Source organism: Actinoplanes sp. NPDC049316 (assembly GCF_040677315.1).
GTDB lineage: Bacteria > Actinomycetota > Actinomycetes > Mycobacteriales > Micromonosporaceae > Actinoplanes.
Map to the genome: position 1 here is coordinate 1 of NZ_JBFAQM010000033.1, position 56,198 is coordinate 56,198.

Sequence of the window (56,198 nt, forward strand, 5' to 3'; positions counted from 1 at the left end):
CGGCGATCCTGTTCAGCGGGAACTGGATGTTGCACGAGATGGTGACGTACACGCAGCAGTTGTTCGAGAAGATCCCGACCTTGCTCGGCTGAGCTTCCCGTCAGAGCTTGCAGGCCGCCCCTCGCTGTCGCGAGGGGCGGCCTTGATCGACACCGCCGTCGCCGCCGGGCTCGCGACCGCTGGATGGAGGGCGCCCGGACAGCCGGCCGCCCTTGATAGGGGGACGGCCGCCGGCGGGACGGCCGCCTGGGGGACGGCCGCGGGCCGGGACCGTTAAGCGGCGGCGCCGGTCGCCTTCACCAGGGCGACGGTCTGCTCGATCGTCGCCGCGCGGTCGGCCGAGAACGCGTCGTCGATGAGGACGAGCGGGTCCGCCGGGTACACCAGGGCGGAGATGTGCAGGTGCCCGCCGGGAACGTCGGTGGCGCCGAGCTCGAGGCGCAGGCGGTTGGAGCGGTACATGCTCTCGTTCGACAGGTAGTTGCCGCCGCCACCCGCCTGGGCCTGCCCACCCGCGGACGGGCCCTCGTCGTGGCACCGTACCGGCCCGGACGGCCGGGTGCCGGCCGGCCACTCGCAGATCCGCGGGTTGAGCGCCGTCGGCCAAGGGCCGGTGCCGGCGTCGATCATCGCCCGGTACGGCAGCGTCGTCTCGATGAACTCCGGCGTCGGCGCGGGATGCGGCCGGCGCGGCGCCGGCGGGATGAGCTCCGCCTCGCCCTCGTTGTTGTTGTCGGGCGAGCCGCCGCGCCACGCGCCGGCCCATTGCTCGATGTTCATGACGCCGCGCAGACCCTGGCTGATCGTCATGATCAGGTCGGCGCGCTCGCGCGAGCGCGCGGTCAGGTGCGGGCCGAACGCGTCCTCGACGATGCCGGCGTCGAAGCCGCTCCACGTGACGGGCAGCACGACCGACTGCACCCGGATGCGGGCACGCCCCTCGCGGTAGGTCAGCCCGTCCAGCTGCAGCGCGGACGCGCCCGACGGGTTGGACCGGCGGATCTCGCCGTTGAGCTGGTACGGGTCGAACCCGCTCACCAGCACCCGCTTCACCCCGCGCCCGGACGTGGTGGAGGTGATCCCGCGGGACGCGTACTCGTAGGTTCTGAGCAGCGCGGACCGCTCGGCGCCGGAGAGCGCGAACCCGGGGGACCACTGGCGGATGTCGCGGGTGCCCATCAGCCGTGACCAGTAGAGCGGGCGGTCGTCGTAGCGCTCGATGGTGCCCATCCGGATCCGGCCCTGGGCGCGCGCTACCGCGGTCTCCCACAGCCACGCGCCTTCGCGCTGCAGCAGCCGGCGGGCGGCGGGGACGGACGGCGCACGGCAGAGGTCGTGCCTCAGCCTCTCCACGGACGGCGTGAAGCCTCCCGACTCGACCAGCTCGTACGGCACCCGCACCCCACCGGGCAGCGCGGGTGTCTCGATGCGGCTCTCCTCGTACGTGACCGGCGCATCGCGGTCGTAGCAGGAGCGGGTGGCGGCGGCGGCCACCTGCGGGACGCTGAGGACAGTGGCGCAGACGGCGATGACGGTGAACAGGTGCACGGGCGGTACCTGCCTTCGTCGGCAAGGGATCGACGCGCTTCACTCTATATCCGTCATGCCGGGTTCACGGCGGCCGTGACCGGAGCGGTCACGCCGGGATCGTCGCCGGCTCTCTCCCGGTCAGCATGCGGGCCGGGCCGGCGCAGGCCGAGCGCCAGCCCCGCCGCCACCGTGGCGATGCCCGCCCATACCAGCAGCTGCGGCGCCGGGCCGCCCAGCGCGACCCCGGTGCCGGCCGCCGCCACCGGTGCGATGCCCGTGAGCAGGCCCGCCGTGCCCGCCCCGAGCCGGGCCACGCTGCCGTACCAGAGCACGAAGGCGACCGCGGTCACCATGACGGCCAGGTAGCCGCCCGCCAGCAGCTCGCGCGTGGTGAGCCGGGTGACGGCCGCCGGTCCCTCATGGACGGCCCCGAGCACGGCGAGCATCGCGGCGGCCAGCCAGACGGCGTGCACGGACACCCCGACCGGGCCGTGGCGGCCCAGCACCGGCACGGCGAGCAGCGTGAACGCCGCCTCGCAGGCGAAGGCCGCCGCGGCCCAGGCGAGACCCGCGGCGTCCGTGCGCCCCAGGCCCTGCACCAGCGCGGCGCCGGCGGTCACGACGATCGCGGCGGCGAGCACCGTACGGCTCGGCCCGCGCCCCTCCAGCAGCGGCCCCACGACCGCCAGCAGGGGCGGTACACAGGCCACCGCCACGCCCAGCACCGCGGGCTCGGCGTGCTGGGCACCCTGTACGAGCGCCACGTTGAAGACCACCAGGCCGGTGGCGGCGATCCCGGCCAGCCAGCCCCACTCCCGGCCGCGGGGGCGCCGCACGCGGACGCCGCGGGTCCGGGCGAAGGCGAGCAGCAGCAGGCAGGCGACCGCGTACCGCAGGGACTGGGTGGTGAACAGCGGAGCGTCGGCGAGCACGCCGGAGACCGCGACGCTGCCGCCCACGCAGCACATGGCGGCGGCGCCGGACATCAGAGAGACGAGACGGGACATGAGATCCATGCTGCGGGGCGTATGGTCCTGTCCCAAGGACCATTTCGTGGCTCTCGGGGAGGACCAAATCGATCTGCTGGGCGTACCCCCGGAGCGCGGCCGCACGGCGTGGCTGGCCGACGGGCTGCGCGCCGCCATCGGCGACGGACGGCTCGCCCCCGGCACCCGGCTGCCCGCGACCCGGGTGCTCGCCGACGACCTCGGGGTGTCGCGCGGCGTGGTGGTCGAGGCGTACCAGCGGCTCACCGACGAGGGGCTGCTCGCCGGCCGGACCGGGGCGGGCACGACCGTCACCGCCCGGGCGCCACGGCCGCGCGCGGATCCCGTACGCCGGGAGACCTCGGGCCTGCGCCTGCCGCAACCCCCGTCCCCGGGCATCGACCTGGACCTCTCGCCGGGGGTTCCCGACCTGTCGGCCTTCCCGCGCGCCGCCTGGCTGCGCGCCGAACGCGCCGTGCTCGCCGAGGCGACGACCGCCGACTTCGGGTACGGCGACCCCCGCGGCAACCCGCGGCTGCGCGCCGAGCTCGCGACCTGGCTCGTGCGCAACCGTGGCGTGCGGGCGACCGCCGACGACCTGATCGTCGTCAGTGGAGTGGCGCAGGCCCTCGCGCTGCTCAGCCACAACCTGCGCGTCCGTGGGATCGACGCGTGCGGCATGGAGGACCCCGGTTCCCGCGGCGCCCGCGACGAGCTGCGGCACTGGGGTGTACGGCCGGTGCCGGTGCCGGTCGACGCGCACGGCGTCCGCGTGCCCGACCTGACCGCCACCGGCGTGGAGGCGGTCCTGCTCACCCCCGCCCACCAGTTCCCGACCGGCGTGGTGCTCAGCCCGCGCCGCCGGCTGGCCCTGCTGGAGTGGCCCGGCCTGATCATCGAGGACGACTACGACGCCGAGCACCGCTACGACCGGGCCCCGGTGGCGGCGCTGCAGGCCTCGGCGCCGGAACGGATCGCGTACTGCGGCAGCGTGTCCAAGTCGCTGGCCCCGGGCATGCGCCTCGGCTGGCTCATCGCGCCGCGGCACCTGCACGCCGACCTCGTGACCGCGAAGCACGCCAGCGACCTGGGCAACCCGGCGCTGCCGCAGCTCATCCTGGCGCGCCTGCTGGCCACCGGCGAGCATGACCGGCACTTGAGGACGGTCCGCCGCCGCCAGCGCCGCCACCGCGACGCGCTCGTCGCGGCGTTGCGCGAGCACGTGCCGGCCGCCCGGGTCGAGGGCATCGCGGCCGGGCTGCACGTCCTGGTCACGCTGCCCGCCGGCGCGGACGACGTGGCGCTCGCGGAACGGATCGCCGGGGCGGGCGTACGGGTGCAGCCGCTGTCCTGGCACCGGCAGCTGCCGGGCCCACCCGGCCTGGTGATCGGCTACGCGGCGCAGCCGCCGGACCGGCTGGCCGAGGCCGTACGCCGCATCGGCGCGGTCATCCGCTGACCCGGGGGCCGTAGCGGGTCCGGGATCCGTACGTGCGGTCCACCAGCTCCACATAGGCCAGCTGGGGGACCTCGGGCTGCAGCGCGTGGAAGAGGTGGCGGGCGACCAGCTCGAACGTGGGGCGGAACGGGAAGCGCACGGTCCACGGGCCGTCGCCGAGGATGTGCGTCCACCGCTCGAGCCGCCCGGTCAGCTCGTCGGTGTCGCAGTACCACCCGCGCTCGGTCAGCTGCTCGTCGTCGAAGGAGACCCCGGCGCGAAGCACCACCTCGATGTCCTCCCCGGCGCCGAGCCGCGGCCCGCCGCGTGCCGCCAGCACCGGTGACGGGAGTCCCTGGCGAGCGCGGAAGACCCGTTCCACCTCGACCAGGTACGCCATCAGCGGCCCGGCCGCGGGGTGACGAGGATGCCGTTGAGGACCACCAGGAACGCCCAGCGCAGCCGTTCCCCGCCGGACAGCAGCTCCTCGCCGAGCGCCGCGATGTGCGGATAGACCGAGGCCGGCGCGGTGCGGACCGCCTCGACCATCGCGTTCCACGTGTCCTCGTCCGCCGGTGGGCTCGCCGCGTGCTCGGCGGCCGACGCGGTCGCGTACTGCAGCAGGATGTCGATCGCCCAGGCGGCCCGGTCGGCGGGCACCTCGCCCTCGGCGAGCAGGCCCAGCATGGTCTCGATCAGCGCGAGGGAGTGCGGGCCGGACGGCCGGGAGATCAGCGCCGACTGCGCCAGGCCCCGATTGGCGAACAGGATCCGGGTGTACGACTCCAGCACGCTCACCAGGCGTTCCTGCCACGGGCCGCAGCCGCCGGCGGGGGTCAGGTCCACCTCGCCGAGCAGCTCGTCGAGGACGGCCGCGTGCAGCTCGGCGGTGTTGCGCACGTACACGTAAAGCGAGGCCGGGCCGGTGTCGAGTTCGGTGGCCAGGCGTCGCATGGTGACCCGGGACAGACCCTCGGCGCGCATCACCGCGACCGCGGTGGCGATGATGCCGTCCCGGGTGAGGGCGGGTTTCGCTGGGCGCTCGCGGCGGCTCTGCGGGGGTGCCATGTGCCTACCGTAGGAGATCGCCGGCCCGGGGCCGTGGCGGCCCACGGCATGCCGGCCCGGCGATGGCGGCGGCCGTGGCGTCGCCGGCCGGGATCGGGCGGTCCGCGGGGCGAATCGGCCGTATTATGCCCGCGTCGCCCACGACCGGGGGCGAAACCGCTCACATTTGCTCCGGCGATGCCGATCGCCGGTCCACAACTCGTGACGGGATGGACTACGGTCAGTTGATCGAGACCGGGCCGAGGGAGGTGGGATGGCAGGCGCCGACACCCATTTGCAGGCGCTCCGGGCGCTGCACGCGGTGACGAAACGGGTGCATGCCAGCCTCGACCTCACCCAGACCCTGGACGCCGTCGCCTGGGGGGTCGTGGAGGTGGCCGGGTTCGGCCTCGCCGCGGTCAACCTCGCCGAGGAGAACGGCGACTACACCACGGTGGCGGTGGCCGGCAGCGACGAGTTGCGTGACGAGCTGCTCGGCAGCCGGGGGTCGGCGGAGAACTGGCGCGAGCTGTTCCGCCGCGCCGAGCGCTGGGGCACGCTGTACTTCGTCGACCACCGCACGGGGGTGCCCGACAGCCTGTACACCTGGGTGCCCGACATCGCGGAGACCGACGACCCGGACATGTGGCACCCCATGGACTGCCTGTTCGCGCCGCTGATGGCGCCCGGCGGCGAGTGGGTCGGGGTGCTGAGCGTGGACCTGCCCGACGGGCTGCGCAAACCCGGACCCGAGCAGCTCGAGATCCTGGCCCTGTTCGCCGAGCACGCCGCCATCGCCATCCAGCACGCGCGGCTGCACTCGGCGCTGGAGCGCAGCCAGTCCGAGGCCGAGTACGCCGCCACCCACGACTGCCTGACCGGGCTGGCCAACCGCACCCTGCTGCGGACCCGGGCCGAGGCGATCCGGCACCGCCCCGGCGTGCAGATCGCCGCGCTGGTGGTCGACCTCGACGGCTTCAAGAAGGTCAACGACCAGGCCGGGCACGAGGCGGGGGACGAGGTGCTGTGCGTGATCGCCGAACGGCTGCGCCACCACCTGCGCGACGGTGACGTCATCGCGCGTACCGGCGGGGACGAGTTCGTGGCCGTGGTCACCGGGACGGGCCTGCACGACACGATCGCGGCGACCGCCGAGCGGTTGCGCGCCGCGCTGGCCGAGCCGATCAGCGGCGCCACCGGGCTGCACCGCGTCGGCGCGAGCGTCGGCTGGGCGCTCGGCGAGACCGGCGACGACGTGGAGCGCCTCGTCGTCGAGGCGGACCACGCGATGTACCGGCAGAAGCGGCGGACTAGCGCCGGGGTGCTGTGACCCGCAGGTCGGCGTCGATCGCGGCGGTGGCGGCCAGCAGCGGGGGCAGCAGGGAGTCCCGCAGGAAGCCGACCGACGTCCGGCTGGCGTGCACGGAGACGTTCACGGCGGCGACCACGGCGCCCGTACGGTCGTGCACCGGCGCCGCCATCGACCGCAGCCCCTCCTCCAGCTCCTGGTCGACGATGGCGTAGCCCTGCTCGCGGACCCGCTTGAGCTCGGCGCGCAGCGACTCGGCGGAGGCGACCGTCCGGTCCGTCAGCGGCTCCAGCGACACCCGTTCGAGGAACGCCTCGATCTGCTCGCCGGGCAGGTGCGCCAGCAGGACGCGGCCCATGCTGGTCGCGTACGCCGGGAAGCGGGTGCCCACGTTGATCGCCACCGTCATGATCCGCCGGGTCGGCACCCGGGCCACGTAGACGACGTCGTCGCCGTCGAGCACCGACATCGACGACGACTCGTGCACCTCGGCGACCAGGCGTTCCAGGTGCGGCTCGGCCACGTCGGGCAGCGACAGGCTGGACAGGAACGAGTAGCCGAGCTCCAGCACGCGCGGGGTGAGGGAGAACAGCCGGCCGTCGGTGCGCACGTACCCGAGGTCGGTGAGGGTGAGCAGGAACCGGCGGGCGGCGGCGCGGGTCAGGTCGCAGATGCGGGCGACCTCGCTGAGGGTGAGCTCGGGGTGCCGCGCGTCGAACGCGCGGATGACGGCCAGCCCGCGTTCCAGGGACTGCACGTAGTGGGGCTCACGGGCCTGGTCACTCATTGCACGCACCCTAACCGGCCGCCGGGCCCTCCTCGCGGAGGACCTCCTGTGCCAGGCGGAACGCGGTGTTGGCGGCGGGGACGCCGGCGTACACGGCGGTGTGCAGCAGCACCTCGGCGATCTCCTGCGGGCTCAGGCCGTTGCGCCGGGCCGCGCGGACGTGCATCGGGAGCTCGTCGTGGCACCGCAGGGCCGTCAGCACGGCCAGCGTCACGCAGCTGCGGGTACGCCGGTCCAGCCCGTCCCGGGTCCACACGCCGCCCCACGCGTACCGGGTGATGAACTCCTGGAACGGCTCGGTGAACTCGGTGGTCGCGGCCACGGCCCGGTCCACGTGGGCGTCGCCGAGCACCTCGCGGCGTACGGCCATCCCGTCGTCGTACGCGTCAGCCATCGAGTGCCTCCAGGATGAGCCGGTTGGCCGCGGCCGCCTGCTCGTACGTGGCCAGATGCGCGGCCCGTTCCAGCACGACCAGGCGTGCGCCGGGAATCGCCGCGGCGATGGCCGCGCCGTGCGCCGGCGGGGTCGCGGGGTCGTCCGCGCCCGCGACGACCAGCGCCGGGACGGTGATGCGGGGCAGGTCGGCGCGCAGGTCCATGTCCTCGATGGCGGCGCAGGCGCCCGCGTACCCGGCCGCCGGGGTGGCCGCGATCATGTCGCGCAGTCGGCCGGTCTCCTCCGGGCGCAGCGCCGCGAACTCCGGCGTCACCCAGCGGGCGACCACCGTGTCGGCGACGGCCCCGGTGCCGCGGGCGAGCACGGTGGCGGCGCGCTGTGCCCACGACGACGCCGGTCCGAGCAGCGCCGAGGTGCAGCAGAGCACGAGCCGGCCGACGCGCCCGGGGGCGTACGCGGCCAGCCACATCGCGGTCATGCCGCCCAGCGACAGCCCGCAGACATGGGCCCGCGCGACGCCGAGGTGGTCCAGCAGGTCGAGCGCGTCGCCGCCGAGATCGGCCAGGGAATACCGCCCCGGGGGTACGGGTGAGCGCCCGTGTCCCCGAGCGTCGTAGCGGATCACCCGGAACCGCCGCGACAGGACCGGGGCCTGCGGTTCCCACATGGACAGGTCGGCGCCGAGCGAGTTGATCAGCAGCAGCGGCGGGGCGTCCGGCGGGCCGTCCACCCGGTGGTGCGGGATCATCGCCGGGCTTCCCGCAGCGCGCGGTCGATGAGCGCGCCGGCGCTGCCGAGGTACCCGGCCGGGTCGAGCAGCCGGGTCACCTCCGCGGCCGGCAGGTGCGCGGTGATCGCCGGGTCCGACGCGAGGTCGCCGCGCTCGACGGCCTCGCGGACCAGATCGTGTCCCTTCGGGCCCAGCGCCGCCGCGATCCGCTCGGCCAGCAGGGCACCGCGGGTGATGTCGAGGTTGCGGCGCATGCGGCCCCGGTCCACCCGCAACCCGCCGAGCGAGGCTCGCAGGTGGTACGCCGCGGACCCGGCCCCCTCGAGCAGCGCCCGCAGCGGCCGCCACTCCGCGTGCCAGTTCCCCGCCGCCCGCTGGTGTTCCTGGGGCATCGCCGCGAGCAGCGTCGCCACCAGCCCCGGTGTGGTGGCGGCTGCCGCGGAGGCGCTGATCGCATGGATCGGGTTGTGCTTGTGCGCCAGCGTCGACGACCCGCCCCCGCCGCCGCCCTCGGCCACCTCACCGGTCTCGGTCTGGGCGTGCAGCACGATGTCCCGCGCGACCTTCCCGCAGGCGCCGGCAGCGATGCCCAGCGCGCCCGCGAGGTCGCCGATCCGGGACCGCTCGGTGTGCCACGGCAGCTCCGGTTCGGCCAGCCTCAGTTCCCCGCTGTACGCGGTGACCAGCCGCAGCCCGTCGGTCCCGTACGCCGCGAGGGTGCCGACGGCCCCGCCGAGCTGGGCGGCGAGCCGGTGCGCGCGGACGTCGGCCAGGCGCCGCCGGGCGGCGGTGAGGCCGGTGAGCCAGCCCGCCGCGACCAGCCCGAACGTGGTGGGCAGCGCCTGCTGCAGCAGCGTGCGCCCGGCGACGAGGGTGTCGCGGTGCTGCTGCGCCAGCTCCGCCGCGTGGTCCGCGGCCCCGGCCAGGTCGTCCAGCAGCGGCCCGAGGGCGCGGTGAGCGACCAGCATCGCGGCGGTGTCCACGATGTCTTGACTGGTGGCGCCGCGGTGGACCAGCGCGGCGGCGTCGCCCGCAACGGCCGCCCGCAGTCGCCGGACCAGCGGCACCACCGGATTGCCCGTCTCCGCGGCGTCCGCGCTCAGCGCCGCCACGTCGATCTCCAACGCGGAGCAGGCGGCGGCGACCGCCTCGGCATCGGCCGCCTCGGCGAGCCCGGTCCGGGCGGCGGCGCGGGCCAGCGCGGCCTCGGCGTCGAGCAGCGCGCGGACCCAGGCGCCGTCGCTCACCGCGGCGCGTACGCCCCCCGCGGCGAGGACCCCGTCGAAGAGCCCGCCGTCAGAGCTCGAAGAAGACGGTCTCATCGTCACCCTGCAGCCTGATGTCGAAGCGGTAGCCCTGATCGTCGTGCTCGGCGAGCAGCGTGTGCCGCCGCTGCTGCGGCACGGTGGCCAGCACCTTGTCCGCGTCGTTCGCCTGCGGCTCGTCGGCGAAGTACACGCGGGTCACGACCCGGTGCAGCAGGCCGCGGGCGAAGACGGAGACCGCGAGATGCGGCGCCTGACCCTCGACCGGGCCCGGTTTGACCGTACGGATCGCCCACCGCCCGTCGTCGTCCGTGGCGCACCGGCCGAACCCACGGAACCCCGGCGTGTGAAAGCGTCCTTCAGGATCCGCCTGCCATGTCTCCACCAGCGCGTCGGGGACCGGCTCGCCGGCGCCGTCGCGGATCTCGCCGCGCAGCCACACCGCCCCCGGTGCGTCCGCGGCGACCACGTACGGCCCCTCGGCCCAGGTCAGCCCGATCGACAGGTACGGCCCGACGGTCTGCGAAGGAGTCGGCCCCGCGCTGCTGTGCCCGATGGGCATGCCCTCCTGGCCCTCACCGTCGCGGTGGTCGGCAGCCTGCGCTGGGCGTGGCTCGGTGCAGTCGGTCATGCCGGGGTCTCCATCGGGGTGGCCGAGTCGCCGCTCAGCACGATGTCGAACCGGAAGCCCAGCGCCCACGACTCCACCGTCGCGGACAAGTCGAATGCGGAGACCAGCCGGTCGCGGGCGAACTCCGGCACCGAGTTGTAGATCGGGTCGTACGCGAACAGCGGATCGTCGGGGAAGTACATCTGGGTGACGAGGCGCTGCGTGAAAGCCCGCCCGAACAGCGAGAAGTGGATGTGCGCCGGCCGCCACGCGTTCGGATGGTTGCCCCACGGGTAGGCGCCCGGCCTGACCGTCACGAACCGGTAGCGCCCCTGCGCGTCGGTCATCGTGCGGCCCACCCCGGCGAAGTGCGGGTCCAGCGGCGCGTCGTGCCGGTCCCACTTGTGCAGGTAGCGGCCGGCGGCGTTGGCCTGCCACACCTCCACGAGCTGGTCGGCGACCGGCCGGCCGGCGGCGTCGCGGACCTGGCCGTGCACGATGATGCGCTGGCCCTGCGCCTCTGCGGTGCCGTCCACCGACAGGTCGGCGTCGCCGGCCACGACCGGGCCCTCACCGAGCACCGGGCCGGTCAGCTCGCCGAGCGAATGCGGCAGCAGGATCGGCTGCTGCCGCGGGGCGCGCAGGACCGTCGACTTGTACCCGGGCGACAGCAGCGGGGGATGGGGTGACGTCGTCATGTCCTCTCCTCGTCGTCGGGCCGCGCCGAGCCGGTCAGCGCCCGCAGCGCGGCCAGCTCGGCGCGGCGGGGCGCCTCGGTGGTGCTCACCGTCGGCGCTAGTCGCAGCGGCCAGCCGGTCGCCGCGACCGCGCGGTCCGGGGTGACCCCGGGGTGCAGGTGGGTCAGGACCAGCTCACGGTCGCACGGGTCGGGCTCGAGCACGCCCAGATCGGTGATGACCAGCGCCGGGCCGCCGCCGCGCAGGCCGAGCCGGGCGCGGTCGCCCGGGCCGGCGCCGTGCCCGACGGAGGTGACGAAGTCGACGCGGTCGACGAAGGTGCGCCGGCTCTGCCGGACGACCACGATCACCTCCCGGCAGGACGCGGCGATCTCGGGCGCGCCGCCGGCGCCGGGCAGGCGTACGCGTGGATCGGTGTAGTCGTCGCCGATCACCGTGGTGTTGATGTTGCCGAACCGGTCGAGCTGCGCGGCGCCGAGGAACCCCACGTCGATGCGGCCCGGCTGGAGCCAGTAGTTGAACATCTCCGGCACGCTGACCACCGCGTCGGCGGTCTCGGCCAGCACCCCGTCGCCGATGGACAGCGGCAGCCGGTCCGGTTTGGCGCCGATCGTGCCCGACTCGTAGACCAGCACGAGGTCCGGCGCGTGCGTACGCCGGGCCAGGTTCGCCGCCGTGCTGGGCAGCCCGATGCCGACGAAGCAGCGGGTGCCGCCGCGCAGTGCCCGTGCCGCCGCGACGGTCATCATCTCGTCCGCCGTCCACGTCACGACGTGAGCTCCTTCAGCCACTGCGCGAACGCGGCGCGGTCCCGGCTGATCGCGTCCCAGCGCCGGTAGTAGTCGTTGTCGCGGTCGCTGAAGCCCATCGCGTACGAGGGATGCGAGCCGCCGGGCACGTGCGCGACCCGCGTGACGGCCCAGGCCGGCAGCACGACCGCGCCGGGCACCGGGGTCAGCTCGTCCACCACCTCCTCGACGGTGACCAGCGAGCGCGCCGAGGCCAGCACGACCTCCTTGTGCACCCCGGTGATGCCCCAGTACTGCACGTTGCCGTGCCGGTCCGCGCGCTGGGCGTGCACGATGCCGACGTCCGGGTTGAGGGCCGGTACCGCGGTCAGCGTCTCGCCGGTGAACGGGCAGGTGATCGGCGCGATGGTCGCGGTGTGCCGGGCCAGGTCGGTGCCGGTGTACCCGCGCAGCACGGCGAACGGCAGCCCGGAGGCGCCGGCGACGTACCGGTTGGCCATCCCGGCGTGGCTGTGCTCCTCGATCTCCAGCGGGCCCGGCCAGGCCTGCTGGACGGCGTCGCGGAAGCGGTGCAGCGAGCCGACGCCGGGGTTGCCGGCCCAGGAGAACACCAGCTTGCGCGCGCATCCGGCGCCGATGAGCTGGTCGTACACGATGTCGGGGGTCATCCGGACCAGGGTGAGGCCGCGGCGGCCCTGCCGGATGATCTCGTGGCCGGCGGCGACCGGGATGAGGTGGGTGAAGCCTTCGAGGGCCACGGTGTCGCCGTCGTGGACCAGCTCGGCGACGGCCTCGGCGAGGGGGACGATCACCGCGGCAACCCCACGTAGTTCTCGGCGAGCGTGGTCGCGGCCGCCGTGGAGCCCGCCACGTACGCGAGCTCGGCCAGCTGCAGCCGATCGCCGAACGGGTCGTCGCCGGGATGCCGGTGCAGCATCGAGGTCATCCAGTTGGAGAACCGCTGCACCTGCCACACCCGTCTCAGGCAGGTGTCCGAGTACGACGCCATCAGCTCCTCGTTCCCGTGGCGGTAGTACGCCGTCAGCGCCTCGGCGAGCACCCGGACGTCCGCCACGGCCAGGTTGAGTCCCTTGGCGCCGGTCGGCGGGACGATGTGCGCCGCGTCCCCGGCCAGGAAGACCCGGTCGTGGCGCATCGGCTCGACGACCACGCTGCGCATCGGCGTGACGCCGCGTTCGAGCACCGGGCCCGCGACGAGCGGCAGCCCGAGGCGCCGGCGCAGCTCGTCCCAGATCCGCTCGTCCGGCCACTCCGCGAGGTCGGTGCCGGGCGGCACCTGCAGGTAGAGCCGCACGATCTCGGGGGTACGCATGCTGTGCAGGGCGAACCCGCGCTCGTGGTAGGCGTACACCAGCTCCTCGTTGGCCGCCGGCGCCCGCGCCAGGATGCCCAGCCAGGCGTACGGGTGCACCCGCTCGTGCCGCCGCACGGCGCCCGCGGGGAGGGCGTCGTACGCGACCCCGTGCGAGCCGTCGCAGCCGGCCACGACGTCGCACTCGAGGCTCTGCTCCACGCCGTCGTGCTTGTACGTGATCGTGGTGCCGTCGATGCCGGTCACCTCCGCCTCGAAGCGCAGCGGCAGGCCGTCGCCGAGCCGGGCGGCGATGAGGTCCTTGACCACCTCCTGCTGGCCATACACGGTGATGGTCCGGCCGGTGAGGCCCGCCAGGTCGATGCGGTGCCCCTCGCCGCCGAAGCGCAGCTCGATGCCGCGGTGCACCATGCCCTCCCGCCGCATCCGCGCGCCCACGCCGAGCTCGTCCAGCAGGTCGGCGGTGCCGTGCTCGAGCACGCCGGCGCGCACCCGGCCCTCCACGTACGCGCGGGACCGGCGCTCGAGGATCACCGACTCGATCCCCTCCCGCTGCAGCAGACGGGCCAGGACCAGGCCCGCCGGTCCGGCGCCGATGATGCCGACCTGGGTCCGCACGTCGCCCCCTCTCATCGGCACCTGTCGTTGACGCGAGCCGTTCTCCATGAGAACTTACGTGCGGAGAGCGCACACAGACAAGAGGAGGCCGGGACATGCGCCGGATCATCGCGGGGCTGGCAGCGCTGACCCTCGTCGTCGCCGGGGCAGGCTGCGGCTCCGGCGACTCGGGCGGGGACACCGGCGGCGGGGGAGTGGACAAGGTCAAGGTCGGCATCATCCCGATCGTCGACGTGGCGCCGCTCTACCTCGGGCAGCAGAAGGGCTTCTTCACCTCCCGCAAGATCGAGCTGACCATGGAGAGCGGGCAGGGCGGCGCCGCCATCGTGCCCGGGGTGGTCAGCGGCCAGTTCCAGTTCGGCTTCAGCAACATGACCTCGCTGCTGATCGCGCAGACCAAGAACGTGCCCGTCAAGGTGGTGGCCAACGGCGTCGCCTCCACCGGGCAGGCCGGCAAGGACTTCGGTGGCGTCGCCGTCCGCAAGGACAGCCCCATCACCAAGGCCGCCGACCTGGCCGGCAAGAAGATCGCCGTCAACACGCTCAAGAACATCGGCGACACCACCGTGCGCGAGTCGGTCCGCAAGGCCGGCGGCGACCCGGGCGGCATCACGTTCGTGGAGATGCCCTTCGCGAACATGCCCGCGGCGCTGCAGGCGGGCCAGGTCGACGCCGCGTGGGTCGTCGAGCCGTCCCTGTCGGCCGTCACCGCCGCCGGCGGCCGCGTCGTGGCCTGGAACTACGTCGACGCGGCGCCCGACCTCACGGTGGCCGCGTACTTCGCCTCGACCAAGCTCATCGCCGACGACGCCGACCTCGTCAAGCGCTTCACCGACGCGATGAACGAGTCGCTGACCTACGCCGGCGCCCACCCCGACGAGGTGCGCGCGGTGCTGGGCACGTACACGAAGATCGATCCGGCGGTCCGTGCCTCGCTGACCCTGCCGAAGTGGCCCACCACGATCAACCGGGCGTCGGTCGAGACGCTCGCGAAGCTCGGCGCCCAGGACGGGATCTTCGCCGGCGCGACCCCCGACCTGAGCAAGATCCTGCCGTGATCCTGCGCCTGTCCGGCCTGGCCGCGCTGCTCCTGCTCGTCGAGGTGCTGCCCCGGCTGGGCCTGGTCACCGACCTGCCGCCGACCAGCCGCATCCTCGCCGCGCTCGCCGACGAGGCCGGCACCGCCGCCTTCTGGACCGCCGTCGGTGACACCCTCACCGCGTGGGCGCTCGGGCTCCTGATCGCCGTCGCCGCCGGGGTCGGCGTGGGCGTGCTCCTCGGCGCGGTGCCGGCGCTGCGCGCCTGGACCGCGTCCACGGTGGAGTTCCTGCGGCCCATCCCGTCGGTCGCGCTCATCCCGCTCGCCGTCCTGCTGTACGGCACCAGCCTCGGCTCCACGCTCCTGCTGGTCGTGTACGCCGCCTTCTGGCAGGTCCTCGTCCAGGTGCTGTACGGGGTGGCCGACGTCGACCCGGTCGCCGACGAGACCGCCCGCAGCTTCCGGTTCAGCCCCTGGGCCCGGCTGCGCCACGTGCTCTGGCCCACCGCGCTGCCGTACGTCTTCACCGGCATCCGCCTGGCCGCCGCCGTCGCGCTGGTCCTCGCCGTCACCGCCGAGCTGGTGATCGGCGCGCCCGGCCTCGGCTCCGTGATCGCCGTCGCGCAGAGCTCCGGCGCCCTGCCCACCATGTACGCCCTCATCGTGGTCACCGGCCTGCTCGGCGTCGCCATCAACGTCGGCGCCCGCTACGCCGAACGCCGGTTCCTGTCCTGGCACCAGTCCGTGCGGGCGGAGATGGCGCTGTGAGGCGGGCCCTGCGGTTGCTGACGCTCCCGGCCGTACTCTTCGCGCTCTGGTACGCAGCCAGCCTCGGCAGCGAGAACTTCTACGCCCCGCCGCTGCGGACGATCCTGTCCGCGTTCGCCGACACGTGGACCCCGGACCGGCTCCGCGCCGACGTCCTGCCCAGCATCGCCCGGCTCGCCGCCGGCTATGCGCTCGCCGCGCTGCTCGGGGTCGCCGCGGGCGTCGCGATCGGGGCGAACCGCCGGCTGCGTGCGGCCGCCGAGCCCCTCCTCGAGTTCTTCCGGGCCGTCCCGCCGCCGGTGCTCGTACCCGTCATCATGCTCTTCGCCGGCATCGGCGACGGCATGAAGATCATCGTGATCGTCTCCGGCTGCGTCTGGCCGGTCCTGCTCAACACCGTCGAAGGGGTACGTGCCGTCGACGGCGTGCTCAGCGACACCGCCCGCGCGTACGGCGTCACCGGCCCGGCCCGGTTGCGCCACCTCCTCCTGCCGGCCGCGTCCCCGCAGATCGTCGCGGGCCTGCGGCAGGCGCTGTCCATCGCGATCATCCTCATGGTGATCAGCGAGATGTTCGCCGCGAGCAACGGTCTCGGCTTCACCATCGTGCAGTTCCAGCGCAGCTTCGCGATCCCCGAGATGTGGAGCGGCATCATCCTGCTCGGACTGCTCGGCTTCGCGCTGTCCGAGCTGTTCCGGCTCGCCGAACGCCGCCTGCTCGCCTGGTACCACGGCCTGCGCGACGCCAGCCGCTCATGAGGGGGACGACAACCATGCTGGAGGTCCAGGGCCTGCGCAAGGTCTACCGGTCGCAGCGACGTGAGGTGGAGGCGCTGCGCGACCTGACGTTCACGGTCGAGGCCGGTGAGCTGGTGTGCCTCGTCGGCCCGTCCGGCTGCGGCAAGACCACGCTGCTGCGCTGCATCGCCGGCCTGCTCGACCCCACCGGCGGCACGGTCCGCGTCGACGGGCGCGAGGTCGCCGGGCCGCCGCCGGGCATGGCCGTCGTCTTCCAGGAGTACGGCCGCAGCCTGTTCCCGTGGATGACCGTGCGCGACAACGTCGAGCTGCCGCTGCGGCAGAAGAGGATCGCGAAACCCCGGCGGGCCGTGCTGGTCGCCGACGCCCTGGCCGCGGTCGGTCTCGACGGTACGCAGAGCGCGTACCCGTGGCAGCTGTCCGGGGGTATGCAGCAGCGCGTGGCGATCGCTCGGGCGGTGGCGTACGAGCCGTCGATCCTGCTCATGGACGAGCCGTTCGCGGCCGTGGACGCCCAGACCCGGGCCGACCTCGAGGACCTCGTCAGCGAGCTGTGGCAACGGCTCGGCGTGACCATCCTGTTCGTCACCCACGACATCGACGAGGCGGTGTACCTGGGCCGGCGCGTCATCATGCTCTCGGCCTCGCCGACCGTCGTGCAGGACCAGCTGGCCGTCGACCTGCCGGCCGCCCGCGACCAGCTGCACACCCGCGCCGACCCGCGGTTCGCGGCCCTGCGTACCCGCGTCTACGAACAGATTCAGGCCGCGAAGGGCCGCGCCGCCGCGCAACCTCCGGCGTCCCTGGGCAGTTGATCAACATGTGCGTACGCTGACCGCCTTCGTGGCCCTGATCTGCACCATCGCCCTCGGCACCCCGGCGCGGGCCGCCGTCGCGGCCACCCCGGCGTTCAACTCGACCGTGTGGGCGCTGGCGTTCCGCGGCGACACCGTCTACGTCGGAGGGTCCTTCACCCAGCTGACGTTCCGGGGGCACACCTACACCCGCAAGCGGCTCGCGGCGTTCAACGCGCGTACCGGTGCCGTCCTGCCCTGGAACCCGACCGCCAACGGCACCGTACGCTCGCTCGCGGTCACGGTGACCGGCCGCCCGGCCGTGTACGCGGCCGGCGACTTCGACACCGTCGCCGGCGCCCGCCGGGACTCGCTGGCCCGCATCGACGCGGTCACCGGCCGGCTCGACCGCTTCTCCCACACGGTCTCGGGCACGGTCTCGACCCTCACCATCGGCAACGGCCGCGTCTACGTGGGCGGCGCCTTCTCCCGCGTCGACGGTGCGACCCGGCGCAACATCGCCGCGTTCTCCCACGCGTCGGGCGCGCTGGACCGCTCGTTCCACCCCGTCGCCGACGGGCGGGTGCGCGCGCTCGCGGTCACCCGTACCCGGCTCTACACCGGAGGCGAATTCACCCACCTCAACGGCGCGTCCCGCGCCCGCCTCGCCGCGGTCACCCCGGCGACCGGCAGGCTCGTCACCGCTTTCCGCCCGCAGGCGCCCCACCTCGTCATGGACATCGCCATCTCACCCACCGGCATCTCCACCGGCACCGGAGGCCCGGGCGGCCGGGCGGTCGGCTACACCCCGTCCGGGGCCGTCCGCTGGACCCACCTCTTCGACGGCGACGTCCACAACCTGGCCGTGCTGGGCGGCACCACGTACGTCGGCGGCCACTTCGACCGGGCCTGCCGCTCCGCCAGCACCATCAAGCAGCTGGGCTGCCCGGCCGGCTACGCCTCGCGGGTCAAGCTCGCCTCCCTCGACAGCGCCGGCCGGCTCACCCGCTGGAACCCCCGGGCCAACGGCACGTACGGAGTCCAGGTCGTGACCGCGGACCCGGGACACCGGCGGGTCGGCGCGGGCGGGCAGTTCACGTCGATCGGCGGGGCGGGGCGCTACCGGTTCGCGCTGTTCGGCTGATCGGTACTCAGGCGCTTCCGCTCGACAATGCTCGTCGCCGTCACCACGGTGAACGGCGGCACATCCTTCGCGACCACGGCGCCCGCCCCGACGACCGAGCCGCGTCCGATGGTCACGCCGGGGGCCACGGTGGCCGCGGCGCCGATCCACACGTCGTCCTCGATGACGATCGGCGCGTGCGTGATGAAGTCGTACCGTTCGGCGAGCTCGACCGGGTGCCCGGCCGTGCTCAGCGTCACCCGCGGACCGATCATGACCCGATCCCCGACCGTGATGCCGCCGTAGTCGAGGAAGAAGCACCCCTGATTGATGAACACCCGTTCCCCGAACGATGCGCCGAGCCCGTAGTCGCAGTGGAACGGCGGCAGGATCGACAGCGAATCCGGCACCGGCCCACCGAAGATCTCGGTGAGCACCGTCCGGCGGGCCTCGAGGTCGTCGAACGGCAGCGCATTGAGGCGCGAGGTCAAACCCATCACCACCTGTACGCGCTCGGCGAAGGCTCGTGATTCGGGTGTCCGTGTCCGGAGGCGTTGCTCGTTGCGCACGAGCCATGGTGGCACGGCGAGATGCCGCCCAGGTTTCCGCCGAAGCCCGGGATGACTATCGCCGGCCGCCGAAAGTCCAGCGATGAACCTCGACCGCGGCGTACCGGTCTGCGCTCAGCACCGCGCGTGCCTGTTCCGGTCCCGGCGCCCGGACCAGCATCGCCGTTCCCAGCCATGCCGCGCCGTCGTCGGACAGCAGCGGCCCGTAGGCGATCAGGTCGTCCCCGGCGGACGGCGCAGCGAGGTCAGCCGTCTCCCCGGCGCCGAATCCGAGCACCAGGTAGCGATCTCCCGGCGTGCCGCCTCCCGGGAACTCCCACATCGTGCGCCCCAGCACGTTGCGCCACCGGCGCAGCAGGACGTCCCGGTAGACGCCGGCCTGATAGTTGGGCTCCTCGAAGGCGAACGCGCGGGCGGCGGCGGGATCGGGCAGGTCGACGATGTGCAGGCTGCCGGTGGGGGTCTCACCGTCGGCGGCGAAAGTGGGGCCGCGGGCGATCATCGTCGTCGCGTACCGGTCCATGTAGGCCCAGTGGTGCTCGGCCAGCTCGTGACGCAGAGCCACGGAACCGGGCCGGTCGCGGTGGTAGCACAGAAACTCCATGCCGGGAATCCTGCACCACCGACGGGTCCGGTCACCCGTCCGAGTCATGGCGCAAGGGATCGGCAGTCGTTACGGTCGGTCGCTGTTGCGACGTAGGCGGCCGCCGCTCGCTCAAGGGATTGCACCATCGACACAGGAGCGCGCGTGGGTTCAAGGATTCCGTTCCATCGCAGGGCCGCCGGCGTGGTCACCGGCTTGCTCATCGGACTGGCCGGCGCCGTCGTGGCGACCGCGCCGGCGAGTGCGCACACCGGAGAGCTCACCGCGGCGGCGCAGTGCACCGGCAACGGCTGGACGGCCACCTGGACGCTCGCGACGACCGCCACCGGCGGCCACGAGGGCGTGCTCAGCAACGTCAAGGTCGACGTCGGCTACACGGACCCTCCGAGCCACGTCGGTGGCTCACCGAAGCTCACCACGTTCTCCGACGGCGCCACGGTCACGGGTGACACCACCGTCAGCGACACCCTGTCCCTGTCCCCGGAGGGCACGGGCGCCGCGCTCACCCTCACGGTGACCTGGAAGGTCGGCGAGGAGACCCACGCCAAGACGCTGCACGCCGAGGCCGACGCGCCGACGACCTGCTCCTGGCCGCCCAAGCCGGAGCCGTCGACCTATTCCGCGTCCTTCGACTGCACCACGCTGAGGTTCAAGCTGGTCAACCCGGCGTCCTCCAACCAGGTGGTGGACCTGCGCCTGACCCCGAGCGAGGGCGAGCAGCGGATCGTGTCCGCCGAGCCGGGCGAGACCAAGACCGAGAGCTTCCCGGCCACCGCCGGCTTCACCCTCGCTGTGAGCTCCGCCGGCGGCCCGCAGCCTCCCGGCGGCGAGAAGCCGCGCATCATCGCGTACGAACGGCCGGCGGACTGCACCACCGGGAACGGCGGCGACGCCGCGGGTGACGGAGCGGCCGGCGGTGGCGCCGCCGCCGGCAACGGCGACGAGGGCGGCCTGCCGGTGACCGGCGCCGCTGCCGGAGCGATCGCCGGCACGGCGGCCGTCCTGCTCACGCTGGGCGTGGGGTTGTTCGTCGTGGCACGGCGCCGCCGGGTGAAGTTCACCGCCTGACGTGCCACCGGGAGAAGCCCGCCGGCCGCGAGCGGCCGGCGGGCCGGACCTCTAGGGTGAGCCGATGGCGTCGGTCAAGCAGTTCCAGGTCACCTTCGACTGCAATAACCCTGAGCGCGTCGCCCGCTTCTGGTGCGAGGTGCTCGGCTACGTCGTGCCGCAGCCGCCGCCCGGCTTCGCGAGCTGGGACGAGTTCGATCGCTCGCTGCCGCCCGAGCGTCAGGGATCGGCGTTCGCCTGCGTCGATCCCTCCGGGGTGGGGCCGCGGCTGTTCTTCCAGCGGGTGCCCGAGGGCAAGGTGGTCAAGAATCGCCTGCATCTTGACGTACGCGTGGGCACCGGGCTGGTGGGCGACGAGCGCCTGGCCGCGCTCGAAGCCGAAGCCGAGCGCCTGACCGCGCTCGGCGCGCGCCGGGTACGGCTGTTGCGCGCCGACGGTTTCAACGAGTCGTGCCTCGTGATGCAGGACGTCGAGGACAACGAATTCTGTCTCGACTGAGCATGCGCGAGGCTCGGGTCAGCCGATGGTCCGGGCCTCGTGGCCGAGGTCGCTCTGTCTGATCAGCGCGGCCGCGGCTTCGTGGCCGAGGGCTCGGTGGGCCTCGAATTCGCCGGCGTCGTACAGCTGCCGGCCGGTGCTGTCGTTCGGGAATCGGGGGTGACCCGCGGCGTAGGCGCGTACGTCCCAGGAGCCCTCTTTCCACCAGCCGAGCTTGCACACCCACAATCTCCGGACGCCTACCCACTCCAACCCCTTTCCTGGAGGCGCTACCAGTGCCGAACGTCCCGCGAGGAGGCCGGCGGCGGGGAGCGTCCCCGTAGACACCGGCAGCGGGCGGGGCCTAGCATCTGCCCACACCGCATAGACATCCATCGACGCCTCTGCGCCACCGTCGAAGCGCTTCGATGAGCCGGTGCGGTGTCCCTACGACGATGGGAAGCACATGCGAAAGGCAAGGATTGCGCTCTCCGTGGCTGCCGCTGCGGCCGTCACCGCGGGCGTGGGCATCGGCGGCGCCCTCCCCGCGTCCGCCGCCGCCGGCTGCAGCGTCGCCTACACGATCAGCAGCTCGTGGCAGGGCGGCTTCGGCGCCAACGTCACGATCACCAACCTGGGGGATCCGCTCACCTCGTGGTCGCTGGTCTGGTCCTATGCGGCCGGTCAGACGGTCACCCAGGCGTGGAACACCACGCTCACCCAGAGCGGATCGACAGTGACGGCCAGGAACGCCGGCTACAACGGTTCGATCGGCACGAACGGAACCGTGTCGTTCGGCTTCAACGGCTCCTGGACCGGAAGCAACCCGGCGCCGACCGTGTTCACCCTCAACGGCACCGCCTGCACCGGCGGCGTCACCCCGCCGACCGGCCCGACGACGCCTCCGCCGACGACGCCTCCGCCGACGACGCCTCCGCCGACCGGCGGCGTGCCATCGGATGCCGTCTGGGTCGGCTCCGGCCAGTGGGACAACTGGACCAGCAACGGCTACACGATCTACAACAACATCTGGGGCTCGGGCGCCGGCACCCAGACGACGTGGGCGAAGTCGCCGAGCAACTGGGGCGTGGTCGCCAACCACCCGCGCACGAGCGGCATCAAGTCGTACCCGAACGTCAGCTACCCGCTCAACCGCACACTCGGGTCGCTCAGCTCGCTCACCAGCTCGTACAACGTGACGGTCCCCGCGAGCGGCGACTACGAGACCACGTACGACATCTGGGCCGACAACAACGCGTACGAAATCATGATCTGGACCAACAAGCAGGGCGCGGTGGGCCCGATCGCGGAGAAGTACGACGCGAACGGCGCGGTCCCGACCGCCACCAACGTCAGCGTCGGCGGCGCCACCTGGAACATCTACCGCGGCTCCAACGGCGCGAACGCGGTCTTCTCGTTCGTCCGCACCTCCAACAGCACCTCCGGCACCCTCAACGTGCTGGCGATGCTGAACTGGCTGCGCACCAACAACTGGTGGGGGAACGTGACGCTCGGCCAGTTCCAGTTCGGCTACGAGATCTCGGGGACCGCCGGCCAGTCGTCGTTCACCACCAACAGCTACAGCCTCAGCTTCGGCTGACTGGAAATCGGTGGAGCCGGGCGGGGCGTTCGCCTAGCCTCACGGCATGAACCTCAGGTCTGTGACGACGACGCCGGGATGTCCCGGCGTGCCTTCGCGCTGATCTGATCACCAGCGACGACGTGGCCCCGGGCGAACCCGCCCGGGGCCACGTCCGTGTCCGCCGGTGGGTCGCGCGGGGCCGGACGAGGAGACAGCGATGCCCGCCGACCACCGCAAGCTCGGCCGAGAGCTCGACATCTTCGACTCCGACCCGCTCATCGGCGCCGGCCTGCCGTTCTGGCTGCCGGCCGGCGCCGCCGCCCGCCGCGAGGTCGAGTCCTACCTGTACGAGCTGGAACGCCGCGCCGGCTACCAGCACGTGTATTCACCGGTCCTGGGCAAACGCCGGATGTACGAGCTGTCCGGGCACTGGGAGAACTTCGCCGACGACATGTTCCCGCCCATGCGGCTCGGCGACGACGACCTGGTGATGCGGCCCAGCCTCTGCCCGCACCACGCGCTCGTGTTCCGGTCCCGGCAGCGGTCGTACCGGGATCTGCCGGTGCGCATCGCCGAGATCGGGGGGATGTACCGGGCCGAACGCTCGGGGGTGCTCGGCGGGCTGACCCGCGTACGGTCGATCTCGCTGAACGACGCGCACATCTTCTGCGGCATGCGCGATGCGGCGGCGGAAGTCGCCGGAGTGCTCGCGCTGATGCGGCAGGCCCATGCCGCGCTCGGGGTTGCCGTGTCGTCGTATCAGTTGTCGTTGCGCGGCGACGGCGGCAAGTACGCCGGCGACGGCGCGGGCTGGGCCCAGGGCGAACGCCTGCTGCGCGAGGCGCTCGACGCGGCCGGGGTGGCGTACGAGGCGGTCGCGGGGGAGGCGGCCTTCTACGGACCGAAGATCGACGTGCAGATCGCCGACCCGGCCGGCCGCGAGTCCACCCTCGCCACCATCCAGATCGACCTGCATCAGCCGGCGCAGTTCGGACTGTCGTACCGGGTGGCGTCCGGCGGCCTCGAGCGGCCGGTGATGGTGCACCGCAGCCTGGTCGGCTCGCTCGAACGGCTCTTCGCCGCCCTGCTGGAGACCCACGCCGGCGCCTTCCCCGTCTGGTACGCGCCGGTGCAGGTCGTCGCCCTGCCGGTGGGCGCCGCCGAACGGGACGCGGCCGCCGCGTTCCGCCGCGCCGCGATCGACGCGGGGCTGCGGGCCGAGGCGGACGACGACGGCTCGCTCGGCGCCCGGATCCGGGCCGCCGCGGGCCGCAAGATCCCGTACGTCGCCGTCGTCGGCCCGCGCGAGGCGTCCGGCGGCGAGGTCTCGCTGCGGCTGCGCGACGGCCGCCGGCTGCCCGCCATGCCGGCCGCGGAGGCCGTCGCGCTGATCCGGGGCGTCGCTGCCGCCCGTACCCTCGAGCTTCTGCCGGGCTGAGCTCAGCCCGCCCGGGCCGCGACCCAGCACGCCTCGCCGCCGTGGCAGGTGGTCAGGCCCTTCAGGGCCCGGTGCAGGGCCGCGATCCGGGCGGGCGGCAGGCTACCGGCGACATTGCGCAATTGGTACGGGTCTGACGCCCGGTTGTAGAACTCGCGGCTCCCGTCGGCGTACTCGACGTACGTGTACGTCGCGGTCCGCAGCGCGGCGTAGTCCGGCGGGTTGCCGCTCAGCCGCGACGGGTTGTCCGGGTCCCGCGGATCCGGCGAGGGATGGTGGTGCTCCACGAGCGACGCCTTGCGCCACGGCACCGGTCCCGCGCTGTCGCTGTCGGCGCCCAGCAGCGGCCGGAAGCTGCGGCCGTCCACGTCGGCCGGCACGACCGCGCCGGCCAGGTCGCCGAACGTGGGCCGCAGGTCGATGTTCGACACCGGCTCGCGGACGACCCGCCCGGCGGGCACGCCCGGGCCCGCCACGATCAGCGGCACCCGCACATCGGTGTCGAACGCCGTCTGCTTGCCCGGGCCCAGCCGGTATTCGCCCAGGTGATACCCGTTGTCCGAGGTGAACATCAGGATCGTGGACCCGGCCACCCCGGCCGCCGTCAGGGTCTGCTGCAGCGAGGCCACCATCCGGTCGACCGCCTGCACCGCCCGGACCCGCTCGCGGAAGACGTCGTCCATCAGGCCGCGCTGCTGCGCGGTCAGCGGCGCGCGCCCGGCCAGCCACCGCGGCGCGCCGGCGGGCAGGGCGTCGAAGGCCGGGCTGCGCGGCGCGGTCACCCCGGGAAAGGCGCGGGCATCGCGCGGGGCAGGCGTGTACGGCGAATGCGGCGCGTACGTCGCCACCTCCACCAGAAACGGCGTACGGCCGCCGGCGGCGTCCCGGATGAACGCGGACGCCTTGGCGCTCACGACATCGGTCAGATAGTCACCCGGCGCCGAGCCGTAACGGCGCACCTGCCGATTCTCGTTGAGGTCGTAGTCGAAATTGCGGTACGCGTTCCCCCCGGCATGCCAGTCCGTCCAGCCCGGCGGCACATACCTGCCCTTCGGCTGATACTCGTTGAGATACTTGCCGAAGAACGACGTCCGATATCCCGCGGCCTGCAGATCCGTGGCGAAGGTCGACTTCTCCAGTCCCTTGCGGTGGAACAACCGGAACCCGCCGTCCACCCCGTGATTCGTGAAGATGCCGGTGTTGTGCGGGAACTTCCCGGTCAGCAACGAGGCCCGCGACGGACAGCACAGCGAATCGGTCACGGTGTAGTTGGCGAAACTCGCGCCGCGCTTCTGCAACGCCAGCACGTGCGGCATGTACCGCACGAGATTCATCGACAGATCATCGGTCAGCACCAGCACGATGTTCGGCCGCGCCTCAGCCGCCGTCGCCGGCGGCGGCGGGGAAGCCGAACCCGACGCCGTGACGGGGTGCGGCCCGGACCGCGAGGTGCACCCGCCGGCCAGACCGAGCACAGCCACGACGGCCAGCACACCCACCCGAACACGTAGAGCCATACAACGGACATTACGGCCTGAAGATCTCATCGTCGATCAGAACGACCGGCCCCCTCCCCGAGGCGCGGCGGCCCGCACGACGGCCAGGGCCACGTCGTACGGATGGAACCGCACATCCCCCCGCCGAGCCTGCCCGCCGAGGGTGAGCGCGATCCCCCGTACGCCGGGCAGCGCGGCCAGGATCTCCGCGACATTGCCCGGCGTGAAGTCCAATCCCACGAGCAGCGGTCGCTCCCGCGCCAGGCCGTCGAGATCCCCGACCTGGAACTCCTCCTCGAACTCGGGCGCCTTGTCCCGCAGGAACACCCACGAATCGCGATACTCGGGAAGCACGTCGGCGCGGAACAGTGCGGCGTGCAGGCCGGGCGTGTCGGCGTACCGGCTGAAGACCCATCCGGGATCGTCGTCATGCGAGATCTCGATGCCGCCGTACACGACGCCGACGCCGGCCTCGTCCAGCGCCGACCGTACGCCGGCCGGCGGAATCGTCCCGACGATCGGCTGCACCATCCCGGCGCCGACCGCGGCGACCGTCCGAAGGATCCGGCCGAGATCCCCGGACAGCTCCGCCGCCGGGGCGGCCATCACCCGCAGGTGCAGGTCGGCGACGTCGCGGACGTCGACGATGCCGAAGCGCCGGCGGGGTGCGGCCGGCATCGTCGTCCTCGGTGTACTCGGCGGCGGCCTTGGGGGAGCCTGACACCCCTCAAGCGCTTGAGGGCAAGGGTCAGAACGGGAACTGTTTCGGCCGCTGCTGCAGCGTGATCCAGCGCAGGTCGGTGAACGCCTCCACTCCGGCACGCCCGCCGAAGCGGCCGTACCCGGAGTCGCCGACGCCGCCGAACGGGGCGGTCGGGTCGTCGTCGACGGACTGGTCGTTGACGTGGGCGATGCCGGTCCGCAGCCGCCGGGCCACGCCCAGCCCGCGGGTGACGTCGCGGGTGACGATGCCGGCCGTCAGGCCGTACGGGCTGTCGTTGGCCACCGCCACGGCCTCGTCCTCGCCGTCGACGGGCAGGACCGTGCAGACTGGGCCGAAGATCTCCTCGGTGTGGATGCGCATGTCCGGGGTGACCCCGGCGAGCACGGTCGCGGGGTAGTGGGCGCCGTCCGGGGCGCCGCCGCCGGAGAGGACCCGGGCGCCGGCCTCGGCGGCGTCGTCGACCAGGCCCGCCACGCGCCGGGCCGCCTGGGCGTTGATGAGCGGCCCGATCACCGTGTGCGGGTCCGTGGGGTCGCCGCCGGGCAGCGCCTTGGCCTTCTCGGCGAGGCGGGCGGCGAACTCGTCGGCGAGCGTACGGTCGACCAGCACCCGGTCGGCGGACATGCAGATCTGCCCGGAGTTGAGGTACGCGCCGAACGCGACGGCGTCCACGGCGTACTCGAGGTCGGCGTCGTCGAGCACGAGGATCGAGTTCTTCCCGCCGAGCTCGAGGACGGCGGGGGTGAGGTGGCGCGCGGCGAGCTCGCCGATGCGCCGGCCGACCTTCGTGGAGCCGGTGAAGTTCACCCGGCGTACGCGGGGGTCGGCGATGAGGGTCTCCGCGGTGCGCGCCGCGTCGGCCGGGTCGTTGGTCAGCACGTTGAGCACGCCGGGCGGCAGGCCCGCGTCACGCAGCACGTCGGCGATGAACAGCGCGCAGGTCAGCGGCGCTTCCTCGCTGGCTTTCACCACGACGGTGTTGCCGGTCGCGAGCGGCGCCGCGACGGCGCGGGCGCCGAGGATCAGCGGCGCGTTCCACGGCGCGAACGCGGCGACGACCCCGGCGGGCTGCCGGACGGCCAGCGACAGCGCGTCCGGGTTGTCGCCGGCGAGCACCTCACCGACCGGCAGGGTGGTCGCTGCGGCGGCCTCGCGCAGGATCGTGGCGGCGAGGCCGACGTTGAACATCGACCAGCCGAGGGTGCCGCCGGTCTCGCCGGCCATGAGCGCCGCGGCGTCGGCGGCGCGCTCCTCGAGGAGGTCGGCGGCGCGGGAGAGGACCCGGCGGCGCTGCGTGGGCGCGGTGGTGGACCAGCCCGGGAACGCCGCGTCCGCGGCGTCGACGGCCCGGGTCACGTCGGCCGGGGACGCCGCCGCGACCTCGGCGAGGACGTGGCCGGTGTGCGGATTCAGGTCCTCGGTGGTACGTCCGCCTGCCGCGGGGACCTCGTCGCCGCCGATGAGCAGGGACCGGTTGACCGACACGCCGCCACCTCCCAGTGTTCGGCATGCGAACGCTTGTTCGCTGCGTAACGTGGCCGAAACGCTAGCCCCGCTCCCGCGAAAGGTCAACGGGGCTCGAAGAGCCCGTCGCCGCCTCGGCCGGCACCGGGGCCCGGGTGTCGACCACGGTCGGTCGGGGGCAAATTCGGTGGACGCCGTCGCGGCCCGGCCCGAGGATCGCGGGGATGCCTGCGATGAGGATGCACGCCGACGAGGTCGCCACCGACGAGACGCTCGTGCGGCGTCTGCTCGCCGAACAGTTTCCCCGGTGGGCCGGATTGCCGGCGCGGCTCGTGCCGTCGTACGGAACCGACCATGACGTCTACCGGCTCGGCGCCGATCTGGTGGTACGGCTGCCCCGGATCGGCTGGGCGGCGCAGCAGGCCGCCCGGGAGGCGCAATGGTTGCCGTGGCTGGCGCCGCAGGTGCCGCTGGCATTGCCCGTGCCGGTCGGGCTTGGCGAGCCCCAGGACGACTACCCGTTCCCGTGGTCGGTCTGCACCTGGCTGCCCGGCGAGAACGCGGACGGGACGATCGACGACCTCGGGCAGGCCGCCGAGGATCTGGCGGCGTTCGTGCGGGCGATGCGCCGTCTCGACCCGGCGCTCGCCCCGGACGACATGCGCCACGGGTTGGCCGGGCCGCAGTCCGGCGACGAGGACGTCCGCCACTCGATCGCGCAGCTCGGCGACCGGATCGACCAGGCCGCCGCCCTGCGCTCGTGGGAGGAGACCCTCGAGGCCGCCCCGCACGACGGGCCCGGCTCATGGGTCCACGGTGACCTGCTGCCGGGCAACCTGCTGGTCACCGGCGGCCGGATCACCGCGGCCATCGACTTCGGCGGGCTGAGCGTGCGCGACCCCGCCCGCGACCTGCTGGCCGCCTGGACCATCCTCACCGCGCCGAGCCGCGAGCGCTTCCGTGCGGCGCTCGCGGTGGACGACGCGTCGTGGCTGCGGGGCCGGGGCTGGGCCCTGCGACAGGCGGTGGGCGCGCTGTCGTACTACTGGGACACCAACCCCGGCATGGTCCGCATGGCCACCCGCGAGCTCAGCGAGGTGCTGAGCGGCTGACGGTCACCGCCAGGAGTCGCTCCACGTGGCGCTGCACGGGGAGGCCGACGGCGTGGTCCGGGTACGGTTCGGGTCGCTCTCCCAGACCACCGTGGACCCCTCCTTCTTGATGTACTTGTACTGCACCGCGGTGCCGCCCGGCAGCGAGACCGTCGCCTTCCAGACCGGGTACGACGCCGAGGAGAGCGCGACCGCGTTCGCCGGGTTCCAGTCGCCCAGGGCCGCCGTGTTGCCGGTGACGAAGACGTTCTGGCCCCACGTGGTGGTCACGTTCGCCTCGAAAGCCACCGAGGCGGTGCTGCACCCGGCCGGCGGGGGCGTGGTGGTGCCGCCGCTGCCCCGGGCGTTGATGTGCAGGGCCAGCGCCGAGTTCGCCGCCACGGTCGCGGTCACCTGACCACTCGAGTTCACCGTGTACGCCGGCCCGGTGCACGAGCCGTTCGCCGCGTCGCCCGCCATGACGTCGCAGTACGTCCCCGCGGGCAGCGACGTCTGGAACGTACGGGTCAGCGCCGAGCCGGAGCGGTTGAACGCCACGTACGCCGCGCTGCCGCGGCCGAAGGCGATCTGGTTGGATCCGTTGCTCCACCAGTTGGTGACCGCGGCGCCCGCGGCGGTGTTGCGCAGCGCCACCATGTTGGCCGTGGTCCGCGTGCGGTGCTCGCACTGCCAGCCGTTGCCGCAGCTCACGCCGTTGGTCGTGCCGTTGCTCGACGCGGGCGGGCCGGCCTCGGGGTCGGAGAAGGTGAAGCTGGACATGACCTGCGGGACGCCGTACGGGAAGGCGATCATGAACGCCTCGGCGAGCGCGTACGAGGAGCCGTCCTTGTAGGTCAGCTTGGCGCGGCCGTTGCGCTGGGTGTCGTGGTTGTCCACGAACGCCACCGCGTCGCCGGAGCTCAGCCGCATCTGGGAGGCGAGGTTGTTCAGGTTCGACAGGTTGCCGTCCTTGAACGCCCCGCCCACCACGTCGCCGTAGCGGAACTCGGTGACGTCGCCGATGCCCGCGTACTCCTCGGGCGCCGGTTCGCCGGAGCCGCCCTCGATGACCTCGGAGAACACGTACGGGTCACCGGCGACCGGGTCGACGATCGCGGCGAGGTCGGCGGCGGGCAGGTGCTTGGCCGCGTCCACCCGGAACCCGTCGACGCCCAGCGACACCAGGTCGCCGAGGTACGCGGTCAGCTTGCCGCGCACGTACGAGGACTCGGTCTTGAGGTCGGAGAGGTCGACCAGCTCGCAGTTCTGGACCTCCCAGCGGTCGCCCCAGTTCGCGATGTCGTCGTTGCCGTTGCGCCCGCAGTGGTGGAAGTCGCCACTGCCGTACGGCACGGCGGGGTACGCGTACTGCGAGTACGTCGATCCGCCGCTGCCGGCGCCGGTGGAGGCGCCGCCCGCCATGTGGTTGACGACCGCGTCGACGTAGATCTTGACTCCGGCGGTGTGGCAGGTCTTGACCATGTTCGCGAACGCCGTGCGGTCGCCGCGGCGCGTGGTGAGCTGGTAGCTGACCGGCTGGTAGTCCTGCCACCACGGGTAGCCCTTACCCGGCAGCACGACGTGTTCCTGCGGCGGCGAGACCTGCACACCGCCGAAGCCCTTGGGGCCGAGAACGGTGGTGCACTCGTTCGCGACGGAGGCCCAGGGCCATTCGAAGAGGTGGACGATGACGTCCTTGGCGCCGGGCGAGGCGGTGGACGCCTCGGCCTGGTCGCTCTGACGCACGGCCCCGACGGCCAGCAGGCCGGCGGAGAGGACGGCGGTCGCCACGGTGGCGACGACCTGACGGGTACGCATGGGAAGCCTCCAGGGACGCGGGGGGCGCGGGGAGCGGGTGAAACTTCTTGCGCAAGTCCGAGGAAAGTTAGCAGCGTGTTTCGTCACGGTAAAGAGAAGGGGTTCGATGCTGCTCGCGGTTATGCCCGGATTGTCGGGAGAGAGTTGCAGAATCCGCTGGCAGCGCACCGGCGTGTCGCGGCAAAGGCGCAGCTAGAACCGGCGGCTCTCGTCAGGAAGAGCCGCAACAACTTTCAAAGATCAACTTAACAAGTACGACTCATGCCGCGGAAAACTTCATACTCTCCGGCCCGACGCTCTCCGGTCCGCGGTCCGAGCGGTGGATCGCCGTCGAGCCGCGCACCACGAGCTCGGGCGGGAAGACGTACTCCGAGCGCGGCGCGCCGTGGCCGTTGATCTCGTCGACCAGCTGGCGGATGGCCGCGTTGCCCATGGCCGCCACCGGCTGGCGCAGCGTGGTCAGCGGCGGGTCGGTGAACGCGATCAGCGGCGAGTCGTCGAATCCGACCACCGAGACGTCCCGCGGCACGCTCAGCCCCCGCCGCCGGGCGGCCCGGATGGCGCCCAGGGCCATCAGGTCCGAGCCGCACACGATGCCGGTGACGCCGCGTGCCAGTAGCTGCCCCGCGGCCACCTCGCCGCCCTCGACGCCGAACAGCGTCAGCGCGACCAGCTCCTCCAGGTCGCGGTCGCGCACGCCGAGCTCGCGGCGCATCGCCGTACGGTATCCGTCGAGCTTGCGCTGCACGTTGAGGAAGCGGTCCGGGCCGGAGATGAATCCGATGCGCTGGTGGCCGAGAGCGACCAGATGGTTCACCGCGAGCTCGCCGGCGAGCCGGTCGTCGCAGGAGATGAAGGGGGCGTCGAGCCCTTCGGCGTAGCCGTTGATCAGCACGATCGGCAGTGGCCGGTCCACCAGGCGGCGGTAGCGGTCGTGGTCGGCGGTGGTGTCGGCGTGCAGGCCGGAGACGAACACGATGCCCGACACCTGGCGGTCGAGCAGCATCTCGACGTACTCGTCCTCGGTCACGCCGCCCGGGGTCTGGGTGCACAGCACCGGGGTGAAGCCGGACTGCGACAGCGCGGACTCGATGATCTGGGCGAACGCCGGGAAGATCGGGTTCTCCAGCTCCGGAACGATCAGGCCGACCAGGCCGGCGCTGCGTTTGCGCAGCCTCTCCGGACGTTCGTAGCCGAGGACGTCGAGGGCCGTCAGCACCGCTTGGCGGGTGTCGGCGGACACGCCGGGCCGGTCGTTGAGCACCCGCGACACCGTCGCCTCGCTGACCTCGGCCTGGCGCGCGATGTCGGAGAGTCGTGCGCGCATGGGCGTCACTGTAGACCCTGGAACTTCTTGCGGAAGCTCTGCAAGGCCTTCCATTCACCGAAACACCTTGCTAACGTCCCGGCAACGTACTCACGCCTCTCCGGCCCCTCCTTTCACCACCCACTCTGTGCAGCGGGCTGCTTCGTGCTGCCCGATAGGAGAAAAATGCGCACCAAAGCCATAGCCGCGATCGCTCTGATCGCCCTCGCCGCCGGCTGCAGCAGCAGCGGCGACAAACCCGAGTCCGCCTCCTCCGCACCGGCGGCGGGCGGCAAGCTCGTCATCTGGGGCGACGACAAGCGCGCCGCCGCGCTCAAGCCCTTCGCCGAGCGGTTCGGCCAGGAGAACGGCGTCACCGTCGAGGTCCAGGCCATCTCCAAGGACCAGCAGACCACCTTCGTGACCGCCTCCCAGCAGGGCAGCGGCCCGGACGTGATGGTCGGCGCCCACGACTGGATCGGCAACCTCGTGCAGAACGGCGCCGTCGACCCGGTCCAGCTCACCGCGGCCCAGCAGCAGGGCATCGCGCCCAACGCGCTCAAGGCGGTGACCTTCAACGGCCAGGTGTACGGCGTCCCGTACGCCACCGAGAACCTGGCCCTCATCCGCAACACCAAGCTCGCGCCCGAGGCCCCCGCCACCGTCGAGGACCTCGTCGCCACGGGCAAGAAGCTGCAGTCGCAGAAGAAGGCCAGCGAGATCCTCTGCCTGCAGGTGGGGCAGAACGGCGACGCGTACCACCTGTACCCGTTCTTCACCTCGGCCGGCGGCTACCTCTTCGGCCGGACCGCGTCCGGCGACTACGACCCCAAGGACCTCGGCGTCGGCAAGCCCGAATCGGTGGCCGCCTTCGAGAAGATCCGCAAGCTCGGCGAGAAGGGCGACGGCGCGCTGAAGCGCTCCATCACCGTCGAGAACTCGATCGCCACGTTCACCGCCGGCAAGTGCGCGTTCCTCGTGTCCGGGCCGTGGGCGGTCACCGACGTGAAGAAGGCGAAGATCGCGTACGACGTGAGCGCCGTCCCCGGCTTCGCGGGCGGCAAGCCGGCCCAGCCGTTCCTCGGCGTGCAGACCTTCTACGTGGCGGCCAAGGGCAAGAACAAGGCACTCGCGCAGGAGTTCGTCACCAACTACGTGACCACCCCGGAGCTGGCTGTCGCGCTGTATCAGGCCGAGCCCCGGCCGCCGGCGCTGACCGCCGCGTTCGACCAGGTCAAGGGCTCCGACCCGGATCTGGCCAAGTTCGTGAACGCCGGGAAGAACGCCGTGCCGCTGCCGGCCATCCCCGAGATGGCGAGCATCTGGGACCCGTTCGGCAAGGCCGAGTCCGCCGTCATCGGCGGCGCCGACCCCAAGACCGCACTGTCCGCCGCCGCCAAGACCATCTCGGGACAGATCAAATAATGACCGCCGTTCTCGAGCGGGAAACCGCCCCGGCGCCGGCCCCTCGCGGGCCGCGCCGGGGCGGCGCCCGCGGCCGCCTGGTGACCGTCCTGCTGCTCGGGCCGGTCGCCGCGATCGCCCTGTGGGCGGCGTTCCCGCTGATGGAGCAGGGCCACTGGATCGCCCTCGGCATCCTGGCCGCCGCCACCGCGGGGCTCTTCTACCTGTACCTGAGCCCCCGCCACGTGCCGGCCAAGTACCTCGTGCCCGGCACGCTCTTCCTCCTGGTGTTCCAGCTCTTCCCGGTGCTCTACACCGCGTCCACGGCGTTCACGAACTTCAGTGACGGGCACCGCGGCGACAAGCAGGACGCCGTCGTGGCCATCCAGACCGCCTCGGTCACCCGGGTGCCCGGATCCACCGAGTACGTGCTCACCGTCGCCACCACCGGCGACCCGGCCACCGGGCCGCTCAGCTTCCTCGTCACCGACCCGGCGACCGGTCGGGTGTCCGCGGGGAACGCGGACGGCCTGCGTGCCCTGCCGCCCGGCGACGCCACCGTCAACCCGGCCGGCCGGGTCACCGCCGCGGCGGGTTACACCGTGCTCAGCGGCGGGCAGGCCGCGGCCCGCGGCCGGGAGATCACCGATCTGGTGGTGCCCACCGCGGGCGGCGCGATCCGCTCGCAGGGCCTGACCCGGGCGTACGAGGGCCGCGCCGGGCGCGCGTACGACGCGGGCTGCGACTGCATCCGGGAGGCGGCCACCGGCAAGACCTGGACCGCCGACGACGAGCGGGGCGCGTTCATCGCCGCGGACGGCGAACGGCTGGCGCAGGGCTGGCGGGTCGGCGTCGGCCTCGCCAACTTCACCCGCCTCATCACCGACCCGGCGATCTCCGGGCCGTTCGCGCGTACGCTCGTCTGGAACTTGATCTTCGCTCTCGCCTCCACGGGCGGGACGTTCGTGCTCGGGCTCGGCTGTGCCCTGGCCCTGCACTCGAACCGGATGCGCGGGCGCGCGCTCTACCGGACGCTGCTGGTGCTGCCGTACGCGATGCCGTCGTTCGCGATGCTGCTGGTCTGGCGGGACATGTTCAACACCGACTTCGGCCTGATCAACAACCTGTTCGGGCTCGACGTCGACTGGTTCGGCGGCGCCGCGTCCGCCCGCATCGCGGTGATCCTCGTGCAGCTCTGGCTGGGTTACCCGTACATGTTCCTGGTCGCCACGGGCGCGCTGCAGGCCATCCCGGCGGAGCTGAGCGAGGCGTCGAAGCTCGACGGCGCGACGCCGTGGCAGTCGCTGCGCCGGGTCACGCTGCCGCTGCTGCTGGTCGCGCTGACCCCGCTGCTGATCTCGTCGTTCGCGTTCAACTTCAACAACTTCAACGCGATCTACCTGACCACCGACGGTGCCCCGTTCGCCGCCGACAACCCGGCCAACGGCGCCACGGACCTGCTGATCACGTACACGTACCGGCTGGCCTTCGGCGGGTCGGGCGCCCAGTACGGCTTCGCCGCCGCGGTCTCGGTGTTCATCTTCGTCATCGTCGCGGTCATCTCGGTGGTCAGCTTCCGCCGGACCCGCCGCCAGGAAGAGGTCTACTCATGAGGTGGCTGAAAGCCGTCGGGTGGCGGCACGGGGTGGCGGTGGTCGCGCTGCTGTTCTCGCTGTTCCCGATCGTCTTCGTCGTGTCCGCGGCGCTGAACCCGCTGGGCACGCTGTCGTCGACCACCGTGGTGCCCAGCGGCGCGTCGTTCGGCAACTTCAGCCGGCTGCTGACGGACACCCCGTTCCCACGCTGGTTCCTCAACTCCGTGCTGATCGCGGGCGTGTCGGCGGCCGCGTCGGTGTTCCTGTCGGCGCTGGCCGCGTACGCCTTCAGCCGCCTGCGGTTCCGCGGCCGGCGACCGGGCCTCCTGGCCCTGCTGCTCATCCAGATGTTCCCGCAGTTCCTCGCGATCGTGGCAATCTTCCTGATGTTCTCGACGATCACCGAGCTGTGGCCGCCGATCGGCTTCAACCGCGCGTGGGGCCTCATCCTGCTCTACCTGGGCGGCGCGCTCGGGGTGAACACGTGGCTGATGAAGGGCTTCTTCGACACCGTCCCCCGCGAGCTCGACGAGTCCGCCACGATGGACGGCGCGTCGCACGCCCAGACGTTCTTCCGGATCCTGCTGCCGCTGGTCGCCCCGATCCTGGCGGTGTCCGGGATGCTGGCCTTCATCGGCACGATCAACGAGTTCCTCATCGCCAACGTGTTCCTCACCGACACCACGGCCAAGACCCTGCCGGTCGGCATGTACGGCCTGGTCGCCGGCGAACGCAACAGCAACTTCGGGATGTTCTGCGCGGGCACCCTGCTGACCGCGGTGCCGACCGTGCTGGTCTTCCAGGTGCTGCAGCGGTCCATCGTGACCGGGCTGACCGCGGGGGCCGTCAAGGGCTGAGCGGGCCCGGCCCGCCCGCCCGTCCGACCGGCCCGTCCCGTCCGCCCGGCCTGGCGCGCCCGGCCCGTCCGGCCCGGCGCGCCCGGCGCGCCCGGTCCGTTCGGCCCGGCGCGTCTGGTCCGGCGCGGACGGCCGGGCCGGGGTTCGCGTCGTGGAAGGCTGAAGCCCGGAAAACTGGGCAATGCAGCTATCACGACGTCGGCTCGGGAGGTTTCGCGACATGCCGGAGTGGTTGCAGGCCGGAGGTTGGGGGCTGCTCGCGGGGTCCGCCCTGCTGGTGGGGGCGGCGGTGGGCTTCCTGCTGCCCGTGCCCCGGCACGTCGTCGCCTCGATCATGGGCTTCGGGGCCGGCGTCCTGCTCTCCGCGGTCGCGTTCGACCTGATCTCCGACGCCAACGAGAAGGGCGGGCTGACCCCGACCGTCCTGGGCGCGTCCGCCGGGGCCGTCGTCTACACCGGCTGCAACATCATCCTCGCCCGGCGCGGCGCCCGGCACCGGAAGCGGTCCGGCGACCAGCAGCCTTCCGAGCAGGAGCAGGGCGGTTCCGGCGCGGCCCTCGCCCTCGGCGCCCTGCTCGACGGCATCCCGGAGTCGATCGTGATCGGCACCAGCCTGCTCGGCGGGGGAGCGGTCGGCGCGGTGACCGTCGCGGCGGTCTTCATCAGCAACGTGCCGGAGGGCCTGTCCAGCGCGGCGGGCATGCGCAACGCCGGCCGCAGCGCCCGCTACGTCTTCGGCCTCTGGACGGCGATCGCGGTGGTCAGCGGCCTGGCGGCGGTCGCCGGCTACACCCTGCTCGGCGGGGCGCCGGCGGCCGCGCTCGCCGCGGTCACCGCGGTGGCGGCGGGCGCGATCCTGGCCATGGTCGCCGACACGATGATCCCGGAGGCGTTCGAGAACGCCCACCTGCTCATCGGGCTGGTCACCGTGGCGGGCTTCCTGGTCGCGTTCGGCCTCTCCAGCTCCGGCGGCTGAAGCGGGGCCGGCGGCTGACGCGGGAGCGGCGGCTGACGCGGGGCCGGCGGCTGAAGCGGGAGCGGCGGCTGAGGCGGGGCCGGTGGCTGATGCGGGAGCGGCGGCTGATGCGGGAGCGGCGGCACGGGGCTGCGGGACGGGCCGGGGACCAGTAGCCTGACGCGGCTCCACCGTCAGCACCGGATTCCCCGAGGTGAGTCGTGTCCTACCCCCAGCAGCCCCCGCCGCCGTTGCCGTACGGGGCGCCGCCGCCCTCCGGCGCTGCTCCTCACGGCGGCGTGCCGTACGCGCCCGCGCCGTACTCTCCGGCGCCGTACGGGCCCGCGCCGCAGCAGGCCGCGGGCTACGGGGCGATGACGGTCACGGCCTGCCGGGTGTGCGGGAGCGTGCCCGCCGCGCCCGCGACCTTCCGCGGCCACCAGGGCTTCATCATCGTGATGCGCTTCCTCAGCCTGGAGGGACCGTTCTGCCGCGACTGTGGCCTGGCGACCTTCCGCCGGATGACCTCGCGCACGCTGGTGCAGGGCTGGTACGGCTGGGCGTCGTTCATCATCACGCCGGTCACCGTGCTGATCAACCTCGTGCGCCGCGGCCGGGTGGCGAACCTCGGCGCGCCGCAGCCGAACCCGTACGGGCCGAGCCGGCCGCCGATGGACCCGGGCCCGCGCCTGCTGCAGCGGCCGATGACGATCATCGGCCTGGCCGTGCCGTTCGCGCTGGTCGTGCTGATCGCGCTGCTGGCGTCCCAGTCGTCCTGAGGCTTAGCGGTCCGGGGCCGGGCGTCGCCGGCCCCGGGCGGGGCGGTCAGCCGCCGATGAGCGTGCGGATCCGGTCCGCGCCCACCGCGAGCAGCAGCGTGGGCAGCCGCGGCCCGGTCTCCTTGCCGATCAGCAGGCGGTAGATCAGCACGAAGAAGGACCGCTGCGCGACCTTCAGCTCACTTGTCGGCTTGGTGTCCGGCGGCAGGCCCGCCATGACCTTGGGTACGCCGTACACGAGCGTCGTGAGCCCCTCGAGCGACCAGTGGTCGTCGAGCCCCGCCGCGAGCAGGCGCAGGGATTCGCGCTGGTCGTCGTCGAGCGAGGCGAGCAGCTCCTTGTCCGGCTCGGTGAGCACCTGGGTGCGGGCCTCCGCCGGGAGCTGGGTGTTGACCCAGGTCTGCGCCTTGTCGAGCCGGGGCCGCACCTGGGCCAGCTCGGTGACCGGGCGCTGCGGATCGATGTCGCGCAGGATGCGCAGGGTCTGCTCGTCGTGCCCGGTCGTGATGTCGACGATCGACGCGAGGGTCCGGTACGCGATCGGCACCGGCGTGCGTGGCAGGGTGACCGCGGCGGTCCGGACGGCCCGGTCGTGGGCGGACACGTCGGCGGGGGCGGCGGTGCCCGCGGCGATCTTGCCCTCCAGGGCGTCCCACTCGTCGTACAGGCGCTGGATCTCGGCGTCGAACGCGACCTTGAACGACTGGTTGGGGCGGCGGCGGGCGTACATCCAGCGCAGCAGCGGCGCCTCCATGATGGCCATGGCGTCCGCGGGGGTGGGCACCGCGCCCCGGGAGCTGGACATCTTGGCCATGCCGGTGATGCCGACGAACGCGTACATCGGGCCGATGGGCTGCTCGCCGCCGAAGATCTCGCTGACGATCTGCCCGCCGACCACGAACGACGAGCCGGGCGAGGAGTGGTCGACGCCGGAGGGCTCGAAGTGCACGCCCTCGTACGCCCACCGCATCGGCCAGTCGACCTTCCACACCAGCTTGCCCCGGTCGAACTCGCTGAGCAGCACGGTCTCGGTGAACCCGTCGGCACACACGTACGTCATCGCGGTGGTCTCGTCGTCGTACGCGGTGACCGTGGTGGTGTCCTTGCCGCACGACCCGCAGTACGGCTTGTACGGGTAGTAGCCGCTGCTGGCGCTGCCGTCGTCCTCGTCGGCGGCGCCGGAGCCCGCGGCCGCCTCGGCGGCTGCGGCGGCCTCGTCGGCATCGAGCTTGGCATTGGCCTTGGGGCCGGCGGTGCGGCCCTTGGTGCGGTAGCGGTCCAGGATCGCGTCGATCCGGTGCCGCTCGCGCATCGCCAGCAGGATCTGCTCCCGGTACGCCCCCGAGGTGTACATCTCGGTCTGGGAGATGCCGCGGTACTCGACGCCCAGCTCGGCCAGCGAGTCGATCATCGCGGCCTTGAAGTGCTCGGCCCAATTGGGGAAGCGGCTGCCGGGCGGCGCGGGCACGGCGGTCAGCGGCTTGCCGATGTGCTCGGCCCACGACGCGTCGACACCGGCTGGCACCTTGCGGAACCGGTCGTAGTCGTCCCACGAGATCAGGTGCACGACCTCGTGGCCGCGCCGGCGGATCTCGTCGGCGACCAGGTGCGGCGTCATCACCTCGCGCAGGTTGCCCAGATGGATGGGCCCGGACGGGCTCAACCCGGACGCGCACACCACCGGCTTACCCGGCGAGCGGCGCTCCGCCTCGGCGATCACCTCGTCGGCGAACCGGCTCACCCAGTCGACGGCTCCTGCAACTTCAGCCACGATCCCCAACTTCCGTCCTCGTACGCTCACCGCCATTTTCCCGGATGGCCTCCGGACGGCTGCGGGCCGGGGGTGCGGCGGGCGGTCCGGCGCCGCCGGACGCGGCCCGCGGCGTCAGCGGACGCCGCTCATCAGGCGGGTGACGGGCTTGGCGGCCAGCGCCAGGACGACGCCGACGACGATGGCGACCAGGCCCAGGATGCCGAAGTACGCCGTCTCGTGCGACGTGTCGTAGTAGTTCGCCAGGGTGCCGGAGGCGGCCGTGCCCAGCGCGATGGAGAGGAAGAACAGCGCGACCATCTGGGTGTGGAAGGCCTCCGGCGCCAGCTTCGTCGACAGCGAGAGCCCGACGGGGGAGAGCAGCAGCTCGGCGATGGTGAAGACGAGCAGGATGCCGGCGAGCGCCAGCAGCGGCGCGCTGTTGGGGCCACCGCCGGCCAGGGGCAGGAACAGCAGGAACGCCACGCCCATGATCGCCGTACCGGCGGCGAACTTGATCGGCGTGCTGGGCTGGCGGGAGCCGAGGCGGGTCCAGAGGGCCGCGAAGACCCCGGAGAGCACGATGATGAAGACGGGGTTGATCGACTGCACCCAGGAGACCGGCATCTCCCAGCCGAACAGGTTGCGGTCCAGGCGCTGGTCCGAGTAGATCGTCACGACCGTGAACTGCTGCTGGTACAGCGACCAGAAGACCGCGCTGGCGATGAACAGGGGGATGAAGGCGTACACCCGGCGGCGTTCGACGGCCGTGATCCGGCGGCTGGTCAGGATCACCACGAAGTACGCCACGGCGGCGAGGGCGCTGAGCACGACGACCACGTTCGACAGGTACGCGGCCCGCAGCACCCCGGTGACGGCGAGCACCACGACGAGCACCACCGCGGCGCCGAGGATCAGGGCCACGGGCAGGCGGCGCCGCGCGGGCAGCGGGTTCGGCACGACCCGGGCGCGGCCGGTGAGGCGCTTACGGCCCAGCGAGTACTGGACGAGCCCGACGGCCATCCCCACCGCGGCCAGGCCGAAGCCCCAGTGGAAGCCCCACGTCTTCTGCAGCAGCCCGGTCAGCAGCGGGCCGAGCAGCGCGCCCAGGTTGATGCCGAGGTAGAACAGCGAGAAGCCGGCGTCGCGCCGCTCGTCGTGCTCGTCGTACAGGGTGCCGACCAGCGACGTCGCGTTGGCCTTGACCCCGCCGCTGCCCACGGCGATGAGGATCAGGCCGGCGGTGACCCCGGCCAGGCCGGGCAGCACGGCGAGGCTCACGTGGCCCGCCATGACGAGGATCGCGCTGAGGAACAGGACCCGCTCCGGGCCGAGCAGCCGGTCGGCCGTCCACGCGCCGAGGATCGTGGAGAGGTAGACCGCTCCGCCGTACGCGCCGACGATGCTGGTGGCGGTCGCCTCCGACAGGCCGAGGCCGCCCTGGGCCGCGCTGTAGTACAGGTAGATGAGCAGGATGCCCTGCATGCCGTAGAACGAGAACCGTTCCCACAGCTCGACGCCGAAGAGGTTGGCCAGCACCGGCGGCTGACCGAAGAAGGTCCGTTCCGGGGTTCGCTCGCGCTGCGTCGTCATGCGGAGGAACTACCGCGCCGCCCCGCCCGGCAAACGGGATGCGGATACTCAAGGTTTTCTCAAGGCGCCCACGGGTCCGGCCGATGTTCGCCTCGTGAAGAGTCGGCGGGACCTGGGTGACCGCGTGGCCGGTGGGGCCGTCGCGGCCGCCGGGGCGCTGCTGGCGGCGTACCTCGTCTGGTACGCCGGCGGCTGGGGCGGGGAGACCCTGCGGGCGTACGTCACCGACGGCATGTACCCGCCGCTCGCCCTGCTGTTCACCGTGCTCGCCGTCCGGGCGGTGCGCACCGGCGCCGACGCGCGCGAGCGAGCGGCGTGGTCGTTCGTCGCGGTCTCGTTCGCCTGCCAGCTCGTCGCGCACACCTCCTGGTTCGTCGAGGACGCGATCCTGCACTCGGTCACGTACCCGTCGTTCGCCGACTACTGGTTCCTGGCCTTCGTGCCGTTCATGTTCGTCGCCCTGCTGCTGCTCTCCGGGGTACGCCGGACCCGGCGGGACAAGATCAAGTTGGCGCTGGACGCGCTCATCGTCGGCGCCAGCACGTTCATGGTGCTGTGGTACCTGGTGCTCGGCCCGATCCTGGTGACCGAGGGCGCCGCGGTCAGCGAGATCGTCTACTCGGCGGCGCTGCCGGTGGGGGATCTGCTGCTGATCCTGGCCCTGGCGACCGTGCTGCTGCGGCGCGCCACGTCGGCCGGGACCCCGGTGCGGCTGCTCGCCGCCGGCGTCGTCACGTACGTGATCGCCGACGTGAACTACGGCTACATCCAGCTGCACGACGGTTTCGTGGGCGGCACGTGGCCGGATCTGTTCTGGCTGCTCGGCTGCTACCTGTTCACGCTGGCCGCGTACCGGCAGTGCCGTGGGGTGCGGGACGGGGACGCGGCCGCCCGGCGCCGCCGCGCGGTGAGCACCTGGCTGCCGTACGGCGCCATCGCCCTGGCGTACGGCCTGCTCGGCACGCTCGCCCGCGAGCAGGGCATGTACCCCGTCGGCGGCATGATCATCGGCGCGGTGCTGCTGACCGCGCTGGTCGTCGCCCGCCAGATGTACGCGCTGCGCGAGAACCGCGCCCTGGCCGTCACGGACCCGCTGACCGGCCTGGCCAACCGCACGCTCGTCGCCGACCGGCTGGCCCAGCTGAGCGCCCAGCCGCTGCGCGCGGGCCGGCACGCCGCCGTCCTCATCGTGGACCTGGACCACTTCAAGCGGGTCAACGACACGTACGGCCACGACGCCGGCGACGCCGTCCTCTCCGGTGCCGCCGCGGCCCTGCGCTCGGTGATCCGCGCCGGTGACACGGCCGGGCGCCTGGGCGGCGACGAGTTCGCCGTCATCCTGCAGAACCTGCCCGAGGCGGACACCGCCGCACGGATCGCGGAACGGCTCGTCGAGGCGCTGCGTACCCCCGTGATCTTCGGTGACCGCCTGCTGGCCGTCGAGGCCAGCATCGGCGTGGCGGTGCGCGACGAGCGCACGCCCGACGGCGAGGACCTGATGCGGCACGCCGACACCGCGATGTACTCGGCCAAGCGCGCGGGTCGCGGCCGGTACGCCGTCTACCAGCCCGACCTCGACACCCGGGCCCGCGACGCCGAGCTGCGCCGGGCGATCGACGACGGCGAGCTGGTGGTCCACTTCCAGCCGGCGGTCGAGCTGGGCGGCGGCCGCATCCGGTCGGTGGAGGCGCTGGTGCGCTGGAACCACCCGGAGCGCGGCCTGCTCATGCCGGGCGCGTTCATCGCGCTGGCCGAGGAGACCGGCGCCGTCGTGCCGCTGGGCGAGCGGGTGCTGCGCGACGCGTGCCGCGAGGTGGCGCGCTGGCAGGCCACCGTCCCGGGCGCCGAGCAGGTACGCCTGTCCGTCAACCTCTCACCCAACCAGGTGCTGCAGCCCGAGCTGGTCGACACGATCGCCAACATCCTCGACGAGACCGGCTTCCCCGCGGACCGGCTGATCCTGGAGCTCGCCGAGGGCGTCGTGCTCGAACCGGACGCGAACGTCGTGGCGCGCCTGGAGAAGCTGCGTGCGATGGGCATCAGCATCGCCGTCGACGACTTCGGCACCGGCTACTCCGCGCTGGCCTACCTGCGGCGGCTGCCCGTCGACATCCTGAAGATCGACCGGTCGTTCGTCACCGGCATCGCCGACGACCCGGAGGCCCGTACGGTCGCCGAGGCCGTGGTGCGCCTGGGCATGGCGTTCCGGATGAACGTGGTCGCCGAGGGCATCGAGACGGCCGACCAGGCCCGCGGGCTGGCCGCGATGGGCTGCGGCTTCGGGCAGGGCTTCCACTTCTACCGCCCGATGGACGGCGAGACCGCCGCCGAGGCGCTGCGCACCGCGTACGACTTCCGCGGCACGGGCGACTGAGCGCAGGCTGTCACACCCCTGTCCTAGGGTCGGCGGCATGAGCCACTCCACCCTCAGCCACCTCGACTGCTCCCGGACCGGCGAGCGCTACGACGCCGACGCCGTGCAGGGCGTCAGCGAGGCCGGGGTGCCCCTGCTGGCGCGCTACGACACCGAGCTGGCGGCGCGCACCCTCACCCGGGAGGCGCTGGCCGCGCGGCCCGCGACCCTCTGGCGCTATCACGAGATGCTGCCCGTGCGGGACCCCGCGTCGATCGTCTCGCTGGGGGAGGGCATGACCCCGTTGCTGCCGCTGCCGCGCTACGGCGCGCGCATCGGCGTGCCCGGTCTGCTCATGAAGGACGAGGGCCTGATCCCGACCGGCTCGTTCAAGGCGCGCGGGGCCGCCGTCGGGGTGTCGCGCGCCGCCGAGCTGGGCGTCAAGGGCGTCGCCATGCCCACGAACGGCAACGCCGGGGCGGCCTGGGCCGTGTATGCGGCCCGCGCCGGCCTGCGATGCCTCGTCGCGATGCCGGTGGCGGCGCCGCCCATCACCCGCACGGAGTGCGTCGCGGCGGGCGCCGAGCTGTACCTCGTGGACGGCCTGATCGGCGACGCCGGCCGGCTGATCAACGCGGCGGTCCGGGAGCGCGGCGGCTACCAGGAGGTCTCCACGCTCAAGGAGCCGTACCGGCTCGAGGGCAAGAAGACGATGGGCTACGAGATCGTCGAGCAGCTCGGCTGGCAGGTGCCCGACGTCATCCTCTACCCGACCGGCGGCGGCGTCGGCCTGATCGGCATCCACAAGGCGTTGCGCGAGATGCAGCAATTGGGCTGGATCGGCGACCGCCTGCCGCGCCTCGTCGCGGTGCAGGCCACCGGCTGCGCGCCGATCGTGCGCGCCTTCGAGCAGGGTGCGGACGTCAGCGAGCCGTTCCCGGACGCCGCCACCGTGGCGTTCGGCATCACCGTGCCGAAGGCGCTCGGCGACTTCCTGGTGCTGCGCGCGGTCCGCGAGACCGGCGGCACGGCGATCGCGGTGACCGACGAGGCCACGCTCGCCGAGCAGCGCCGCCTCGCCGCCGACGAGGGCGCCTTCATCTGCCCGGAGGGCGCGGCCTGCCTGGCGGCCGCCCGCGACCTGCGCGACAGCGGCTTCATCGGCGGCTCCGACCGGGTGGTGGTCCTCAACACGGGTACGGGCCTGAAGTACCCGGAGACGATCCCCGTGGACGTCCCCACCCTGCCGCCGGACGGGCGCATCTAGAACGTGCGGTGGTAGAGCGAGCAGCCGCGGCACACCTCGGGTGGCCCGTCGCCCGCCAGCCGGCGCCGGAAGTCGCGGTACGGCTCGTCGTGCCAGATCTGCGCGAAGGTGCGCTCGCCGACCACGCCCAGCGAGACGCGGTCGTCGCCCATCACCATGCAGCACGGCTGCACGACGCCGGCGCTCGTGATGTAGGCGGCCTCCCACGGCCAGGAACACCCGCGGCCGCTGCCCGCCGGTGTGCTCGTCGCGGGCAGCCGCAGCCGTAGTCCCCGGTCGGCGGCGGCCTTCCCGGCGGCCGTGAACATCTGCCGACCGTGACGCCGCGGTCCACCGCCGTTCGGATCATGTCCGGCAGGTGCGGGGAGAGCAGCGGCTCGCCCAGGCCCTGCAGGGTGAGCCGGCGCAGGCCCGGCACCTCGTCCACGACCCGGTGGAACAGCTCGGGTGTCATCGCGCCGGCCAGCTTGTTGACCGGCGGGCGGTACCGGACCAGGCACATCATGCAGCGCAGGTTGCAGGCCGAGGTGATCTCGAGCTGCAGGTGCTCCGGAAGCGGCGGATCATCGATACCGGTCGCCATGGAGGCGGGATTGCCCGCAGCGGCCGGAAGCAAACCGGGCGTGGCCCCCGCCGCCGAGCCGGGCGGCCGGGGGCCGCCGACTGGGTGATCATGGGGTTTCGGGACACCGGGGGCGGGAATACGGTCGTATGTTTGCCGCTGAGAACCTGCGTGACTGGCGTGGTGAGAAGGTCATCGACCCCGAAGGCGACAAGATCGGTGAGCTGGAGGCGGTGTACGTCGACACCGCCACCGACGAGCCGGCCTTCGTCACCGTCAAGGTCGGCATGATCGGCCGGCACCGGCTGGTGTTCGCCCCCGTCACCGGCGCCACCGTGAGCCCGAGCGCGCTGCGCGTCCGGTACGCCAAGAAGCTCGTCACCGAGGCGCCCTCGATCGACCTGGACGGGGAGCTCACCGCCGCGGACGAGCCCGCGCTCTACGCGCATTACGGGCTGACGTACCAGCCGGGGATGTCGGGCGAGCGGCGGCTCGGAAGGCGTTAGAGCGGGGAGGGGCTGTCATGGCGCGACCGATCTGGACCGGCTCGATCACGTTCGGCCTGGTGTCGGTGCCCGTGGGGCTGTACTCGGCCACCCACGAGCACGAGGTCTCGTTCCACCAGTTCGAGAAGGGCGCCACCGACCGGATCCGGCTGCGGCGGGTCAACGAGCGGACCGGCAAGGACGTGGAGTACGACGACATCGTCAAGGGCACCGACGTCGGCGGCGGCGAGCTCGTCATGCTCGACCAGGAGGAGCTCGACTCGGTCGCGCCCGGCCGCTCCCGCAGCCTGGAGATCCACCAGTTCGTGGACCTCGACGAGATCGACCCGCTCTACTACCAGAAGACCTACTACCTCGCGCCGGGCAGCGACGAGACGATGAAGACGTACGCGTTGCTGCGCGACGCCATGGCCGACGCCAACCGGGCGGCCGTCGGCACGCTGGTGATGCGCGGCAAGGAGTACCTCGCCGCGATCCGGCCCGACGACGATCTGCTCGTGCTGCAGACCATGTACTTCGCCGACGAGGTCCGCGACCCGGAGAAGGAGTTGGACCGGGTCCCCGGGGCGAGCAAGGCCAAGCCCGCCGAGCTGAGCATGGCCGCCCAGCTCATCGACTCGATGTCGGGGCCGTGGAAGCCCGAGGAGTACCGCGACACCTACACCGACCGGGTCAACGAGCTCATCGAGGCGAAGAAGGCCGGTCGCGAGGTCACGGTGGCCGAGGAGGCGCCGGAGCCCACCAACGTCACGGACCTGCTCGAGGTGCTGCGCCGCAGCGTCGAAGCCGCCAAGAAGAGCACGGCCAAGAAACCCGCGAAGAAGACGGCCGCGAAGAAGACGGCCGCGAAGAAAGCGGCGCCCCCGAAGAAGGCGACACCGGCGAAGAAGACGGCCGCGAAGAAGACCGCGGCGAAGAAGAGCACGGCCGCGACGAAGACCGCCCGGAAGCGGGCTTCCTGAGACGGGAGGGCCGCGGGTGCCGTCGGACCGGCTCACCACGTACCGGCGCAAGCGGGACTTCGCCCGGACGCCGGAACCCGCCGGCCGCCCCCTGCCCGCGGCCGGTGACGGCGCCCGGCGGTTCGTCGTGCAGCGGCACCGGGCCCGGCGGCTGCACTACGACTTCCGGCTGGAGATCGACGGCGTCCTGGTCAGCTGGGCCGTGCCGAAGGGGCCGACGCTGGACCCGGGCGTGCGCCGGGCCGCGTTCCACGTCGAGGACCACCCCCTCGAGTACTTCGACTTCGAGGGGGTCATCCCGGCCGGCCAGTACGGTGGCGGCGACGTCATCGTCTGGGACGCGGGCACCTGGGAACCGCACGCGCACCGGGCCGGGCGGGCGAGCGACCCGGGGCGCGACGTCGCCGGCGGCGAGCTGCACCTCGACATGCACGGTGAGAAGCTGCGCGGCCGCTTCGTGCTGGTCCGCACCCGGACCGGGTCGTCCGGCCGGGAGGAATGGCTCCTGCTGCACAAACACGACGAGCACGCCGTGGACGGCTGGGACGCCGAGGACCATCCGCGCTCGGTGCTCAGCGGCCGTACCAACGACGAGGTGAAGGCCGACCCCGAGCGGTTGTGGCGCTCCGACCGTCCCGCCGCGCGGGCCGCCGTCGCGCTGAAGGCGCGCGACGTCACCGACGAGGAGCTCGCCGAACTGGACGACCTGCCCGCGACCGGCTCCTGGTCCGTCTTCGGCCGCCGGCTGCGGGTGACCAATCTGGACAAGGTGCTGTTCCCGGCCCGCCCCGGCGAGGAGCCGGTCACCAAACGCGACTTCCTCCGGTACGCGGCCCGCATCGCCCCCGTCTCGCTGCCCTATCTGAGCGGCCGGGCCCTGAACCTGCACCGCTACCCGAACGGCGCGGGCACCAAAGGCTTCTGGCACAAGGAGCTGCCGAGCCACGCGCCGGAGTGGCTGCCGCGCTGGGACAACTCCGACGCGGACCCGGGGGAGACGCGCACGTACCTGGTCGTGGACGAGCCGGCGGCGCTGGTGTGGGCGGCGAACTTCGGCGCGCTGGAATGGCACCCGTGGACGTCGCTGACCGAGGCGCCGCGGCTGCCCACGTACGCCCTCATCGACCTCGACCCGGGCACCACCACCAGCTGGGAGGACCTGCTCGCGCTGGCCCGGCTGCACCGTACGGCCTTCGACCACCTCGGCGTCACGGCGCGGCCCAAGGTCACCGGCCGCCGCGGCATCCAGATCTGGGTGCCGATCGCGCCGGGACCCACCTTCGACGACACCCGCGCCTGGGTGGAACGCCTGTCCCGTACGGTCGGCGCAGTCCTCCCGGAACTCGTCAGCTGGAAATGGCAGAAGAGTGACCGGGCCGGCCTGGCCCGCCTGGACTACACGCAGAACGCGATCAACAAGACCCTCGTGGCCCCGTACAGCACCCGGCCCGCGGCGGGAGCGCCGGTGTCCGCGCCGATCGACTGGGACGAGCTGGACGACCCGGCGCTGCGCCCGGACGGCTTCACGATCCGCGACATGGTGGACCGGCTCGTGGCGAAGGGCGACCTGTTCCGCGACGTGCTCGACCACACCCGGAAGCTGCCCGCCCTGTAGCGGTCACGCCGGGCGGGCGAAGCGGTACGCGTGGCCGCCCCGCGCCCGCAACCGGACGACGTCCTCGCCTTCCCGGACGCCCTCGGAACCCTGGAAGGCCCCCGCGAACAGCGTGCTCCGTAGCCGTACCGTCCGATCCTGATCGGAGCGCAACCGGATCTCCGTGGCGTGCCCGTCCGCCCAGCTGATCCCGACGGTGACCGCGCCGCGCGCCCGCAGCCCGTCCACCGAGCCGGACAGCCAGGCCGGCGGCAGCGCCGGCAGCAGGTGAATCGCGTCGGTGTGACTCTGGACCAGCATCTCCGCGACCGCCGCGGTCGCGCCGAAGTTGCCGTCGATCTGGAACGGCGGGTGGGTGTCCCAGAGGTTGGTCAGCGTCTGCAGGCGCAGCTGGTCGCGGAGCGCGGCGAAGGCCCGGCTGCCGTCGTGCAGGCGGGCCCAGAAGGCGGCCTTCCAGGCGCGGCTCCAGCCCGGTGCCCAGCCGGTGCCGTCGCCTTCGCGGGCCAGCAGGGAGACGCGGGCGGCCTCGGCCAGCTCGGGGGTGCCGGACGGGGTGACGCCGCGGCCGGGGTAGAGCGCGAAGAGGTGCGAGACGTGGCGGTGGGTGTCGGCCGGGTCGTCGACGTCCTCGCGCCACTCCTGCAGCTGGCCCCAGCGGCCGACGCGCAGGCCCGGGTCGAGGCGGCCGCGGGCGCCGGCCACCCGGGCCGCGAACGCCGCGTCGCCGCTCAGGTCGCGGTTCGCGGCCAGGACGTTGTCGAAGAGGTCGGCGGCTATCTGCTGGGACATCGCCGCCCCGGCCGTGAAAGGCCCGTGCTCGGGGGAGAAGCTCGGCACGGCCACGAGCGAGCCGTCCGCCGGGTGAGCCACCAGATAGTCCAGCCAGAACTCGGCGGTCTCGCGCAGCACCGGGTAGCCGGCCCGGCGCAGGAACTCCCGGTCGCCGGTGAACAGGTAGTGCTCCCACAGGTGGCGGCTCAGCCAGGCGGCCGCCTCCGGGAACCAGAACGCCGTCGGCCAGTCGTGCACGCCGGTGAAGTCGAACGCGTTCGTCTCGTTGCCGACCACCCAGCCGCGGCAGCCGTAGATCACGCCGGCGCTGTCCCGGCCCGCCGGGCGCATCCGGTCGACGAACTCCGCCAGCGGCCGCGCGGTCTCGGCCAGATTCGTGACCTCCGCCGGCCAGTAGTTCATCTGCAGGTTGATGTTGCCGTGGTAGTCGCCGCTCCACGCCGCGGCCGTGTCCTTGTTCCATACGCCCTGCAGGTTGGCCGGCAGGTCCGCCGGTCCGGGCTCCGGCCGGGAGGACGCGATCAACAGATATCGGCCGTACGCGAAGAACAGCTGCTCCAGCGCACGGTTCTCCGGCTCCGGCCCACCCGTGTACGCCGTGAGCAGCCGGTCGGTGGGGATCCCGGGTGCCGTGCCGCCCAGCCGCAGCCGTACGCGGCCGAACAGTCCACCGTGGTCGGCGACGTGCCGGCGCAGCAGCCGCGCGTACGGGCGGGCCACGGCCTCGGTGAGCGTGGCCGTGACGCGCCGGTGCGGATCGGGTCCGCGGTAGTCCGGGTAGCGGTGCTCGTAGTCGGTGCCGGCCGCCAGCACGATGGTGACGGTGTCCGCGCCGGTGACCCGGACCGCGTCCGCCTCGTCGGTGCGCCGGCCACCCTCGGCGAGCACGGCCAGCTGCGCTTCCAGCCGCATTCCGTCGGCGGCCAGCCGGCCGCTCAGCCGCGCTGTGTGGTGCGCGACCGTGAGCGTGGCGCCGGTGTGCGGGGTGGTGAGCCGGATCGTGACGTCGACGCGGCCGGGCCGGTCCGCGCCGAGCCGGACGACCAGGACGTGGTCCGGGCGACTGGCGAAGACCTCCCGATGACGGCGTACGCCGCCGGCGACGTACGTGACCCGGCTGACCGCCGTGCCGAGGTCGAGCTCGCGCCGGTAGCCGGTCACCTCGGCGGCCGCGGGGAGGTCCAGGTGGAGGTCGCCGAAGGGCTGGAAGCTGCCGTACGCGACCTTCGGCTGTCCCAGCAGCGCGGCGATGGTCTCGGGCTGCTGCGGACCCTCCTCGAGGATCAGCCGCCGTGCCTGCGCGAGCGCTCCCGGCCGCGGCGGCACCCAGTTCCCGTGGTCGTACGCCGGGTCCTCGCCGGGGCCGCCGGTCCACAGCGTCTTCTCGCTGAACTGGATGCGTTCGGTGGTGATCCCGCCGAACACCATGGCGCCCAGCGCGCCGTTGCCCACGGGGAGGGCCTGGGACTCCCAGTCGGTGGCGGGGGAGTCGTACCAGAGCACGAGCCGGTCGTCATGGTCCGGACGCTCCGCCGCTTCCGCGCTTCCGGGTGTGGCCAGTCCGCTGCCGGCTGCCGCGAGGGCGCCGCCCATGACGGTTCTTCTGCGCACGGCCGCCTCCTGCCGTCGACGTTCATCGAAGCGTTTCGACGGCCCAAGGATAGACGTACGCCGATGTCAACTCCAGCGTTTCGCGGCCCACTCCGGTGCGGTCACGGCCCACACCTGCGTGTCGTGGCGCGTCCCGCCGTACGCGAACTCGCCGCGCAGCGTCCCCTCCAGCGTCATGCCGAGCCGCCGCGCCACGTTCGAGCTCGCCGCGTTGTCCGGCCGGCAGCGCCACTCCACCCGGTACAGGCCGCGCTCGGCCAGCGCCCAGTTCACAAGCAGCCGCACCGCCCGGGTGATCAGCCCGCGCCCGGTGCCGGCCGGCTCCAGCCAGCACCCCACCTCGCACGCCCCGGTACGCGTACTGAACGACACGAACATCACGCCGCCCACCAGCGTGCCGGCCAGCCAGATGCCGTAGATGCGGCCGGCGTCGCGGGCGGCCAGGTCGGCGTACCGCTGCAGGGTGGCGGCCGCCGAGGCGGCGTCGGTGCTGCGGGACGCCCAGGGGATCCAGGGATCCACGTACTCCCGGGCCCGGTCCATGTGCTCGAGGAACTCGCCGGCCTGCCACGGTTCCAGCGGGCGCAGCTCGGCGCCGTCGCCGAGATCGATCGCGAACATCGGCGCACCGTACCGCGGCTCCGCCGCGATCGCGGGGCCCCACACCGGATCGGGTCGCGGTCCGCCGGCCGCATGGGGCCGGCGGCGCCGTGCGTGGCGCCGGGCGGTGCCGGATCGGGCGTGGCCTATTGTGAATCGACGCATTCAAGTCTTCGATTGCGGGGCGCGATGGGCGACAGCGAGCTGGCCGGCGACCTCGCCGTGCTCGTCGCCAAGGCCGCGGACGGCGACCCGTCGGCCTGGCACGAGATCGTCGATCGGTTCGGGCCCCGGGTGTGGGCCGTCTGCCGGGCGCACCGGCTCGGACCGGCCGACGCCGCGGACGTCTTCCAGCAGACCTGGCTGCGGCTGCTCGAGAATCTCGGCTCGCTGCGCGACCCCGCGAAGATCGGCGCCTGGATCGGCACGACGTGCCGCAACGAGGCGCTGGCCGCGATCCGCCGGGCGCGGCGGGCCACCCCGGTGGAGGAGTCGGTGCTGGCGGAGCGGCCGGGGGATCCGTCGGACGATCCCGAGGTGCCGTTCCTGGTGGCCGCCCGCGACGCCGAGCTGTGGGGCGCCTTCCGCCGGCTGGGGCGGCGCTGCCAGGAGGTGTTGCGGGTGCTCGTCGTCGAGGCCGAGGAGGGGCGGCCGTCGTACGAGCTGTCGGCCGCGGCGCTGGGAATGCCGATCGGCAGCCTCGGGCCGACGCGGGGCCGGTGCCTCGCCCAGCTGCGCAAATTCCTGACAGAAGGTATCCAGAGCCCCGCCGGGGAGTCGTAGCAGTGATGTTTACATTACGCAACGCATTTTCCCCCCGACGGGAGGAGTCCCCGTGACCGACGCGACCGACCCCGCGGAGCGTCTCCTGTCCCGGCTCCGGACCATGTTCGAGCAGGCCGATCCGCCACCGGCCGAGCTGATGGAGCTGGCCAAGCAGAGCTTCGTGCTCCGCGATCTGGACGCCGAGCTGGCGCAGCTCGTGGAGGACTCCGAGCAGTCCCTCGAGGACACCGCCACGCGCGGGCCGGTGACGGTCCGCACCCCCGGGACCGTCCCGCAGCCGCGCCAGCTCACGTTCCAGGTGATCGGCCCGCACGGCGGCGACGAGATCGTCATCGCCGTGCAGGTCGAGCCGGTGGGCGCGCACCGGCGGCTGACCGGGCACCTCGCGCCGCAGGGCCCCGCGCGCATCGAGGTACGCCAGCCCACCGCCGCCCGGCCGCACCGCGTCGACGCCGACCACCGAGGGCTGTTCGTCATCGACGGGGTCCTGCCGGGACCGATGAGCCTCACCTGCCACCGCGCCGGCGCGCCCGCGGTGGCGACGCAATGGATCCTCGTGTAGGCGCCCGGCTCAGCTCGTCGGCGTACCGGGCAACAGGTGCACCACCGCGCCGAAGCCGTTCACCGTGGGCCGGCCGGCGATCAGCCGGTCGAACGCGGTCCGCGGCGTCAGCGTCGCGTCCTCCCCGCACAGGGCGGCCACCGCGGCGCTGATCTGCGGGGCGGTGAACGAGGTGCCGCTCCACGTCGCCCACGCGTTCGCGGCGAAGAGGATGTCCGTGCCGAGGCCCGGCTCCGGGGGCAGCAGCCCCTCCACGAAGGTCGACACGATCCCCACGCCCACCGTGGAGCAGTGCACCCAGCTGCCGCGGTTGGAGAACGACGCCGGTGACAGGTCGCTGGTCAGCGCGCCCACCGCCTTCACGCCCGGGAACGCCGCCGGGTAGAGCGGCAGGTCGCGGCCGTCGTTGCCCGCGCTCGCGACGACCAGGACATCCGGGTACGTGGCCGAGATGTACGCGACCGCCTCCTGCATGGCCAGCGGCGGAACACCGCCGACGGCCGGCGCGCCGAACGACGCGTTGATCACCAGGCGCTTGCCGGCGGCGTCGTCGGCGGCCCGGATCAGCATGTCCGCGGCGGCCTCGTCGGTGCCCAGCCCGTCGGCGGAGGTGTACCGGTAGACCACGACCTCGCAGTCCGGCGCGATCTGCCGGACGATGCCCGCCCCGAACGTGCCGTGCCCGGAGAACCAGTCGTTGCGGTCGAGCGGCGCCAGCACGTTGAGCGGATCCGTGCCCTTGGCCACCACGCCCGTGTCCCAGGCGTCCGTACGCGGCTGCGGCGCCAGCCCGGTGTCGACGATCGCCACGCGTACCGGCTGGGTCGCGCCGGCGGTGGCGAACGGCCGCGGCGGCACGGTCAGGCCGGGGTAGGAGCTGCCCTTGATGACGTAGCCGAGCGGGACGACCGGGTTGATGTTCGCCCGGATCCCGGCCTTGCGCAGGCGCGCGACATCGGCGAGCAGCACCTCGGGCGTACGGTCGCGCCGGTTCCGGAACACCCGGGTGCGCCGGCGGTCGCTGCGGTCCGTACGGTCGGCCGGGTCGTAGTCGGTGAGCAGATCACCGAGCTGCGCCAGCCGTTCCGGGGCCGCGTCGAGCACCAGCTCGTTCTGGGCGGCGAGCACGATCCGCGGGCTGCCGGCGGGCGTGAAGCGGACGAAGGGCAGCCCCCGCGACCGGCCCGCGGTCTGCTGCCGGGCCCGGATGCTCTCCACGATGGAGTCCAGCTCCTGGGCGACGCCGTCCGCCTCCAGCACGGTCACCTGACGGCGGACGTCCTGCTTGTCGTGCTCCAGCTGGGCGGCGGTACGGGTGTCGGGCAGCGGCCACTGTGCTGCGATGGTCATGGATCTCTCTCCCCTTCCGTCGGTAGGCTGGCGTCGACCTGCCTCGCGTGTTGTCAGGCGGTTCTTGTCAGGCGGTGCGGAATGGACACAGAGGTGGACCTGCGGGAGCGGGCCGACGCCGCGTACAGAAGAGTCGTGCTCGATCCGGCCAGATACGCCGCAGAGGCGGAAGTCACCGTGACGAGGGCACGGGCCGCCGGCGACGTGGAGGCGCTGGTCGTCGCGCTGAAGGCGGTGGCGTGGGCCCGGCACGTCGCGCTCGACAACGAGGGCGCGCGCGAGCTGCTCGACCAGGGCGTACGGCTGGCCCGCCGGCACGGGCTGCCGCGGCGCCTCGGCGAGCTGCTGCTCACCCGCGCCGTCGCGTTGCACGAGCTGGGCCGCTACGACGCCGCCGCCCGCGATCTGCGGCTGGCCGAGCCGCTCATCGAGCCGGCCGAGCGCCCCGAGGTGCGGTTCCAGCTGGCCGTGCTGGAGCACAACCGGGGCCGGCTGGGCGCCGCCGCGGGCGCGTACCGGGAGCTGCTCGACGACCCGGACTGCCCGCCGTTCGTCTGGGTGAAGGCCGCCAACAACCTCGCCAACGTGCAGACCTTGCTGGGCCGGCCACAGGAGGCCCTCGGGCACCTCGAGCGGGCCGCGGTGCTCGCCGCGGACCTCGGGCCCCGGCTGCCCGCGGTGATCGCCGACAGCCTGGCCTGGTCGAGCTACCACGCCGGCCGGCTGACCGAGAGCGTCCGCCGCTTCGAGGAGGCCGGCCGCCTGCACGCCGCCGCCGGGCTGCCGCTGGGCGAGCACCACCTCGAGTACGCCGACGTCCTGCGCGACCTGCGGCTGCTCGACGAGGCCATGGCCGCGGCCCGGTCCGCCGCGGCCGACTTCGTCCGGCACGACGCCCGGCTGATGGCGGCCGAGGCGCGCCTGCGCTGCGCCCGTCTCGCGCTGGAGCTGGGCGACCCCGGGACGGCCCTGGCCGAGGCCACGGCCGCCGGACACGACTTCCGAGCGCAACGCCGGACGGCCTGGGCCGCACGGGCCACCGTGACCGCCGCCGAGGCGCTGGCCCACCGGGACGGGCCGTCGGCGGAGGCGTTGCGCAGCCTGCGGACCGCCGCGGCGACCCTGGAACGGCTGGGCCTGCGCGCCGAGGCCGCGTACGCCCGCCTGGTCGCCGGCCGCGCCGCGCTCGCGCTGGGCCGCCACGCCGTCGCCGAGCGGGAGCTGACCGCCGTGGGTGTGCTCGCGGACGGTCACTCGCTGCTGGTCCGGCTGCGCGGGCATCTCGCGCGGGCCCTGCTGGCCGAGGCGCAGGCGAGCGGCCCCGGTGGCACCTCCGCGGTGCTGCGGGAATGCGTACGCGGCCTGCGCGACCTGGCCCGCCACCGCGCCGCCCTGCCCTCGCTGGAGCTTCGGGTGCTCGCCTCCGGGCACGGCGCCGAGCTGGGCGAGATCGGCCTGCGCACGCTCGTGCCGGCCGGCTCGGCGACCAGCATCCTCGAATGGCTCGAACGCACCCGCGCGGCGGCCCTGCTGCGCGTGCACCCGGCGGCCACCGGCATCGACGAGGACGTCATCGCGCTGCGCGGCGTCGAGCAGGAGCTGCGCGCGGCCCGGCTGGAACGCGGCGAGGAGCCGCCCGCGCTGCTGGCCCGGCAGAGCGCCCTGGAGGCCCGCATCCGGCGCCGGTCGTGGACCGCCGAGGACACCGGCGGCGAGGCGGCGTCCCCGGTCCGCGGCGCCGACCTGCGGCGGGCGCTCGACGGCGCCTGGCTCGCCGAGTACGCGGTGATCGGCGAGCGCACGCTGGCCGTGGTGGTGGAGCCGCGCCGTACCCGCATCGTCGAGCTCGGCCCCATCGGTCCGATCCGGCACGAGTCCGAGGCCGCGGCGTTCGGCCTGCGCCGGTTGTTGCAGGGCACCCGGTTCAGCGCCGTCGCCCGCGCCGCCGCCCAGGAGGCGCTGGACGCGCTCGCCCGGCTGCTCGTCGAGCCGCTGGGCGTCCCGGCCGACGTGCCGCTGGTCGTGGTGCCGTCCGCGCAGCTGCTGGACGTACCGTGGTCGCCGCTGCACCCGGCGCCCGTCTCCGTGACCCCGTCCGGCGGTCTCTGGGCCCGGGCCCGGCGCCGCGCCGCCACCGGATCCCGGGTCGCCGTCGTCGCGGGCCCCGACCTGGCCGGCGCGATCGACGAGGTCGGCGCGGTCGCGGCCGAGCACCGCGCGGCACGCACACTGCTGCCGCCGGTCAGCACGGTGGACGCCACGCTCGAGCTGGTCCGCGACGCCGACCTCGCGCATCTGGCGTGCCACGGCCTGTTCCGCTCCGACAGCCCGCTCTTCTCGGCCCTGGAGCTCAGCGACGGCCGGCTCACCCTCTACGAGCTGCTGGCGCGCGGGGTCTCACCCCGGCGGGTCGTGCTGGCCTCGTGCAACTCCGGCGTGCAGCGCGCGTACGGCGGCAACGAGGTGCTCGGCTTCGCCGGCGCGATGATGTCCAACGGCAGCGCGGGCATCGCCGCGGCGGGACTGCCCATCCCGGACGGCGCCTGCATGCCGGCGATGGCAGTGCTGCACCGCAGCCTCGTCCGCGGCGACTCCCTCGCGACGGCCGTGTGGCACGCCCGCGACGCCCTCGCCGCGGGCGGGCCGGAGGAGTACGTGGCCTGGTGTGGGCTGACCGCGTAC

52 protein-coding genes (1 of these 52 running past the window's edge) are annotated in these 56,198 nt (G+C 73.2%); 25 read left to right on the plus strand and 27 right to left on the minus strand.

Features of this window, described 5'->3' with window-relative positions:
- Positions 1-273: 273 nt before the first annotated feature.
- A complete protein-coding gene (locus tag AB0K03_RS34350) occupies positions 274-1,548 on the minus strand; it encodes a hypothetical protein (RefSeq protein ID WP_364693916.1) in 1,275 nt (424 codons plus the stop codon).
- A gap of 53 nt (positions 1,549-1,601) precedes the next feature.
- Positions 1,602-2,537, minus strand: coding sequence for a DMT family transporter (locus AB0K03_RS34355; protein ID WP_364693919.1), 936 nt, complete (start codon positions 2,535-2,537; stop codon positions 1,602-1,604).
- A 46-nt stretch (positions 2,538-2,583) separates the two neighbouring features.
- On the opposite strand from AB0K03_RS34355, the gene AB0K03_RS34360 reads away from it, so the two are divergent.
- Positions 2,584-3,975 carry a PLP-dependent aminotransferase family protein gene (locus tag AB0K03_RS34360; RefSeq protein ID WP_364693922.1) on the plus strand — a complete coding sequence of 464 codons (1,392 nt, stop codon included), beginning with the start codon at positions 2,584-2,586 and terminating at the stop codon, positions 3,973-3,975.
- Here AB0K03_RS34360 and AB0K03_RS34365 read toward each other — a convergent pair.
- Both AB0K03_RS34365 and AB0K03_RS34370 read right to left on the minus strand, forming a co-directional pair.
- Entirely contained in the window at positions 3,965-4,354 is a 390-nt protein-coding gene (locus AB0K03_RS34365) for a hypothetical protein (protein ID WP_364693925.1), read from the minus strand. The two genes, AB0K03_RS34360 and AB0K03_RS34365, sit on opposite strands and share 11 nt — an antisense overlap.
- The gene (locus tag AB0K03_RS34370) at positions 4,354-5,022 is read right to left on the minus strand and encodes a TetR/AcrR family transcriptional regulator (protein WP_364693927.1); all 669 of its coding nucleotides are present in this window, start codon (positions 5,020-5,022) and stop codon (positions 4,354-4,356) included. Before AB0K03_RS34370 ends, AB0K03_RS34365 begins: the two co-directional genes overlap by 1 nt.
- A 253-nt stretch (positions 5,023-5,275) precedes the next feature.
- On the opposite strand from AB0K03_RS34370, the gene AB0K03_RS34375 reads away from it, so the two are divergent.
- Positions 5,276-6,331, plus strand: coding sequence for a sensor domain-containing diguanylate cyclase (locus tag AB0K03_RS34375; protein ID WP_364693930.1), 1,056 nt, complete (start codon positions 5,276-5,278; stop codon positions 6,329-6,331).
- Here AB0K03_RS34375 and AB0K03_RS34380 read toward each other — a convergent pair.
- From AB0K03_RS34380 to AB0K03_RS34420, 9 genes are all read right to left on the minus strand, one after another.
- Entirely contained in the window at positions 6,312-7,097 is a 786-nt protein-coding gene (locus AB0K03_RS34380) for an IclR family transcriptional regulator domain-containing protein (RefSeq protein WP_364693933.1), read from the minus strand. The two genes, AB0K03_RS34375 and AB0K03_RS34380, sit on opposite strands and share 20 nt — an antisense overlap.
- A 10-nt stretch (positions 7,098-7,107) precedes the next feature.
- Positions 7,108-7,491: a 4-carboxymuconolactone decarboxylase gene (gene pcaC, locus AB0K03_RS34385; RefSeq protein ID WP_364693935.1), complete on the minus strand. Its 384-nt coding sequence runs from the start codon at positions 7,489-7,491 to the stop codon at positions 7,108-7,110.
- Complete coding sequence (pcaD, locus tag AB0K03_RS34390; RefSeq protein ID WP_364693938.1) at positions 7,484-8,242, minus strand: 3-oxoadipate enol-lactonase; 759 nt, start codon at positions 8,240-8,242, stop codon at positions 7,484-7,486. The genes pcaC and pcaD overlap by 8 nt, the downstream gene beginning before the upstream one ends.
- Positions 8,239-9,546: a 3-carboxy-cis,cis-muconate cycloisomerase gene (gene pcaB, locus AB0K03_RS34395; RefSeq protein ID WP_364693941.1), complete on the minus strand. Its 1,308-nt coding sequence runs from the start codon at positions 9,544-9,546 to the stop codon at positions 8,239-8,241. The genes pcaD and pcaB overlap by 4 nt, the downstream gene beginning before the upstream one ends.
- The gene (gene pcaG, locus AB0K03_RS34400) at positions 9,521-10,051 is read right to left on the minus strand and encodes a protocatechuate 3,4-dioxygenase subunit alpha (protein WP_364694172.1); all 531 of its coding nucleotides are present in this window, start codon (positions 10,049-10,051) and stop codon (positions 9,521-9,523) included. The genes pcaB and pcaG overlap by 26 nt, the downstream gene beginning before the upstream one ends.
- Before the next feature lie 65 nt (positions 10,052-10,116).
- Positions 10,117-10,797 carry a protocatechuate 3,4-dioxygenase subunit beta gene (pcaH, locus tag AB0K03_RS34405; protein ID WP_364693944.1) on the minus strand — a complete coding sequence of 227 codons (681 nt, stop codon included), beginning with the start codon at positions 10,795-10,797 and terminating at the stop codon, positions 10,117-10,119.
- The gene (locus AB0K03_RS34410) at positions 10,794-11,567 is read right to left on the minus strand and encodes a CoA-transferase subunit beta (protein ID WP_364693947.1); all 774 of its coding nucleotides are present in this window, start codon (positions 11,565-11,567) and stop codon (positions 10,794-10,796) included. The genes pcaH and AB0K03_RS34410 overlap by 4 nt, the downstream gene beginning before the upstream one ends.
- Positions 11,564-12,358 (minus strand): CoA transferase subunit A, encoded by a 795-nt coding sequence (locus tag AB0K03_RS34415; protein WP_364693950.1) that lies wholly within the window; start codon positions 12,356-12,358, stop codon positions 11,564-11,566. The genes AB0K03_RS34410 and AB0K03_RS34415 overlap by 4 nt, the downstream gene beginning before the upstream one ends.
- A complete protein-coding gene (locus AB0K03_RS34420) occupies positions 12,355-13,497 on the minus strand; it encodes a 4-hydroxybenzoate 3-monooxygenase (RefSeq protein WP_364693953.1) in 1,143 nt (380 codons plus the stop codon). The genes AB0K03_RS34415 and AB0K03_RS34420 overlap by 4 nt, the downstream gene beginning before the upstream one ends.
- A gap of 95 nt (positions 13,498-13,592) precedes the next feature.
- Between AB0K03_RS34420 and AB0K03_RS34425 the strand changes: the two genes are divergently transcribed.
- Genes AB0K03_RS34425 through AB0K03_RS34445 form a run of 5 tightly spaced genes read left to right on the plus strand, consistent with a single transcriptional unit; the run spans position 13,593 to position 18,000 of the window.
- A complete protein-coding gene (locus tag AB0K03_RS34425) occupies positions 13,593-14,555 on the plus strand; it encodes an ABC transporter substrate-binding protein (RefSeq protein WP_364693956.1) in 963 nt (320 codons plus the stop codon).
- On the plus strand, positions 14,552-15,304 hold the full coding sequence (locus tag AB0K03_RS34430; RefSeq protein WP_364693959.1) for an ABC transporter permease subunit: 753 nt from the start codon (positions 14,552-14,554) through the stop codon (positions 15,302-15,304). The genes AB0K03_RS34425 and AB0K03_RS34430 overlap by 4 nt, the downstream gene beginning before the upstream one ends.
- Positions 15,301-16,062, plus strand: a complete 762-nt coding sequence (locus AB0K03_RS34435) for an ABC transporter permease subunit (RefSeq protein ID WP_364693962.1) — start codon at positions 15,301-15,303, stop codon at positions 16,060-16,062. The genes AB0K03_RS34430 and AB0K03_RS34435 overlap by 4 nt, the downstream gene beginning before the upstream one ends.
- A 14-nt stretch (positions 16,063-16,076) precedes the next feature.
- Positions 16,077-16,877 carry an ABC transporter ATP-binding protein gene (locus AB0K03_RS34440; RefSeq protein WP_364693965.1) on the plus strand — a complete coding sequence of 267 codons (801 nt, stop codon included), beginning with the start codon at positions 16,077-16,079 and terminating at the stop codon, positions 16,875-16,877.
- Positions 16,878-16,884: 7 nt separating this feature from the next.
- Entirely contained in the window at positions 16,885-18,000 is a 1,116-nt protein-coding gene (locus AB0K03_RS34445; RefSeq protein WP_364693968.1) for a hypothetical protein, read from the plus strand.
- Here the strand turns inward: AB0K03_RS34445 and AB0K03_RS34450 are convergent.
- Both AB0K03_RS34450 and AB0K03_RS34455 read right to left on the minus strand, forming a co-directional pair.
- Complete coding sequence (locus tag AB0K03_RS34450) at positions 17,976-18,476, minus strand: sugar O-acetyltransferase (RefSeq protein ID WP_364693971.1); 501 nt, start codon at positions 18,474-18,476, stop codon at positions 17,976-17,978. The two genes, AB0K03_RS34445 and AB0K03_RS34450, sit on opposite strands and share 25 nt — an antisense overlap.
- A 127-nt stretch (positions 18,477-18,603) precedes the next feature.
- Positions 18,604-19,152, minus strand: a complete 549-nt coding sequence (locus tag AB0K03_RS34455) for a YciI family protein (RefSeq protein WP_364693974.1) — start codon at positions 19,150-19,152, stop codon at positions 18,604-18,606.
- A 144-nt stretch (positions 19,153-19,296) separates the two neighbouring features.
- Here AB0K03_RS34455 and AB0K03_RS34460 point away from each other — a divergent pair, with 144 nt between their 5' ends.
- On the plus strand, positions 19,297-20,220 hold the full coding sequence (locus tag AB0K03_RS34460; protein ID WP_364693977.1) for a hypothetical protein: 924 nt from the start codon (positions 19,297-19,299) through the stop codon (positions 20,218-20,220).
- Positions 20,221-20,284: 64 nt separating this feature from the next.
- The gene (locus AB0K03_RS34465) at positions 20,285-20,719 is read left to right on the plus strand and encodes a VOC family protein (RefSeq protein ID WP_364693980.1); all 435 of its coding nucleotides are present in this window, start codon (positions 20,285-20,287) and stop codon (positions 20,717-20,719) included.
- A gap of 18 nt (positions 20,720-20,737) precedes the next feature.
- On the opposite strand, the gene AB0K03_RS34470 is transcribed toward AB0K03_RS34465, so the two are convergent.
- The gene (locus tag AB0K03_RS34470) at positions 20,738-20,941 is read right to left on the minus strand and encodes a hypothetical protein (RefSeq protein WP_364693982.1); all 204 of its coding nucleotides are present in this window, start codon (positions 20,939-20,941) and stop codon (positions 20,738-20,740) included.
- Positions 20,942-21,191: 250 nt separating this feature from the next.
- Between AB0K03_RS34470 and AB0K03_RS34475 the strand changes: the two genes are divergently transcribed.
- Positions 21,192-22,298: a cellulose binding domain-containing protein gene (locus tag AB0K03_RS34475; RefSeq protein WP_364693985.1), complete on the plus strand. Its 1,107-nt coding sequence runs from the start codon at positions 21,192-21,194 to the stop codon at positions 22,296-22,298.
- 199 nt (positions 22,299-22,497) lie between these two features.
- On the plus strand, positions 22,498-23,718 hold the full coding sequence (gene thrS / locus AB0K03_RS34480) for a threonine--tRNA ligase (RefSeq protein ID WP_364693988.1): 1,221 nt from the start codon (positions 22,498-22,500) through the stop codon (positions 23,716-23,718).
- A 2-nt stretch (positions 23,719-23,720) separates the two neighbouring features.
- Here thrS and AB0K03_RS34485 read toward each other — a convergent pair whose 3' ends face one another.
- From AB0K03_RS34485 to AB0K03_RS34495, 3 genes are all read right to left on the minus strand, one after another.
- Positions 23,721-25,235 (minus strand): sulfatase, encoded by a 1,515-nt coding sequence (locus AB0K03_RS34485; protein WP_364693991.1) that lies wholly within the window; start codon positions 25,233-25,235, stop codon positions 23,721-23,723.
- Positions 25,236-25,271: 36 nt separating this feature from the next.
- Positions 25,272-25,892 carry a hypothetical protein gene (locus AB0K03_RS34490; protein WP_364693993.1) on the minus strand — a complete coding sequence of 207 codons (621 nt, stop codon included), beginning with the start codon at positions 25,890-25,892 and terminating at the stop codon, positions 25,272-25,274.
- 70 nt (positions 25,893-25,962) lie between these two features.
- Positions 25,963-27,423, minus strand: a complete 1,461-nt coding sequence (locus AB0K03_RS34495; RefSeq protein WP_364693996.1) for an aldehyde dehydrogenase — start codon at positions 27,421-27,423, stop codon at positions 25,963-25,965.
- A gap of 212 nt (positions 27,424-27,635) precedes the next feature.
- On the opposite strand from AB0K03_RS34495, the gene AB0K03_RS34500 reads away from it, so the two are divergent.
- Positions 27,636-28,514 carry an aminoglycoside phosphotransferase family protein gene (locus tag AB0K03_RS34500; RefSeq protein WP_364693999.1) on the plus strand — a complete coding sequence of 293 codons (879 nt, stop codon included), beginning with the start codon at positions 27,636-27,638 and terminating at the stop codon, positions 28,512-28,514.
- A 3-nt stretch (positions 28,515-28,517) separates the two neighbouring features.
- Here the strand turns inward: AB0K03_RS34500 and AB0K03_RS34505 are convergent, their stop codons facing one another.
- Together AB0K03_RS34505 and AB0K03_RS34510 are read right to left on the minus strand one after the other, a co-directional pair.
- On the minus strand, positions 28,518-30,311 hold the full coding sequence (locus AB0K03_RS34505) for a carbohydrate-binding module family 20 domain-containing protein (RefSeq protein ID WP_364694002.1): 1,794 nt from the start codon (positions 30,309-30,311) through the stop codon (positions 28,518-28,520).
- A gap of 259 nt (positions 30,312-30,570) precedes the next feature.
- Entirely contained in the window at positions 30,571-31,638 is a 1,068-nt protein-coding gene (locus AB0K03_RS34510) for a LacI family DNA-binding transcriptional regulator (RefSeq protein WP_364694005.1), read from the minus strand.
- Positions 31,639-31,803: 165 nt separating this feature from the next.
- Between AB0K03_RS34510 and AB0K03_RS34515 the strand changes: the two genes are divergently transcribed.
- From AB0K03_RS34515 to AB0K03_RS34535, 5 genes are all read left to right on the plus strand, one after another.
- Positions 31,804-33,042 (plus strand): maltose ABC transporter substrate-binding protein, encoded by a 1,239-nt coding sequence (locus tag AB0K03_RS34515; RefSeq protein WP_364694008.1) that lies wholly within the window; start codon positions 31,804-31,806, stop codon positions 33,040-33,042.
- A complete protein-coding gene (locus tag AB0K03_RS34520; protein WP_364694011.1) occupies positions 33,042-34,634 on the plus strand; it encodes an ABC transporter permease subunit in 1,593 nt (530 codons plus the stop codon). The genes AB0K03_RS34515 and AB0K03_RS34520 overlap by 1 nt, the downstream gene beginning before the upstream one ends.
- The gene (locus AB0K03_RS34525; protein ID WP_364694014.1) at positions 34,631-35,473 is read left to right on the plus strand and encodes a sugar ABC transporter permease; all 843 of its coding nucleotides are present in this window, start codon (positions 34,631-34,633) and stop codon (positions 35,471-35,473) included. The genes AB0K03_RS34520 and AB0K03_RS34525 overlap by 4 nt, the downstream gene beginning before the upstream one ends.
- Positions 35,474-35,693: 220 nt before the next feature.
- Positions 35,694-36,449 (plus strand): ZIP family zinc transporter, encoded by a 756-nt coding sequence (locus tag AB0K03_RS34530; protein ID WP_364694016.1) that lies wholly within the window; start codon positions 35,694-35,696, stop codon positions 36,447-36,449.
- A gap of 200 nt (positions 36,450-36,649) precedes the next feature.
- Positions 36,650-37,207 carry a hypothetical protein gene (locus AB0K03_RS34535; protein WP_364694018.1) on the plus strand — a complete coding sequence of 186 codons (558 nt, stop codon included), beginning with the start codon at positions 36,650-36,652 and terminating at the stop codon, positions 37,205-37,207.
- Between the two features lie 46 nt (positions 37,208-37,253).
- On the opposite strand, the gene lysS is transcribed toward AB0K03_RS34535, so the two are convergent.
- Complete coding sequence (lysS, locus tag AB0K03_RS34540; RefSeq protein ID WP_364694021.1) at positions 37,254-38,978, minus strand: lysine--tRNA ligase; 1,725 nt, start codon at positions 38,976-38,978, stop codon at positions 37,254-37,256.
- A gap of 114 nt (positions 38,979-39,092) precedes the next feature.
- On the minus strand, positions 39,093-40,550 hold the full coding sequence (locus tag AB0K03_RS34545) for a peptide MFS transporter (RefSeq protein WP_364694023.1): 1,458 nt from the start codon (positions 40,548-40,550) through the stop codon (positions 39,093-39,095).
- A 94-nt stretch (positions 40,551-40,644) separates the two neighbouring features.
- Between AB0K03_RS34545 and AB0K03_RS34550 the strand changes: the two genes are divergently transcribed.
- Positions 40,645-42,924, plus strand: a complete 2,280-nt coding sequence (locus tag AB0K03_RS34550) for an EAL domain-containing protein (protein WP_364694025.1) — start codon at positions 40,645-40,647, stop codon at positions 42,922-42,924.
- Positions 42,925-42,961: 37 nt separating this feature from the next.
- Positions 42,962-44,170, plus strand: a complete 1,209-nt coding sequence (locus AB0K03_RS34555) for a threonine synthase (protein WP_364694028.1) — start codon at positions 42,962-42,964, stop codon at positions 44,168-44,170.
- Here AB0K03_RS34555 and AB0K03_RS34560 read toward each other — a convergent pair.
- Complete coding sequence (locus AB0K03_RS34560; protein WP_364694030.1) at positions 44,167-44,478, minus strand: SPASM domain-containing protein; 312 nt, start codon at positions 44,476-44,478, stop codon at positions 44,167-44,169. The genes AB0K03_RS34555 and AB0K03_RS34560 overlap by 4 nt on opposite strands.
- 403 nt (positions 44,479-44,881) lie before the next feature.
- Between AB0K03_RS34560 and AB0K03_RS34565 the strand changes: the two genes are divergently transcribed.
- From AB0K03_RS34565 to AB0K03_RS34575, 3 genes are read left to right on the plus strand one after another with little or no spacing between them, the layout of a single operon-like run.
- Complete coding sequence (locus AB0K03_RS34565) at positions 44,882-45,238, plus strand: PRC-barrel domain-containing protein (RefSeq protein ID WP_364694033.1); 357 nt, start codon at positions 44,882-44,884, stop codon at positions 45,236-45,238.
- 17 nt (positions 45,239-45,255) lie between these two features.
- Positions 45,256-46,200, plus strand: a complete 945-nt coding sequence (locus AB0K03_RS34570; RefSeq protein WP_364694036.1) for a Ku protein — start codon at positions 45,256-45,258, stop codon at positions 46,198-46,200.
- A gap of 16 nt (positions 46,201-46,216) precedes the next feature.
- Positions 46,217-47,815, plus strand: a complete 1,599-nt coding sequence (locus AB0K03_RS34575; RefSeq protein WP_364694038.1) for a DNA polymerase ligase N-terminal domain-containing protein — start codon at positions 46,217-46,219, stop codon at positions 47,813-47,815.
- Positions 47,816-47,818: 3 nt separating this feature from the next.
- Here AB0K03_RS34575 and AB0K03_RS34580 read toward each other — a convergent pair whose 3' ends face one another.
- Together AB0K03_RS34580 and AB0K03_RS34585 are read right to left on the minus strand one after the other, a co-directional pair.
- Complete coding sequence (locus AB0K03_RS34580; RefSeq protein WP_364694041.1) at positions 47,819-50,218, minus strand: glycosyl hydrolase family 95 catalytic domain-containing protein; 2,400 nt, start codon at positions 50,216-50,218, stop codon at positions 47,819-47,821.
- Between the two features lie 66 nt (positions 50,219-50,284).
- The gene (locus AB0K03_RS34585; RefSeq protein WP_364694044.1) at positions 50,285-50,839 is read right to left on the minus strand and encodes a GNAT family protein; all 555 of its coding nucleotides are present in this window, start codon (positions 50,837-50,839) and stop codon (positions 50,285-50,287) included.
- A 168-nt stretch (positions 50,840-51,007) separates the two neighbouring features.
- Between AB0K03_RS34585 and AB0K03_RS34590 the strand changes: the two genes are divergently transcribed.
- Positions 51,008-51,601, plus strand: coding sequence for a sigma-70 family RNA polymerase sigma factor (locus AB0K03_RS34590; protein ID WP_364694047.1), 594 nt, complete (start codon positions 51,008-51,010; stop codon positions 51,599-51,601).
- A gap of 52 nt (positions 51,602-51,653) precedes the next feature.
- On the plus strand, positions 51,654-52,166 hold the full coding sequence (locus tag AB0K03_RS34595) for a hypothetical protein (protein ID WP_364694050.1): 513 nt from the start codon (positions 51,654-51,656) through the stop codon (positions 52,164-52,166).
- A gap of 9 nt (positions 52,167-52,175) precedes the next feature.
- Here the strand turns inward: AB0K03_RS34595 and AB0K03_RS34600 are convergent, their stop codons facing one another.
- A complete protein-coding gene (locus AB0K03_RS34600) occupies positions 52,176-53,516 on the minus strand; it encodes a S8 family serine peptidase (protein WP_364694053.1) in 1,341 nt (446 codons plus the stop codon).
- Positions 53,517-53,597: 81 nt separating this feature from the next.
- On the opposite strand from AB0K03_RS34600, the gene AB0K03_RS34605 reads away from it, so the two are divergent.
- On the plus strand, positions 53,598-56,198 hold the 5' portion of the coding sequence (locus AB0K03_RS34605; RefSeq protein ID WP_364694056.1) for a CHAT domain-containing protein. Its footprint extends 12 nt past the window's final position; only the first 2,601 of its 2,613 coding nucleotides appear in the window; it begins with the start codon at positions 53,598-53,600; the stop codon falls past the right edge of the window.

Coding starts and splice junctions, on each gene's coding strand:
- AB0K03_RS34450 (WP_364693971.1), bottom strand. CDS start 18,476: ATGGGTTTGACCTCGCGCCTCAATGCGCTGCCGTTCGACGACCTCGAG.
- AB0K03_RS34520 (WP_364694011.1), top strand. CDS start 33,042: ATGACCGCCGTTCTCGAGCGGGAAACCGCCCCGGCGCCGGCCCCTCGC.
- AB0K03_RS34525 (WP_364694014.1), top strand. CDS start 34,631: ATGAGGTGGCTGAAAGCCGTCGGGTGGCGGCACGGGGTGGCGGTGGTC.
- AB0K03_RS34375 (WP_364693930.1), top strand. CDS start 5,276: ATGGCAGGCGCCGACACCCATTTGCAGGCGCTCCGGGCGCTGCACGCG.
- AB0K03_RS34560 (WP_364694030.1), bottom strand. CDS start 44,478: ATGTTCACGGCCGCCGGGAAGGCCGCCGCCGACCGGGGACTACGGCTG.
- AB0K03_RS34465 (WP_364693980.1), top strand. CDS start 20,285: ATGGCGTCGGTCAAGCAGTTCCAGGTCACCTTCGACTGCAATAACCCT.
- AB0K03_RS34555 (WP_364694028.1), top strand. CDS start 42,962: ATGAGCCACTCCACCCTCAGCCACCTCGACTGCTCCCGGACCGGCGAG.
- AB0K03_RS34365 (WP_364693925.1), bottom strand. CDS start 4,354: ATGGCGTACCTGGTCGAGGTGGAACGGGTCTTCCGCGCTCGCCAGGGA.
- AB0K03_RS34380 (WP_364693933.1), bottom strand. CDS start 7,097: ATGAGTGACCAGGCCCGTGAGCCCCACTACGTGCAGTCCCTGGAACGC.
- AB0K03_RS34570 (WP_364694036.1), top strand. CDS start 45,256: ATGGCGCGACCGATCTGGACCGGCTCGATCACGTTCGGCCTGGTGTCG.
- AB0K03_RS34510 (WP_364694005.1), bottom strand. CDS start 31,638: ATGCGCGCACGACTCTCCGACATCGCGCGCCAGGCCGAGGTCAGCGAG.
- AB0K03_RS34355 (WP_364693919.1), bottom strand. CDS start 2,537: ATGTCCCGTCTCGTCTCTCTGATGTCCGGCGCCGCCGCCATGTGCTGC.
- pcaC (WP_364693935.1), bottom strand. CDS start 7,491: ATGGCTGACGCGTACGACGACGGGATGGCCGTACGCCGCGAGGTGCTC.
- AB0K03_RS34455 (WP_364693974.1), bottom strand. CDS start 19,152: ATGGAGTTTCTGTGCTACCACCGCGACCGGCCCGGTTCCGTGGCTCTG.
- AB0K03_RS34505 (WP_364694002.1), bottom strand. CDS start 30,311: ATGCGTACCCGTCAGGTCGTCGCCACCGTGGCGACCGCCGTCCTCTCC.
- AB0K03_RS34485 (WP_364693991.1), bottom strand. CDS start 25,235: ATGGCTCTACGTGTTCGGGTGGGTGTGCTGGCCGTCGTGGCTGTGCTC.
- pcaD (WP_364693938.1), bottom strand. CDS start 8,242: ATGATCCCGCACCACCGGGTGGACGGCCCGCCGGACGCCCCGCCGCTG.
- AB0K03_RS34490 (WP_364693993.1), bottom strand. CDS start 25,892: ATGCCGGCCGCACCCCGCCGGCGCTTCGGCATCGTCGACGTCCGCGAC.
- AB0K03_RS34590 (WP_364694047.1), top strand. CDS start 51,008: ATGGGCGACAGCGAGCTGGCCGGCGACCTCGCCGTGCTCGTCGCCAAG.
- AB0K03_RS34425 (WP_364693956.1), top strand. CDS start 13,593: ATGCGCCGGATCATCGCGGGGCTGGCAGCGCTGACCCTCGTCGTCGCC.
- thrS (WP_364693988.1), top strand. CDS start 22,498: ATGCCCGCCGACCACCGCAAGCTCGGCCGAGAGCTCGACATCTTCGAC.
- AB0K03_RS34500 (WP_364693999.1), top strand. CDS start 27,636: ATGAGGATGCACGCCGACGAGGTCGCCACCGACGAGACGCTCGTGCGG.
- AB0K03_RS34565 (WP_364694033.1), top strand. CDS start 44,882: ATGTTTGCCGCTGAGAACCTGCGTGACTGGCGTGGTGAGAAGGTCATC.
- AB0K03_RS34370 (WP_364693927.1), bottom strand. CDS start 5,022: ATGGCACCCCCGCAGAGCCGCCGCGAGCGCCCAGCGAAACCCGCCCTC.
- AB0K03_RS34600 (WP_364694053.1), bottom strand. CDS start 53,516: ATGACCATCGCAGCACAGTGGCCGCTGCCCGACACCCGTACCGCCGCC.
- AB0K03_RS34530 (WP_364694016.1), top strand. CDS start 35,694: ATGCCGGAGTGGTTGCAGGCCGGAGGTTGGGGGCTGCTCGCGGGGTCC.
- AB0K03_RS34440 (WP_364693965.1), top strand. CDS start 16,077: ATGCTGGAGGTCCAGGGCCTGCGCAAGGTCTACCGGTCGCAGCGACGT.
- AB0K03_RS34585 (WP_364694044.1), bottom strand. CDS start 50,839: ATGTTCGCGATCGATCTCGGCGACGGCGCCGAGCTGCGCCCGCTGGAA.
- pcaH (WP_364693944.1), bottom strand. CDS start 10,797: ATGACGACGTCACCCCATCCCCCGCTGCTGTCGCCCGGGTACAAGTCG.
- AB0K03_RS34545 (WP_364694023.1), bottom strand. CDS start 40,550: ATGACGACGCAGCGCGAGCGAACCCCGGAACGGACCTTCTTCGGTCAG.
- pcaB (WP_364693941.1), bottom strand. CDS start 9,546: ATGAGACCGTCTTCTTCGAGCTCTGACGGCGGGCTCTTCGACGGGGTC.
- pcaG (WP_364694172.1), bottom strand. CDS start 10,051: ATGCCCATCGGGCACAGCAGCGCGGGGCCGACTCCTTCGCAGACCGTC.
- AB0K03_RS34515 (WP_364694008.1), top strand. CDS start 31,804: ATGCGCACCAAAGCCATAGCCGCGATCGCTCTGATCGCCCTCGCCGCC.